A 57,671-nucleotide genomic window follows, 5' to 3' on the forward strand; every position below is an offset into this window, starting at 1 on the left:
GTATTATTGAAATGGATTGGTGGCAGGAAGCAACCCTGGACCAGGTGCGTTTGGTGTTTACGCCCGCCCGCCATTTCTCCGGCCGCGGCCTCAAGCGCGACCGCACCCTTTGGGGGAGTTGGTCCCTGGTCGGACCGCAACACCGCGTTTTTTTCAGCGGCGACTCGGGCATGTTTCCCGGCTTTAGCGAGATTGGTGAGCGCCTCGGCCCCTTCGACATCACGCTGATGGAATCCGGTGCTTACAACGGCGCCTGGCCGGATGTTCACATGGGACCGGAGCAGGCGGTGCAAGCCCACCGCATGGTACGCGGCAAGCTGCTGATTCCCGTCCACTGGGGCACCTTCAGTTTGGCGGCCCATGCCTGGACCGAACCGGCCGAGCGTATTTTGGTTGCCGCCGAAAAAAAAGGAGTGCGGGTGTTCATCCCACGCCAGGGCGAGCGGGTGTTGCCAGGTCAGGTTCCCGCGCAACAGCGCTGGTGGCCCGACATCGCCTGGCAGACTGCCGACCAAGCACCGGTCCTTTCCACCGCCTTGCCCGAGGCGCTTCGCGGCGAGTTGGCCTCCGATTTGCCGGTCGCCGCGCCAAGCAAGTGATCTAATCATTCCGAAACCAACCCGCGGCGCCCCTCCGTTTCGCTTTGTGCTAAGGTGAGGGGGAAACCCCGTCATCCGAGAAAACGATACCCTACCGCACTTCGCCCAATGCGGCCCGCGTTTGACCCGGCGATGGGCGTTGGGAGGATGCGATGAGTGAACTGTACGTTGGTATCATGTCGGGAACCTCGCTCGACGGCCTGGATTTGGCCTTGGTTCGCATTGAAAACCCTTTTTCCATGGAACTGCTGGCCTTCGAGAATGTGGCCTTCCCCGAGGGCCAACGCGCCGAGTACTTCGATGTGATCCAAAGCGCCTATTGGGAGCCCGCCAAAATTTTGGCAATGAACCACGTGCTCGGCGAAAACATCGCGGAGGCCGTTCACAGCTTTTTGCGCAACCAACGGGTCGCCCCCCAACGGGTGACTGCCATCGGGTTACACGGGATTACCTTTTGGCATTGTCCCGAGGGGTTTGAGGTCCATGGTGGTGTCGGTCGGGGAACCCTCCAACTCGGTGATCCTTTTACCGTGGCCGCGCACACCGGCATTCGCGTCGCTTTTGATTTTCGGCAAACCGATATCGCGCTCGGCGGGCAAGGCGCGCCTCTGGTTCCGTTCCTCGATGAGAAGCTGTTTCACGATCCCGAGTTGGGGCGCATTGTGCTCAACTTGGGCGGCATTGCCAACCTCACTTTTTTACCGCCCGGCGAGGCGGAAATCATCGCCTTTGATACCGGCCCGGCCAACATGGTGATTGATCATTTGATGCAACGGCATCCCACGGATCCGTTGCCCTACGATCCCGACGGTGACTTTGCCGCGCGCGGCAAGGTGCTGGAAGATTTGCTGGAAATCTGCTTGGCACACCCGTTTTTCAGCACGACCCCGCCGAAATCGACCGGCCGCGAGGATTTTGGTCCCTCCTTTTGTCGCCATTTCCTGCGCACCAAAAATTTGGCTTGTTACGAGGACCTGATCGCGACCGCCACCATGTTGACCGTGGTGACCATTGCCGACGCGGTGCGTGGTTACCGGCATCAACAGTTTGGTTACACTGATTTTAAAGAACTCATTGTTTCCGGCGGCGGTGCGCACAACCTTACCCTCATGAAATGGTTGCAGGAGCAACTGCCCGAATTGACCGTGAAAACCACCGATGAACTTGGTTTGAACTGTGACGCGAAGGAAGCCGTGCTCATGGCGGCACTGGCCTGGGCCTTGGTCCACAAGCAGCCGGGCAACTTTCCTTCGGTGTCGGGCGCCTCACGGCGCGCCGTTCTGGGGGCGATTACGCCCTGAGTTATACTTTGAGTTGCGCCGTGATTTCGGCAATCACCCGCTCGAAATCGCGTTTAATCTCGTGTTCCCAAAAACGCAAAACGCGCCAGTTGTCGGCGCGCGGGGTTTCGGTGACTTCCACGTCGCGAACCATGTTTTTGTCGATTTTGGCCTGCCAGAATTCGCGGTTGGTTTTGGGGATGTTCTTGCACCTCGGGCAGCCGTGCCAAAAACAGCCGTCGACAAAAACCACGATCCGTCTACCCACAAAAACCAGATCCGGTCGGCCGATCAGTTTGACCTTGAGCCGATAACGAAAGCCTTTTTGCCACAAGGCCTTGCGAAGCACAATCTCGGGTTTGGTGTTTTTGTTTTTGACGCGTTTCATACAGCGGCGACGCTGTTGTTCCGACAAATTATCCATGGGTTTATCCAAAAAAGGCCCTCCATAGGAGGGCCTTTAATCAGTATGGGGCGCGGTGCTTAGCCGAGCATGCTGCGCAGCATCCAGGCGGTTTTCTCGTGCAATTGCAGGCGCTGGGTGATGAGGTCGGCGCTGGCCTCGTCGCCTGCTTCCTCCGCGGCCGGGAAAATTTCACGGGCCGTGCGGATAACCGTTTCGTGACCTTCCAACAGCGAGGCGATCATTTCTTCCGCGTTGGGCACGCCGTCGGCTTCTTTCACGGAACTCAACTTGGTGAATTGATGGTAAGAGCCGGGTGCAAAAACACCCAAGGCGCGGATGCGCTCGGCGATCTGATCCACCGCGGGCGCCATTTCCAGGTAGTGTTCCTCAAACATGGTGTGCAAGGTATTGAACATGGGACCGGTGACGTTCCAGTGAAAGTTATGCGTTTTAAGATAAAGCGTGTAGGTGTCCGCCAGCAAGCGGCTTAAGCCGTCGGCAATTTTTTCGCGCTGACCCTTTTCAATGCCGATATGTAATTCCATTAAAAATGCTCCTTTTGGTTCGCCTCATTGGGCGGTTGGTTCTTAGGACGCTCGTTGGTAAGTACCATAACCCGGCAGTAACGAAATCCAGGTTTTGTCGTGGAAAAAAACGGTTAATGGTCCTGGCATTCCTTGAGTAGCGGGTCGTTGTTGCTGCGCACAAAGCCGAATGAGGCCGCACGGCGCACGTAATGACAGGCATCGTCGCGTTTGTCCTGGGCTAAGAGAATGCGCGCGTGGTCGAGCAGATCGTCGGGGTTGTGGCGTTGCTCCAGCAGGTGCAGCGAGCTTTTCTCAGCCGCCGCGAATAGGCCGTGTTCGTAGAAACGGTCGCGCCAGGCGACGATTTCCTGGACGTTGTCGCTCGTTTCGGTTGGGTTGCCGAAGAGATCCGTAAGCTCTTTTAAAAAAAGCGCTTTGGCATCGGGGTGCGCCGTTAACCGCGCCATTAAATCCCCGGCGCGGCTGAGGTCGTCGACGAAATAAACCGAGGCCCACAGGCGGAAGAAATCGTAGGCCCGTGGTTCGGCGTGCGCCAAACCGAGGTGATCGGCCAAGTTCTTGGGGAGTTGTTCCCATTGATCCGGCCGCGGGGTGGTGGCATCGTCGAGGACTTGCAGCGAGGCCACATCGAACCGGCGCCGGCGGTAATGGTCCCTGTGGATGGTAAAAACCCAGAGTTCTCGCGCGCCGAGGTCGGCCGCGGTTTGGAGCTTCGAGGCAAGGGACAGGGGGGCCGTAATCGAGAGGCCCACTTGATTCAAATGCGCGCGCAATTGGTGGATATCAATCACGCGATTCGGTTCGGTCAAGCTATGGCTCATGGCGAGAAAGCAGGCGATGCCCTCGAACGGGTCGATGTCGCCCGCCTCAATCGTGGGTGGCCAAACCAGAAGCGGCTCAGGGGATTGGTCGGGTGTGGCGGCTTGGCTTGGCAGGGCGGAGAACAGGCACCAGCAAAGGCTCCAGCAGAGGCGATTAATCCAGGTCATCTTGATAACTCGCAACAAAAACAAAATCGCCCCACCGGTCGCTAACCAGGGCGTGGGGTCGGTGGTGGTCAAAGCGAACCAGGGTGCGGTAGCTCAACTGCCGACCCGAAACCGTAATGGCGGCCAGCGTTTTCCGGCTCGGGAGCGCCAGCCAATACTGGTTGCGCAGAGGAACCGCTTTCATGGCACCGGCCACCCCGTCAATGGGGAGTTGGTCTTCCAAGCGCAGCGTTTCCGATTCCAAGCCGATTAGGTGAATCACGCTGGACTGGTCCGAGGTGTCCACCGCCGTGACCGCGTGGGCCCCGTCGCGCGTGGGCAGCAGGTGACCGCGGCGCAGGGTTTCGGGCGCGTCGTCGGCGCGTCGGTTTTGATCCAGCAGGATCCATTCTAGGTTCTGGTTGACCTTGCGGTCGAGGTGGAAGCGCACCAGCTCGTCGCTGGGCTTGCGTAACAGCAAGAGGCTGTTGTGTTTATCGTCAAAAAATAATGCCGAAACCCGTGTCTTGCTCTGTTTCTCAGCCGGGACATCGATAAAACGCAGCAAGTTCAGAACATCGTGTTCGCGTCGGTAGGTCAGCGCGCCCAGGGCCGTACCGTTGCGACGTACCCGTCCTTGAACCCCCAGGAACAGCCGGGTTCCGCCTGGGTCCCAGGCCGCGCAGTGGCCCTCGCGGACGCCCTCGGGGAAATCCGCAACCAGGACCGGCTCCAAGTCGTCCATGCGGACCAGCATCATTTTCGGCCGATTCCTGTCGCGACCCTGTTGCTCAAACACCAGCGCGAATTGTTCGTCGGGGGTCAGTGAGAGTTGCGAGGGATGAAACGGGGTTTGGACTATCGGGTGTTGGGCCAGGTTGCGACTGCGGTGGCGTTGCAGGTTGTGCCCGTTGAAGTGGTATTCCGAGAGCAGCCCGCGTTCGGCGTCCGTCAGCAGCAAGCAGGCGCGTTGATTGGCAAAGGCCATGCCGGTGATGGGGTGGTTGGCCGCGATTTCACCGCGCAGGCTGAGACCCATTGGGTTGTGGGCGAACACCTGAATCGTGGGGGAGCCGGGCACATCACGGGGGGGCGGTAAGGCCGGAATTTCATGGCGGGCCGCCTGGGCCAACAAAGCTTCCTTGGGTGTGTTCGCCGCCCAGTGCCGGGTCAGGCGGCTGAGGGTGTCCCGCAAGGTGTCGGCGCGTCGGTAGGCGCCTTCCGGCAAGAGGTTGCGCGCTCCAGAGAAGGCAAGACGGTTCTCTTCCCGGCGGATCTGAATCGTGCCTCCCTGTTGGTGGGCTTCCAGGTGTTTCAAGCGTTGGGCGCGTTGTTCCAATTCAACTTGGCGGTCGATGGGTGCCAGGACCATGTCGAATTGGTCCTGTTGCAGGCGCAGTTCGTAACGGCCAAAGCCTTGCAACAGCGGTTCATTGTAACCAAAGGGGGGGAATTGGGCGCGACGCAGGTACCACAGCGTACTGCTCCCAAAGGAGGTCGCGAGAAAGTCCGCCAGCCGCGCTTTTTGCATGAGCAGGAAGGTGGTGTCGTTGAGCCCGAGCCACAGCCAGTCGTCCTTGGCCATGCTCAGGAAACCGCCCTCGTTGCTTACGTAAACCCAGCCCGCTTGCGCCCAACGGGTGCTGAGTCGGGTCGGTGCTTCGCGAAAGCGCAGGCCGCAAAATTGGAGTTGCTCGCTGTTGTCCCTGCCCAGCGCGAATTCGCTCAGTCGGTTTTGGTCGTTCTCATTAAATACATGGCCGCCCGGTAAGGACTGCAAGTCCGGGATTTGGTCGCGCAGATCAATCGGGGCGAGCTCCAGGTTGCCGTAAAAGCAGTCGGCCACCTCGTCACGCAGGTAGTCGCCCGCGATGGCCGCCATCGAAACCTCTTGGTGCTCATAGGTGGTGCGGAAGAGCCAGACGCCCAGCAGGACCCCTAGCAACATCGCGTACAGCCAATAGTGGTGTTCACTTCGCCGTTGGGTTGCGTTTCCACCGAACTGGTAATCGGGTTGTCGTTTGCTGACCGCCAAGCGATCACGCAGTTCGTCCAACTGTTCGTATTTGTCGCCGTAAAAAGCTTCGTCCCGGCGCTGCCGGTAGTAGTGGGTTCCCAGATCTTGCAGGCGTTTTTTTCCGTCCAGGCTGAGTTGTAGCTCTTCTTCTTCGACTTTGCGGATGCCTTTGTCGAGTTTCTCCAGGCGCCGTTCCAGGGGATCGATTTCGGCGCGCAAGCGCTCGAGTTCCGTGTTCTTTTCATTTTCCAGCTTGGCGATATCCGCTTGGAGGCGACCCGATTGTGCTTCCAGTTCGTCCAGTTGCTCGTCGTTAATGCGTTTGTTTTGGGCTTGTTGATCGTGAATGAACCGAATCTTGATGTTGATTTCATCCAAATCGTGGCGCAGTGGGGCTTGCTTCTTTTTGATTCCACCTTCGATTTTGGCGGTTTTGTTGATCAGTTCGGTGTAGTCGATGTGTTGCCGGTCGCGTTCTTCTTTCATGACGCGGTAACGGTCGCCCAACTGGCGTACCAGCAACTCCATGCTGGCGAACTCGCGCGGCATCTTCTGAAAACCCTCGGGGAGGTCGCCGCTCATGAACATCGTCAGGCCGATATCTTGAAGGAGCTCGTCGCGTTGCTCCAGCAACTGTTTCTTTTCATAAAATAAATCGGACACAAAGGCACCGTCTTTTCAGGGGTTTTGGGCTTGTTGTCGGGTTCGTCATGGGTTCGTGGGATAGCTGCATTCTAACAAATGCGAACCCATGGCGGGAAACACAAAGCGGGCCGTGTCCGGCCCGCTTCGCACAAGCGTTCGGTTGTCCGTTTCCCGTTATTTGGGTTCGGGGTAGAGATGGTTCCACCATTGTGGTTCGTCTTTGAGATCCTTGTCGAACCAAGCCGTCATGGTGCTCCACCACAGCATGCGGTTTTCCCAGCCGAGGATGTGGTGGTTCTCGCCGGCAAACTCAATGAGTTCGGTTTCTTTGTCCAGCAGTTTTAGCGCCGAGTACATCACGTGGGACTGCGAAGGCGGTACGTTGGTGTCGCTGTCCCCGGTGACCAGCAGCAGTGGGGTGGTCACCTTGTCGGCCGCGTAGACCGGGCTCTGTTCCGTGTAGAGTTCGCGGTTGTTCCAGGGGAAGGAGCCGCGACCGGCGACGCCGTTGTACAGGTAACCCCACCAGCCGTAACCCCAGTATTCGGTGAGGTTACTGATGCCGGCGTGGGAAATTGCCGTGCGGTACATGTCGGTGCGCGTGGTCAGGTACATCGTCATAAAGCCGCCGTAGGAGGCGCCGATGATGCCGACCCGCTCGGGATCGACAAAGTCGTGGGCCGCCAAGAACGCTTTGCTCGAGGCGATGATGTCGTCGGCGGTGCGTTTACCCCAGGCGTTGAGGTGACGTGCGGAAAATTCTTGGCCGTAACCAACCGTGCCCGAGGGTTGCAGTACGTAAACCACGTAACCTTGCGAAGCCCAGTAGTTTTTGGGGTAACGGCCGCCGAAGGCGCGGGTCACCGGGACCACGCCGCCGTAGTAGTACACGATCAGCGGATACTTTTTGCCCGACGCGAAGTTATTGGGCAGGTAGATGCGCCCGTCGATTTCGGTACCGTCCTCGGTTTGAAAGTCCCAATCGCGGACCTCGCCGAATTGGATACCGCGGTAGTCACGGCCGGCGGGATCCCAATAAATAGCCGGCTTGCGACCATCGAGCCCGCCGACAAACACCTGTTCCTGGGTTTGGATTGCGGTGGCGGACCAGACCACGACCGGTTTGCTTTGGTCGCTCACGGCGAGGTTGTCGACGTTGTCGGCCAGGTTTTCGAGGGGTTTGATCGTGTTGCCGCCGTCCACGTAAAACAGCTCAACGCGATCCTGTTGGTAGGCGGAAAAAACAATTTGGCCGCGGGCGTTGACCGCGACCGAGTTCACCGCGGGATCGAAATCCTTGGTGAGCGGCTGGACCTTTTGATCGCTGGGATTCATTAGGAACAGTTGGGTATCGTAGTCGTTGGCGGCTTCTTGGTCCGTACCAATGTTGCGACCGATGCCGTCGAAGGCGTTGGGGCCGGCCATGATCAGAACTTGATCGCCGCGCAGCGCCGCGCCGGTCATGGTGCGTTGCCGGGTCAGTTCGGTGGCGGTGCCGTCGCGGGTATCGAGCAGGGTCAGGACCGTCAGGTAATGGGGTGGCTCGGCATGGTCTTGAAGCGTGGTGCTGTAGAGGATGCGGCCTTGGGCGTCGACGTCGAGTAAGTCGGCGGAAACCGCGGCGTCGGTGATAGGCGTGAGCCAGCCGGAATCGGGATCGCACCAAACCAGTTGGTTTTTGCTACGGAAATAAGACCAGCGATCATTGAGACCTTGGTACAGTTTGGCGCCATCGCCGCGTTCTTTTTGGCGGATGGCCGTTTGTAGTAGGAGGCGGTCGCCGACCCAATGGATTTGACCGACCGTATCGGCTTTCTCCAGGACCACCGATTGGCGGCCGCTGTTGACATCCTCGCGGATCAATTGCCCGTTAAAGGTATAAGCGATTTGTTTGCTATCGGCTTTCCAGGCCAGGTTGGCGGGTTGGTCGCCGTGCCAGATGCGTTTCACCAGACCCGAACCCAGACTGCGAATTTCGAGGACCGATTCCCAGTTTTTGCCGTCATCGCTACGGCCGCGTTGGCCGAGGATGACGTAGCGGCCGTCGGGTGAGAGGGCCAGGCTTTGGATTTTGTTTGAGCCGTAAAGCAGTTCGCCGTTGAGGCGGCGTTTGGGTTGGGTGTGGACGGCGACCGACGCGGCAAATTCGCCGCTGATTTTGAGGTTGGCGAGGGGGGTGGCCGATTCGCCCGCGTGCAGCAGCAGGAAGGCTTGGTAGCTTTGGTTTTGCAGGTGGGTTTTGCCGCGCTGCTCGGGGCTGCCGGAGAGGGCGACTTTGTTGCGGCCCAAGCGCAACTGGGCGGAACCGTCCCAGGTGAAACCAACCGTGGTTTCGGTAAAGCGGACGGGGTCGAGGTTAAAGGCGACCAGCACGGCTTGGCCGGGTTCAGCGGAGACGGACCCGCTGTTTTTCTGGGACCAGGTCATTTGGGTGCCCGCGACCGTCATGCTGTCTTTGGCGCGGACGAAGGGGCCGTCGCTCAGTTTTTGGAACAGGTTGTCTTTGAGCCAGTCGGCTTGTTTTTGGTCTTTAAAAGTGTCGTTAAAGGGACCCAAGACGAGGACGGTGTCGACGGTTTTCTCGGGCGTTGCCGATGCGTCGTCTTGCGAAAGCAGGGGAAAAGCGGATCCAACCAGAAGCAGAACGAGGATGGTCAGACGGGTCAAGGGTGCTTGGCGACGTGGGAGCGTGGCCGGCATAGGTGCCTCCTATAAAGTTCCGCGCGGGCAAAATTCGGCTCACCAACCTGGATGCGCGGATTCATATCATTGCAAAAATCGACGGAGCGAGGAAAAAGGGTGTTATCCTAAACGGCCTATTCTAACCTAACTCCCGGCATTTGAGGGCGCTTCGTTGGCGACGAGGGCCGGATTGTCGCACCTCGGTGCATCGGGAAGAATCCTCGCGGCTTAGGGTTGCCTCTTTGGTTTTATTTCGCGCCGGCGGCGCTTACCGGGCACTTAGCGCTGGGAAGCAGTTAACTTCCGGGAACTCGGTCGAATCCAGGCCGCGCAAAATGGGGATGGCTTGGTCATATTGGTAGGACACCAGGTGCAAGTAGCCGCGTAGCATGGCTGCTTCCGTGTTGGGGTTGTCTTCCAGTAAGTAGAAGGCTTCTTGGAAGGCGCCGGTTTCTACCAAATCCCAGGCGACGACCACGCGCCAATCGTCCAGCGCCAACTTTTCTTGTTTGAGTTTGGCCAAATCTTTTTTGAAACCCTGCCAGTCGCCGCTGAGAAACGACAGGCGCAGTAAGGCGATGCGAGCCGTCAAGCTTTTGGTGGCGGCGACTTCTTCCAGGTGGTTTTTGATCTTGCGGGTGAGGTTCCGGCTCAACCCGAACCCGCCCCCGGTGCCCGCGACCCAGCCGTTGCGTACAAAGACGTCTTTCAGCGCGAATTTGCGGCGTTGCTTCGCCTCCTGTTGGTACCATTCCGCGGCTTGTTTGGTGTTGTCGGCCTGCACCGCGGCGTAGGCCGCGAAGAGCAGGTGGCCGCGCGGCACATTGATGTCGCTCAGCGCTTTGCGGTAGCGGGCCACGGCTTGTTTGGGTTGACCTTTTAACAACTGTTGTTTGGCCAGCGCGGCTTGAACCGTTGCTTGGCCGGGAAACTTTTTTTCGGCCTTGGTCAGCACCGCGGTAAATGACTCGGGTGGCACACGGGTCGCGCCCTGGCTCAAATAATCAACGAGCTGGTGCTCAGAAACCTGACTGTCATCCAGTAATTGGGGAAGCATCTCGCCGTAGGTCTGAACGGAGGGCGGCGTTTCCGGGACGGGGGTTAGCAGGCAATCGGTCAGAAAAGCTTCCTGCTGGTCGAGGTAGGTGATTTTGGCGCGCGAGTGGCGGGTGATGAACCGTTGCAAGGCGGGGCAGTCCTCCTCACTGAGTTGGTTGCCCTCAAAGCTCAAGACTTTGATGCGCAAGGGCATCTTTTTCGGTAAATCGGTGAATTGGTTTTGGTCGAGGTAGAGGGTGTCCAGCGCGGGCGGGAGTTCTGGTAGCTCGGCAAGGCTTTCCTTGCGGGCGTCGAGTTCGGTGAGTGCCGACATGGCGGCCAAACCGGTTAAGTCCCGAATCGCGCCCTTGCCCGGTGTTTTGATTTTGGTAACCACCATGGCTTCTTTTTGGGAGAAACGGCCGTCGCCGTTGCCGTCGTGGGCCGCGATGAGGTACGCCAAAAAGGCAGTGTCGGGAATGGCTACCGCTTGCTCGTTGGCGCAATCCAAATGGGTGCCGCGCTGATCACTGTAGGTGAATGCCACGATGTGCTGCTCGTATGCCCAAATGGTTTCGCAGTTGGCGGTGGTGAGTTGGTTACCTTGTATGTCGAGGGTCTTAAGCGCGGGGCCCACCGCGGGCAGCGTTTCCAAATCGTTGAATTTCAAAACCGCCACGCGCAATTCGGGAAGGGACGATAAATCGGGTGGTTGGTTGAGTCGCACGTCTGAGGCAAACAAACGTTTGAGTTTGGTGGGGAAGGCCGGCCAAGCCTCCAGCGGGTTGAGGGAACAAATGAGAACTTCTAAATTTCGTAAAGGTCCGATATTCAACTGTTTGAATCGGTTGTCGGAGAGCCTCAACTGCTTTAGGGTTTGTAATTGGCTGATGGGTAAATCCGACAGTTGATTACCCGTACAAATCAGTACTTGCAGGCGGGGCGGCAGCTCATTCAACGCTTTGAGTTTTTGGTAGGAGACGTCGAGTTCGGCGAGATTGCGGAAGGCGGCCAGGCCGGTTAAGTCACTGACCGAACCGCGTTTTTTGGGTTTGCCGCCTAGGTTGAGGGTGGTTACCCTTAGCGCTTCCTGTTGCGAAACGGCGCCGTCCCCGTCTTGGTCCGCGGCCTGAAGCAGGGCTTGTTTGAGGGCATGATCGGGGATTTCAATGGTGGTGACCGGCGGATTGTTGCAATCGACGGTGTTGCCTTGGGCCTGCGGGTTGTACTGGAGTGTGCCCGCGAAGTTTTTTAAATCTGGACAGTTGTCCTCTCCCAGCAGATTCTCGCGCAGGTCGAGCCTTTGCAATGACGGCGGCAGGATGGGAAACACGGTCAACCCGTTGCCGGCTAAAACCAACTGTTGCAAGCCGGGGAGTTCGGAAAAGTCGAGCGTGCCGCTGAGCTGGTTGTTCGCAAGGCTGAGTTCGGTTAAGGTGGCGGGCAGTTTGGGCAGGTTGTCGAGGTTCAAGTCATCCAGCGTTATTTGCGAGAGGTTGGGCAGCAAACTCAAGTCGTCAAAGGAGACAATGCCGCTGTCCGCGGGCATGGTTAAGTGGGTGATTCGGTTTATTTCTTCCTCGTTCAACACCCCGTTTTTATCCGCGTCGAAGGCCTTCGTCAGCAGGTTGCCCATGGCGGCGTCTTGAAAGGTGACGGCCGGCGCCGGCGGTGGTTCGGGTTGCGCCGGTTCGCTTTTCGGCAGCAGCAAAGCACCGGCGACAAGCAGCGCGGCAACCGTCAGACCGACGGCAAGCGGCCATTTGGATGTTTTTGTCGCGGCTTTTTCGGTTTTGGAAGGTTCTGTTGTGGATGAGGGGCTTGGCTCGCTTGTTTGGTCCTGCTCCGTTTTTTGATCGCGCAACTTGAGGGTCGGCGCTTCGTCGAGGGCTCGTTTTTGATCGCGTACTTTGACGGTAGGGGTTTCGTTGGCCGAAGACAGGGTGTTGGCCGGCGTCTCCTCTCCGGTAGCGGCCGGGGTTTCCGTCGCGACCGGGGGAGCCCCGCGATTAGGCGTCAAAGCTTCCGGTTCCTCGCTGTAAGCCGCCAAGGCTTCGGTTTCTTCTCGAGGTGTTTGGCCGGGCTGGGCCGGCGATTCTCCGTCGGACTTTTGGCCTTGACTGTTGTTCGATTGGATTTGCGGGGCCGCGTCCCCGTGGGGCGGTGCTTCACTCAGAATGCTGGGGTCGAAGGGGGTGAACAGGTCGTCTTCGGCTCGGTCCGCTGCTTGGCTTCCGGCAGGTGTTCCTTCGGCTGTATCGGTTGGCGTGTTCGGCGTCTCTTTTGCGACTTCTTCGGGTTCCGACGCCTGGACCGACGCATCGGTTGCCTCGAGGTTGTCTTGCATTTCAGACGGCGACGCCTTTTTGGCGCTCGCGGTCGGCTCTGGCGGCGATTGGGCCTCGTCGCTTGTACCCTTTGGCGCGTGCTCGGCTTCCTTTGGCGCGGCCTCGCCCTTAATTTGATCGACGATCATCGCCTGCATTTCCTCGTCGAACACCAGAGTTCCGTCCGAGTTTTTCAGGGAAGGCGTGTTTAAACTGGGTTCCGGCTCCTTGGGATAGGAGAAACCTTTGTCGAAACCATCCATCCCGCAAATCTCACCAAGTGCCTTTAGGAAAACGGGAATGTCGTTAAAGCGATGGTTGGGGTTTTTTTGTAACGCCTGACGGATCACCGCTTTCCAGAATTTCTGGACTTCCGGGTCGCTGTGCGGTGTGATTTTCGGGGGTTCGTTGATAATTTTTGCATCAATGCGACCGGGTGGGCGAACCACAAACGGCAGGCGCCCGCTCAAAATCTGGTGGGCCAAAATGGCGAGCGAGAAAACATCAGAGGGCGGCACCAGGTAACCCATCAAAAGCTGTTCCGGCGAGGCGTAGCTTAATTCAAACAAATCCGTTTGGTCGGTCGACACGTGATTTTTGAGAAAGGTGCGGGCGAGATCGAAAGGAAAGAGGGTGACCTCGTCCGTGTCGGTCACATAAATATTCTCGGGGCTGACCGCTGTGGAAAGGCCCGATTCACGAAGCGCCGCCAAAGCCGAGCCGATCTTTTCGATAACCTCAAGTGTTGGAACCTTGGCTTCCAAACCTTTGTCACCCAGACGTTTGGTTAACGGAGAGCCGATGATTTGCTGCCACAAAAAAAGCGGACCCTGTTCGGTAAACCAGCCCCCCATGCAGCGGGCGACGGCAGGGTGTTCCAATGCCTGTATTTTTCGCAAAACCTCCTCGAAGCGTGGTTTTAAGCGCTCAAAGGTTTCACCGTCGAGGGGTTTGATCCCAATCGTAGAAACCGTGCGAATTTGGCCTTTGAATTCGCCCGCGGTTTCGAAGATCTTGGCGATGCCGTGTTTACCCAAAGGTTGTAGGTTTTTAAGATCTTCAATAAGATCAGATAATTTCGGTTCCATAAGGTCACCGTATAAGGACTAGAGGTGCCGAAAATCCTAACATCATGTTGTCTTTAATTAAAGGGCATGGAATCTAATTTTTGAAAATGAAAAAAATCCAAAAAATCAAACCTTTGTAGATTTTGATTGTGTGCTTACGGTTTCGTTTTGATGGGGCTTTATCCGGCTGGGAAATAGGGCGCCGGCAAGCTAGACCTTAGCCGAAAAGGTATCTGCTCAGCTTTCCTAGAGGCGGCAAGCTCTTAAAAAGTTAAAAGCGAGAATTTTCTCCGTGATTTCAGCCTTTACACTGTCCAAACCACAGCGAACCATCTGTCCCAGGTTTACCAATTTTTTCAGTTGAAACACCAATGATTCCACCGATGACCGATCTCTTCTTGCACTTTTGTATCCTTTGCTCTCCCAGTCTTCGATTGGCGTGATAGCTTTCCCTTTGCTGCTGGAAATACTTACCTTAGCTACCCCTTTGCGCAAGAGTGCGTCTCTCCCTTTTGCGCTTGCGTAGCAACCAACAGCACTGATCAGCTGAGGAGTGACGCCGGTTCTTTTTATGGCACCCTCGCAAAGCGGCAGGAATTGAGATGCGTCATTTGCGTTACCCTTTGGGACTAAATAGTTGCAAACAAATCCTTTTCCTGTTCGCGCAAGCTGAACTCGGTAACCAATAACTGGTTCCCTTCCGCCTTTTTCGATGTAGGCTGCATCAGGATCAGCCAAACTAAGTGGGCGGTTTCCTGACGAGGGCGGCTCGTCTTCGAGAACGCGACGAATGCAAGCCAAAATCAAAGCATCGAGATCTTCAATGTCTTTTTCCAGCCACTGAATTAGCCGCTCTAGTTTCGCTAAGAGGCTTGGTTTTATCGACTTCTTTTCAGCTTCTTTCTTTATGCGCTTTAACTCTTCGCTCATGTCTTGGCTGGTATACTCGGCAAGGTCAATGACTTCCTGGTAAAGCGCTTTGCGGTGTTCTTTTGCGCCTTTCCGGCCCTGGGTGTTTGAGATCTCAAAATCCAGTTTTTTCAGGTCACTAAGCGTTTCCTCAATACCGGAAACAGCCATGTTCCCAACGCCAAACTGGTTTAGTTTTTGACCACGTCGCCAGATTCGCTCGATGAAGCCGAAAATGAGGGCTGAATCCTTGGGCCATGCAGTATGAGCGTTAACCGCTGTCGAATCAACGATTTGTTGCCGAAAATCATCTTTATCTTCATTAAGGATTAACTTCAGCTGTGCGTCAAGAATGGCGTCGCGCGTAGCTTGACTGATCGCATTGGTGTTATCGATGATGGTGCTGAGGCCCGGCATTTTTACGCCGGCCTCCGCCAATAAAAGCTGAATGCTCGTTGATTCCATGAATAAGTTGCGTGCATCAAGACCTTTAACGCCACCAGCGAAACCGCGGACAGCAAGAAAGTAATAGCAAACTTCGGGCGCCATACGGGGCCGGCCGATCTTCAATTCTAGGCTTTGAGTGGAAGGTTGCTCAGATTGCGCATGAGCTCCTGGAAGTATGCCGGCGGCTTGATGCTCCCATTGTTTGTCAGCAATCCTCAATTTCTTCTTTTTGAGTGCATGCGCGTCAAGGTCAGCACGGATAAGCTCAAGAATGCCAGGGTAGTGCAAAAGAAGCTTCCTTGCTTCTTCAAGATAACGAGCAAGCGGCGTTCGTGGCGCAACAACACACAAATATTCGGCTGGAGGGATGAGATAGTCTTGCCGTTCCATAATGCCCCCATTATAGGCAAAATAGAAAAAAGAAATAGCCTTGAATTTGATATATGAGTGATATGGCTGTTGTTTTTGTCTCCTAAGCCCTTTTCGGCGAAGGTCAAGCTATCCAGTGAAACCTGAAGCCAAAGAATTTTTATGGATGCAACAGGCACAAAAAAAGAGGCACCGATAAGGTGCCTCTCTTGTGATTTTGTTGCCTGTTGCATAACTATGGGGCGGAGGGTTTTTCCTTGGTGCCGGGGAGGGTTTCTTCCAGCCATTGGAAGAAGATGCGGTGCCACAAAATACCGTTTTGCGGTTTCAGTACCCAGTGGCCTTCGTCCGGGAAGTACAGGAAGCGGGCTTTGTTGCCTTTCATCTTGGCTGCTTGGAACGCCTGTAAACCCTCGGTCAAGGGCACGCGGTAGTCCAACTGGCCGTGGATCACCAGGATCGGGGTTTCCCAGTTCTGCACGTAGCTGTGCGGGCTGTTTTCCGCGTACTGCTTCTTCTGTTCTTCGCTTTCCCAGTAAGGGCCGCCCATGTCGCGGTTGGGGAAAAACAACTCTTCCGTCGCGCCGTACCAGCCCTCCATGTTAAACAGGCCGCAGTGCGAGATCATCGATTGGAAACGCTTGTTTTCGCCGTGGTTCATGCCCATTAAACGGAACACGGTGTAACCGCCGAAGGAGGCGCCGATCGCCGCCACCCGTTGGGTTTCGATGTAGTCTTTGGCGAGCATCGCATCGGTCGATGACAAAATATCGCGCATCGGTTGGCCGCCGTAATCACCCTTGATGCTGTCGTTCCATTCGCGGCCGAATCCTGGCAAACCGCGGCGGTTGATGCCCACGACCACGTAACCCTGCGCGGCCATCAGGTGGAAGTTCCAGCGGAAGCTGAAGAACTGGGAGACCATCGACTGGGGACCGCCTTGGCAGTAAACCAAGAGGGGGTACTTTTTGTTGGGATCGAAGTTGGGCGGCTTGATGATCCAGTTGTGGATCTTCTTGCCGTCGGTCGCATCAACCCACATGGTCTCGATTTCGGGCAAGTCCAGCTTGGCGTAGTGGTCGCCGTTAATATCGGTCAGGGTTTTCAGCGAACCGTCCGCGTTGACCTTCACCAGTTCGAAGGGGCGCTCGTGGGTGCTTTTCTTGGCGAGGATCAGGTCGCCTTTGACGGTGAAGCTGCTCAGGTTGTGGCGGCCTTTGGTGATTTGGGTGATGTTGCCGGTGTGCTTTTTGCCCTTGCGGGTGATGTCCATGCGGTAAAGCTGGTAGGTCCCCTTGGTGGGGCCGTTGAAGATGAGGGTGTCGTTGTCCTGCCAGGCGATGTGGCTGACCGTTTCGTCGAGGCCGACCGTCAGTTCTTCAATTGTTTTGTTTTTGCGGTGGTACAGCATGATGCGGTTGCGGTCCGACTCGTAACCCGGCGTTTCCATCGAGAGCCAGGCCAGGTAGGTGCCGTCGGGGGAGTAGCGTGGTTCGACGTCGTAACCACCCATGTTCTTGGTCAAAAGTTCGGCGACCTTGCCGTCGGTGGGCAACAGGTAAATGCCGGTATCGGTGCTGTCGGCGGGTCGGTTGGGGACCAGCGCGACGTAGGCGATTTCTTTGCCGTCGGGCGAGATGGTGAAGTCACCGGCATCACCAAAGGGTTTGGTGGGCGTGTCCTGGGTCAAATCCTTCATCAGATCGCGGGCGTTGTCGCCGTTGATGTCGGCCAGGTGCAGGTGGGAATAAGTTCCCTCGAACCAGCCGTCCCAGTGCCGTAATTTGAGGTCGTCGTACACACGGGCCGAGGCGTTGGGCAGGTCCTCAAATAGGTTTTTGACGGGTTTGCCGAGCGCTACTTCTTTGGTAAACAGCAGGCGTTCCTGGCCGGGCAGCAACTTGACGTTGCTCAAGCCGTCGGGGGCGTTGCTGATGCGCTCGGCCTCGCCGCCGTTGAGGGCGATGTAGTAGAGCTGGGCTTTGGCTTTGTCCTCGCGGTTGGAGAGGAAATACACGCCGGCGCCGTCCGCGGCGAAGATGGGGTTGTGATCGGAGGCGGTGTGGCTGGTCAAACGGCGCGATTCACCGCGCGCGATGTCGAGCACGTAAAGGTCGCTGTTGCTGGTTTCATCTTGCCAGTTGTATTGGGTGACACTGTACACGGCGTGGTTGCCGTCAGGAGAAACGGTCACGCTACCCAAGCGCTTGAGCTGCCAGAGTTTTTCAGGGGTCAAAACTTCGCCCGCGCTAAGGGGCGCGAGCAGGAAGAGAGCCGCCGTGAGGGTGATGGTCAAAGCGACCAACGGCGAACGGAATGATGTGAACATAAAAACCTCGTTAAGGTAATGATGCGGGCGTCGGGTTTCCCTCCGCGAAGAAAAATATGCCGGACGGGCCGGGTGGGCGGATGGGAAGAGGCTGGGAAACAGGAACCGTCGCTGGGTCGCGTTTCGCCCCATACCGAAAGAAAGGACCGCTTCCAGAACCTGCCCCATCATCGCCGCGCCGCGCCCCAGCCTAAAGGTCGGGTGACCTGGCAAGCGTTGCCGGCGGTGTGTGCGGCTCTGGGATGGGATGGAATTCGGGAATCGGCTTCTCGGCGCGTGAAACCTTGATGGGGGTCGCGAGTGAATGGATGCTCGGCAGAAAGAAGAGACGGGTTCCCCGACCGCGCCGCGAAACAATCGTGGCATGATTGCAGCGCTTATTGTAACGGAGCGGACGGCGGGGCGGTAGCAAAAGCGCGCCCCGCCCGGATTTAACCTAAAACGCGCGGCGCACCCGACGAAGGGCTCATTCCTCGAAAAAGGGGTTGGCTCAGATAAGTAGATTGCGGTAGGGGCATGTGCCGTCAGGCCTTGCTTATTTCGCCGGATGAGCGCGTTCGAGGAAAAGCCGAATCTGACGCATGGTGGCCGCGGGGAAATCACCTTTCTGATGACCTTCCTCGAACAGTTCGAGCCGCATCGCCGGGGTGAATTCACGTTCGAACTCGGGACTGTACCATTCGCGGTAAGCCTCGGCGGCTTGGTGCATGGCCAAGGTGGTCGTGGAAATCAAACCTTGCTGGTGAAGTTGGTTGAGGGTGTTCACCCGCTCGCGCGGTGTTTTTTCGCGATAGGCGGGGTCGGTCTGGGTGAACAGGGTGAGCGCCGGATCGGAGAAATCGGCGAATGCGGCGTTGGTTTTCTGCGCGCGGCGGTGGATTTCGAGCATGGCCCGGCCCTGTTGCGTCGGGGGGAGGTCACGGCAATGCACGGCAATCGCGCGGGTTAGGAAAAAGTGGCGATACCGCTTAAACGCACCGCTGCGCAGCAACTGTCGGTCGGCGAGATCCTGAATCGCCCACACGTGGCGCGCATCGTTGCGTCCGCCGAATAGGTCTTCCCGGAGGGCCCGTTCGATCAGGTACGCGGTGAAAAGGGTGTCCTCCTGTAGGGCGACCGAGGCGGCTTGAAGATAGGCCTTGAGTTGGTTTTTGGCACCGCGCACCTGCAAGCAGTGTTGCAGGATGAGTTCGTTGCGCAGGTGTTTGAGCGGTACGCGAACGGCTTGATCGCGTTTCAGTTGAAGCAGGCTTTGCAGCTTGGCCAAGGTGTCCTTGGGTCCGTGCTGCTTGGCGAGCCAAGCGCGGGGGTTCAAGGCTTTGGTCGACCGCGGCACGGTGTTTTGCCGGGCTGGGTCCCACAGCAGGTTGATCACTTGCTCCTGGATGTGCCCCAATTTCGGGTCAAGCGGGGCAAGCTTGTCGCGCAGGGCCTGTTTGTTCCAGGTGGTGTAATCGGGGTGGTTGATGACGGCGGCAATCGCCGCTTCAACGAGGTAGTCCTGCAGGACCGGACTCACATGGGTGTTTTCTAGGTAAACGACTTGCGCGGTTTGCAGCCGTTGTTGGGGTGAACCCTCGGTTAGCCGATTTTGATGGTGCAGGACAAAAAAGAGGTCGGTGCCGCGAGCCCAAATGGGCAAATAACGGTTGGCCAAGGTCAGGGCCTCACCCGCTTGTTGTTGGGGGGTGGTGCCGGCGTCGCCTGAAAGCACATGTTCGAGGAGGGCGGCGATCATGTGTTTTTCCCAAATCAGGGTGTTCGGGGCGTAATCGCGTTGGTTCAATTGCTTGAGCAGGCTAAGCCTTTGGTGGATATCCAGGTTTTCAAAGTCATGCTTTTGCAGGATTTGGTCCTGAAAGAGGGCGCCGAGGCTGCCGTAGTCCATGCCGTTTAAAAAGTCTTGGGCTTGGTACAGCGCCTTCAGTCGTGCTTCCGGTGTTTGGACGCGCGTACTTTGTTCCCATACCCAGCGGTTGAGGAACACCCACCCATCGAGACCGCGTTCGATTTCTTTTTGCCGACTTTTCAAGAGGGCGCCTTGTGCCTCGAGCGCTAGATCGGAAAAACCGGGGGGCGGCTGGAAAAAGGCGGGTGGTCGTGGCCGTTCCGTCTGGACCGCGGCGGGCTGGGTCGGGACCTCGGTGGCGGGTGGGTCGGCCGCCGGTGATGGGCTGGATGAGGGTTTACAAGCTGTAAAGCCGAGGAGTAGGAGCCAAAACAAAAATCGCGACATAGGACCTCACAAACCCAGGCGGTCCCGGCGTTGGGTCGCGGGAACCTGGGGGGTGTCGCATCACGGATCCCTGAATCAGGGTTGGTTGCCAACAGCGAACAGCGGTGAAAGCGGGTTGGCGCGATGCGGATCATTGCCTGTTCGCCGTGTTCCAGCATAGTGGACCGACCTTGCTTGGCCCCAGAGACGAGGGTATGAAAAAGCCGTGACAGTTGTCACGGCTGGTGGAAACTGCGACTACCCGTGGCAACTGCCGCGGCTGGTGACGGTTACGCGGCCGCGAATTGTTTGATGCGTTCAACCATGGCGTAAAAGCCGTTGCGGCGGTTGACGCTGATATGGGAACCCAACTCCAACTGTTCAAAAACGGCGTTGATGTCGACGGCGCGTACTTCCGCCGCGGTTTTGTGGGAATACACGACCAACAAGACGGCGATCAAGCCTTTGACAATATGGGCGTCGCTGTCGGCGGTCAAAATAATCCGCGGCGGTGTTTCCTCGCTCACGTCCGCGGTCATCCAGACCTGGCTAATGCAGCCGTCGACTTTGTTGGTGTCGTTTTTGGCGCTTTCCGGGAACGCGGGCAACTTGCGGCCCAGGTCGATCAGGTAGCGGTAGCGCTCTTCCCAGTCTTCGAATAAATCGAAATTCTCCAACAGTTCCTCGGTGGTCAATTCACCCAACGGCATGTGTCCTTCCTCATTGCAGCACCTTTTCCCGCTGTTCTAGCCAGAGGACCGGTTTCGCGGAAAAAACCCTGGTGGGCCGAACGGGCCGGGCGCCGCCTTAATCATGTGTGCGCATTGTAGCGGAGTCATCCCGGTACCCAAGCAAAAAAAGCGGGCCGAGGCCCGCTTTTTCCTTCACCGTTCCGGTGGAACCGGGGTTATTCCATGACGTCGCGTTGGACAGGCGCGTTTTTGCGCACGACGCGGTTGCGGTTCTTGGCCTGGCCGTTTTCGTCCACGATCAAGCTCTGCGCGTCACGGGGCAGGATTTGCAAGGACTTGAGGAATTCGACGATTTCGTCGCGCTGCCGCTGGGGCAAGGCAAAGTACTGGTCGCGTGAAGCACGGGCGTCGCCGCCGTGGTAGTGAATCGCCTCGGTCATGGTGGTCAGGTCACCGCGGTGGCCGAATGGCGCGCTGGAACCCACATCCCACAACTTGCGGGTCAGGAACTCTTCCGTGGGCACGCCGGCCTGAACCAACTGCTCGTTACAGAAATGGCTGTAGTCGTCGTCGCACAGGTTGTGGCGTTTGAGGTCGGTAAAGGCACGCACCTCAACCTGACCGAGGTGGTTTTTGCGTGGCAGCGGACCTTGGCCCAAAACGGTCATGTCCCAGGTATACACCGCGGTGGTTTCCGCGGGGACCAGGTTGCCCTCGGGGTTGTAGGGGTTGGGTTCGGAGAAAACTGGATCGTTCAGGGTCAGACTGGATACGTGACAGCTTTCGCAGCCGATGTCTTTGAACAGGCGTTCGCCGCGCAGGATGGCGCGGGCGCGGGGCGCGTCGTTGGGAATGATTTGGCCGGGCGTGCCGAGGGCTGCCTGCCAAACGGAGATCGCGGTGATGTCGCCCACGGTTAACTCGTCTTCAACCGCGTCTTGGTCAAAGTCTTTGGTGCCGGTGCGCGCCATGCCGAAGCGTTCGGTTGACTGCATGCCGTGGTGGTGGTTCATGGCGTTGTTGCTGAACTCGCGCAGAGACACGACCACGCCTTTTTGGTGGAAGGGTTTGATGATCAGATCGGCATCGACGCCGTCGACCGCGCTGGTGTCGAGGGTCCCGTCGGCGGCGGCGGTAATGGTGCCGAAATTCACGCCTTTGGTGTCGAGTGAAAGGGTGACCGAGGCGTTGGTTTCGGCGGCTTGGGCGACGGCAAGGTCGCGTACCGCGTGCAGATCGGCCGTCATTTCGCGCGAGAGCATTTCAATCAGGCCGGCACCGTGCATGCCGAGCGTGTTGCGCTCGTTGGAAAAGGTCGCCATGACGGAATCCTGGACAGGGTCGGCGGCTTGGGCCAAAACAAAAACGTTGGCCACGATATCACCCGCACCGCCGCGAACCGGGTCGTTGTGACAGCCCGCGCAGGAGTTGGATTCAGGGGCCGAGGTGCGGATAAAAGCAGGTGCGGAGCCAGGTTCACGGGCCGCGCCGGTGCCGGTGGTGCCGGGACGACCTTGGCCGTCATAGGTGTTGAATTTGGCCGCAAACAATAATTCGCCGTGGTCAAAAATCTGCCAAAAATCCAAGGATCCGTTTTCGATCTGGGCTTGATCCATATGTTCGCGGATAATAGGCCCATCACCAATTTGGGCCATGCTCCATCCTGTCATCAAAAGCGCACCAAAAGCCGCGCACCGCAGGGCGGTGTGAATCATCGGCAATTTCATTCCGAACCTCCATCGTCTCTAGGTCAAGGTATCTTTTCGCGTGGTGTGAGCACGACGGATCGCGGGACAGAGCGGCGGGGGCAAGCGATTGCAGGACAGGCAAAAACCGGCACGCTATCCCGAGGAACGGGGTGGATCACACCAACTCATTCAGTCAAAGCAACGGGTAAGCCCAGCAATGTCATGAATTAAGCATTCTTGGGTGGGGGTGTACTAAACTTATCGAACCGAAGGGCCCTAACCTTAACTTAAGTTTGCATCCTAATCAAAGATAAATAGGTCTATTTGGCGTCGGTTAGCAGTTTCTAAAGGGTTATCATGTGGTCATAGCGGATGAAAAATCCCGCCGTTGTTTTGGCTTATACGGAATTGGATGGTCATTCAGCGGTCGCCGAAAAAAACAAAAGCGGCGCCGACCCTCGGGTCGAACGCCGCTCGCGGGACCGTTCCCTGCTTCATGGGGAACGACCTAACAACGGGTTGCCGTGGTTCGGGTGTTATTGCGCGCTTTGGTTGATTTCGCCGAGGATCGCGACCCCGGAGCTGGCGCCGATGCGGTTGGCACCGGCCTCAAGCATGGCTTGCATGGTTTCCAGGCTGCGAATCCCACCCGAGGCTTTTACCCCGAGTGCGTCGCCGACGGTACGGCGCATGAGGGCGACGTCTTCAATGACCGCGCCACCCGTGCCGAAGCCGGTTGAGGTTTTGACGAATTGGGCGCCCGCGTCTTGGCTTGCACTGCAGGCGGCCGCTTTTTCCGCGTCGGTGAGATAACAGTTTTCGATGATGACTTTCACCAGGGCACCCTCGGCGGCACGCACGACCTCGTTGATGTCGATTTGTACCGCGCGCCAGTCGCCGGCTTTGGCCCAACCGAGGTTGATGACCATGTCGATTTCGTTGGCGCCGTGTTCTACCGCCCAAGCCGTTTCCTGCGCTTTGTTGCGCGGGCTGGTCGCGCCGAAGGGAAAACCCACGACGGTACACAGAGCGGTTTCTTCTTGTTCAAGAATGGATCGGCAGAGAGGCACGTAAGCGGGATTGACACACACGGAGAAGAAACCGTGACGGACCGCGTCTTCGCATAAGCTGCGAATTTCGTTCGGCGTCGCCGTGGGTTTCAGTAAGGTGTGATCGATGGTTTTGGCATAGTCCGCGGCGGTTTTCGGCAACATGAGTGCTCCTCTTTTCCCATTCGGGTTCATCCCGACGTTCCGCGAAACGCTTGCGGTCGATGCGCGTGGTTGTACTGGGTAAGTGCGCCGGCGCGTCGTCGCGTTTCGACTTTTTTTCAGGTAATGCACCATGGTGCGGGTTACGTTTGTGCCGCAAGGGTTTTCACTTGCAGCCTCCGGTGGGTCGGAATGGGGCCGGTTGGTTTGATCGCCCGGCGGGGCGAACAGGGTTATTCTAGCGATCAAGCCCGGCCCGGTCACTTGTTTATCGTGCGTGCTTTGGGTGCTGTGATGTGGGTAGCTTTTTTGTCAAATCCCTCCCGTGAAGGGTCACGGCGCGGCCTTTCGTTTTGCTTTGGGATGCTTCGCTTCAGGCGATTTCGCCGCCAAGCGGGCGCGGCCGGCTTGGTTGCAACGGTGGGGGGTTCGGTGGTACAAAAGGAGCCTTGTCGCTTTGCCGGCCCTCGGGCCGGGCGAACCCTTTGCCGGTTCACGGTTTACAAAAATTCGCGAGCGCGGCAAACATGTTTCGAGTGGGAGGACGCACGTGAGAGTGGTCAGTTTTAATGTGAATGGTATTCGCGCGCGACAGCACCAACTCGCGGCGCTTGCCGAATCGAACCCCGGCATTGTCGGTTTCCAAGAAACCAAGGTGGTTGACGCCGAGTTTCCCGTCGGCAACCTGACGGAATTGGGTTACCAGCCACAATGGTTCGGTCAAAAAGGCCATTACGGGGTGGCCTTGATGAGTCGGATCCCCCCGCGCGCCGTTCACAAAGGGTTTCCCGGGGACGACGCCAAGGCCCAAAAACGGATGATCATTGGCGCGTACGCCTTGGCCGACGGACGGACCTTGAAGGTGCTCAACGGGTACTTTCCCCAGGGCGAAAGCCGCAACCATCCCGAGAAATTCCCCAACAAACAGAAATTCTACGCCGACTTGACGCGCTACCTTAAGGAACACTGCGACCCAAGCGAACCCCTGCTGGTAATTGGCGATATGAACATCGCGCGCGTCGACGGCGATATCGGCATCGGCGCGGACAACGCCAAGCGCTGGCTGCGCACCGGCAAAGCCAGCTTTTTGCCGGAAGAACGCGAATGGATGGAGACCTTGCTGGCCTGGGGTCTCACCGATACCTACCGCCACCTGTACCCCGAGGTGGACGACCGCTTCAGTTGGTTCGATTACCGCAGCAAAGGTTTTGATCGCGAACCCAAACGCGGCCTGCGCATCGATCTTATTCTGGCGACCGCGCCGATGATGGATGTCTTGGGTGACGCCGGCATTGATTACGCGTTGCGCGGTATGGAAAAACCCTCGGACCACTGCCCGGTCTGGGCGGATTTCGAGGTGGCGCTCGCCGGCGATTGAGCGGCGCCCCTTACGGAGACCCGACGATGATTTTAGAATTGATGACGGCCGAATTTCGGCTCGAGGGTTGTTATTCCCTCAAGGACAAACGCAAACGTTTGTCCGGTTTGCGCCATCGCTTCGGCAATGCGACCAACATCGCCGTGTGCGAAAGCGATTACCACGACGTGCACGACCGTTCCGAGTGGACCTTTGTCGTGGTGGGCAATTCCCAAGCCGTGGTGGAAAAAACCTTCGCGGTAATCGAGGACCGCTTGGTGAACAGCGTCGATGCGATGTTGCTCGGAATAGAGCGCGAGGCGCTTTAATCCAACCTAAGATAAAAAAACCACGCCCTGTAAGCGGTTGCGCAGGGTGCGGCCGGCAGGCTAGGGGATTTGCAGCCAGGCCTGGGCGTAGGGGACGGGTTCTTGAAGCGGGCCTTGCCACCATTTGGCGGGGTCGTCGAGTTTGCGCACTTGCAGGAACAAAAGATGTTCGCTCGCGTCGGATTCGGCGGTAAGGCCCAGGCGTGCCGAGGCCGGAACCTGGGTGCCCGCGGCGATCAGTTCTTCCTTGCGGAGACCGCCGATCATCAGTGCCAGCCCTTTTTCCGGCGAAACCAGGTACAGCGTATAACCCGTGCCGGGCGCCAGGTAGGTTTTGACGATTTCACCCGCGAAGGGTGCGCTGACCACCGCGCCCGCCGGCAAGCGCAGTTGCATGCGCTGGTAGGCGTCGGTTTCGGCCGTGTTGAGCAAGGCGGCGGCATCAACCGCTATGTTGAGCAGCTTCCCCGCGGGTACGGTGACCGCGGGGGTTTGGGGTTTCACGGGCATGGGTTCATCCCGCGTCTCCGCGGCTTCCGGCCGCTTCGGGGCCGGTGTTTCCGCCACGGTTGGCGCTTGGGTGGTTGCTTCCTCTTCCGCCCGCGGTTGGATCAACGATGCTGGTTCGGGTTCAGCCACGCTGTCTTGTGGTGGCGCATCGGTGCGGGCCGTTTCTTGCGTGGGTTGCGGTGTGACGTTTGCGGTTTCGTTTTGGGGAGAGGTGGGAAAGTCCTCTAATTCGACGGCTTCTTCCACGGTCGTTGATGTCGGGTACGGCTCAGCCTGGCCGGCCGATTCAGCAGGTGCCTCGGGTTGCGCTGCTAGAGGGGATGGTGCGTCGGGTTGCCTGTCATGCGCCGGAGGGCGGGTGGCTGCCGGCGCGGTTTCCCCCGGGGGCGCGCTGGTTTGAATCAGCAGGGCGGGGTAAACCATTAAACACAGGAACATGCCGATGAATAGCCAGGCTTTGGCCAAGCGCATGAGGTGATCCATGTCGGGGCTCCTTCAAAATCAACGAAACGGGGACTGCTATTCAGCGCGGAAACGGGCGCGTTCTTCCATTTCCGTCCAAACCTTTTTTACCATGCCGGCGCCAATACTGGTGAGGGTACTGGTCACCCGCTCGCGCACGCTTTTGGCGACGTCGTAACGGATCAGGTAAATGTTGGTTTCGGGGCGGCGTTCCAGCAGGTAGTCGTCGCTGGTCAGCAGCCGGTCAATGAGTTTTTGTTCCAGGGCGCGGGTGCCGTACCAGGTTTCGCCGGTGGCGATTTTGTCGACATCCACCGCCGGCCGGTAGGTGGTCACAAAATCCTTGAACAGTTGGTGGGTGTCTTCCAGCTCGCTTTGGAACTTTTCGCGGCCTTTTTCGGTGACTTCACCGAGCGGTGACAAGGTGCGTTTAAACTCGCCGGAGGTCATTTCCAGATAATCGACGTCGTGTTTTTTGAGGAGGCGGTGGAAGTTGGGGAACATGGCGATGACCCCGATGGAGCCGAGAATCGCAAAGGGCGGCGCCAAAATGCGGTCCGCGATGCAGGCCATCATGTAACCGCCGCTGGCGGCAACGCGGTCGATGCACACCGTAAGCGGAATCTTTTTTTCGCGCAGCCGTGCCAATTGGGCCGCGGCCAAACCGTACTGGTGGACCATGCCGCCGGAGGACTCCAGCCGAACCACGACTTCGTCTTTTTCGGGGTCGGCCATGCCCAATACGGCGGTGACTTGTTCGCGCAGTTCGCCGACCTGGGTAGCGGCGATGTCGCCGTCGAAATCAAGCACGTACAGGTTCTTTTCCGACGGGGTTTTGTGTTTCTGCTCTTTTTTCTGGGTCTTTTGGTAATCTTTCGCCGTTTTGCGATCCATCACCGCGTAACGGACGCTTTCGACCAGGTCATCGAGGTGGTTGCCGAGATCGACCACGCTGATCGAGCCGATTTCGTTGTCCTCGTTGCGACGGATGGTGGCGGAAAGTAACAGAATCACGGCGCCCACGGCGAGTGTGACAATGCCGGCTTTGACCACGAAGCCGACGATCTCCAAAATAAATTCCATAAAACCTCAAGCGGCGAGATGACACGGGCAAGGGTCGCACCCACCGAACGCCTGTTTTTGTGGCGGTTCTTCGTGTGCCCACTCTAGCAGTCACCCGCCTGAAGGGAAAGGGGAAGCGGGCGCGGTGGTGCCTGACGAGGGGGCCGGGTGCCCGGCGGGTTTCCCGGCCGGGGCCGTTTGGTTCCCGCTAGGGCCGCGAAGGATTTGTGACCGCGCGGGCAGGCAAAGTTCGGCCCGTTCTGTGCCGAACTTTGCGCGATTGCATCCACCCGAACCCGTTACTTTTAGGTAGAATGGTTATCGTTTACGTTGCCTTTTTTGCCGGCGGCCAAGCCGTACTTGGTTTTGATCCGGCCCTTTTTCCGCATTTGCGAGACGCCCCAAGCCCTCACCTGGCCGCGACAACGGGGGGTCCCCCGCACCGAACAGGGTGCCACACACAAACGAAACCTGAACCACAGTGAAACGGAGGTCATCATGAATGCTCACGAAACATTGGACCGCATTCCCGCCCATTTGCGCCGCTATGTGGTGCATCAAGATTACGATGCCTATGACACCGTGGACCAAGCGGTTTGGCGATTTATTCTTTTGCAGACCTATAACCAGCTTAAAGAAACCGCGCACCCTATTTATGTGGACGGCTTACAGCAGACCGGGATTTCGATTGATCGCATCCCGCGCATTGAGGAAATGGACGCCTGTTTGTCCCGCTTCGGTTGGGGCGCGGTCTGTGTCGACGGCTTTATTCCGCCGCGCGCCTTTCAGGAATTCCAAGCGCTTGGGATCCTGACCATCGCCGCCGATATTCGCACCGCCGATCACCTCGCTTACACACCGGCCCCGGACATCATTCACGAATCGGCCGGCCACGCACCGATTATTCCCGATCCCGATTACAACCGTTTCCTGCGCCGTTTCGGTGAAATCGGCAAACTTGCCTTTTCCTCGGGCGAAGACCTCGATGTGTACAACGCCATCCGCAACCTGTCCGTGGTCAAAGAAGACATCAGCAGCACGCCGGAGCAGGTTTACGCGGCCGAGGTTCGCTTGGAGGAGGCCATTGCCGCCGTCTCCTTTACCTCCGAGGCCAGCTTCTTGTCGCGTCTGCACTGGTGGACGGTGGAATACGGGTTGATTGGCAAACCCGAGGATTACAAAATCTACGGCGCCGGGATTTTGTCGTCCGTGGGCGAAAGTTACTTCCTGCACCTGCCCGAGGTGAAAAAGTTGCCGCTCACCGCCGGCTGTATTGACGTGAACTACGACATTACCAAACAACAACCGCAACTGTTTGTGGTGGAAACCTTCGATCAGCTCAACCACATTCTCGACGAGGTCTGCGAGACCTTTGCCTTTAAGGTCGGTGGCCGTAAGGCCTTGGATGTGATGCTTAAAAGCTGCGAAGTCGGCACGGTTACCCTCAACTCCGGCCTGCAAATTACGGGAACCCTCACCAACATTCACGGCGGGTCAAACGCCGACTACCTCCAGTTCACCGGGCCTTGTGCCTTGTCTGTTGGTAACCGTCAATTGGAGGGGCATGGCAAGGAACACCACGCCGAGGGTTACGGTTCTCCGCTGGGTGTGCTGGACGACGGCGAAAGCTTGGCCGCCAAAAGACCTGCTGATTTGGAACGCTACGGATTCGCCGGCAACGGTTCGCGCGGCCAATTACGGTTTAAATCCGGGGTTGTTGTGGCGGGCGTGCTGCAAAAAACGCTGGTCAACGAGGATGGCCGGCTGATGCTGGTCACCTTCACCGACTGCCGCGTGACCTTGGGTGACCAGGTTCTGTTCCAGCCGGAATGGGGCGTTTACGACATGGCGGTCGGCGACCAAGTGACCACGGCTTTTGCCGGTGCCGCCGACGATTGTTATTGGCCCAAAAGTGATTACAGCGAAAAACGCGTGCCCGGCCTGAAGAATTACAGTGAGACGGACTGTCGCTTGTTGGGCCTCTACGACGAGGTGAACCAGGTTAGGCAGGGGGAACCGGCGCGGATGCTCGAACGCTTCACCCATGCCGACCGTGTCATTCGCGAGCAGTATCCCGACCACTGGTTGCTGCCCTGGTACATGTTGGAGAGTTTGGTTGCCCAGGATCGCGGCGTGGCTTTGGCCTTGCGTTTGCGCAACTTCATGAAACAAATCGAGAACCGCCGCTTCCGTGAAGTACCGGTTTCCATGGGCCTTCGGTTCTTGGATCTTTCCTAAGTAAAGCGGGTTTTTGGTGCCTTGGTCGGCATGGGGACGATCCCGGTGCCGGCAACATTGGGTGAAGGGTGTCGGCGTCGCTTGAAAACAAGCCGTTCTCGTGGTACCAATGTCAATACTTTTTTCGCCGCATTCGAGCCAACGCTCGGATTCGCATGGCTTCGAATTCAAGGAGAATCGTTATGAAAAAACTCGTCGTCCTTGCCGCTTTGTTCTGTTTTGCCGGTTGGGGTTTTGGTTGTGATTCAGCCAAGGCCGTTGCCAAAACCAAAACCGAGGCGCCCGTGGTGGCTGCCGCGACCCAACCCACCTTACCCTCGCAACCCGTTGTCAAAGCCGCCGCCGTGCCCTCGGCAAAAACCGCCGCCAAAAGCCACTGCGCCCCTAAAGCCAAAGGCACCGTTGTCAAAGGTCACTGCGCGCCCAAGGCCGCAACCGCCAAATCCTGCTGCGCGAGCAAGAAAACGGCCACTGTTGCCGCCGCGCAACCCGCCGAGGCGCCCAAGGCCGCCAAAGCTGTGAAAGCCGCCAAACAAGGCGATATCTAAGCCGAACCCGATCCCCGCGGGGAACATGCACCAATAAAGGGAATGATTCGTTTGAATCATTCCCTTTATTATTTGGCGGTGCCCGTCGTTATTCGGCGATGAAGGTTTCGATCAAACCCTTGAGTTTGCCCAGTTGTTTTTTCGAGAGATTGGCGTCCGCGTTGACGCTCTGGCATTTGAGCGCCATTTGTTCGGTGATGAGTGACGACAAGACGATGACCGGCAAACTGGGAAACAGGCTTTTGAGATTGCGGCACAGGGTGAGGCCGTCCATTTGCGGCATTTCAATATCGGTGATGACCAGATCGCAGACATCTTTGATGCCGCCGCCGCGATTGATCGCCTCGTTCGCGCGTTTTTCCAAATGGCGGAAGAGCACCAACCCGTTTTCGAAAACGGCGAGGTTGCGGTAGTTCCAGTGGTGCAGGGTGCTGATCAGATTCATGCGGAAGAGGTTGGAATCCTCGGCCAGGTAAAGGGAGGGGCCCAACGCGTCCTCGTTGGCCGTCGGTGCCGGGGCCTGTGCGCTGGGTGCCGGGGTTTGTATCTTGGGTGCCGGTGCGGCCGGCACGGCGGGTGTGGTCGGCGCCGGTGCGGCGGCGTTGCGCCACATGGCGGTTGCCGCGAGGGCCTCGGCGCTCACACCCGCGGGCGGGGGGCCCGGTGCGGCGGTCGGTACCGGGGGCGCGGCTGCTTGTTCCGACTCGGCCGCGTCGAGTTGTGGGGCGCCTTGTACGTCTTCCAAAATGCACTCGAAATCGAGAATGGCGATTTCGCGGTTTTCCAACACCACCATGCCGGTTACCCGTGGATTGTGCATCTGCAGTGCCGGTGAGGTCGGTTGGAAATCCGTCCAATTAATGCGATGGATTTTGTTGACCCCGTCAACCAGGTAGCCGCTTAAGCTGCTGTTGAAATCGGTGAGGATGATGATGCGCGGTACCTTGGTTTCGGTGACCTGCCGGTGCAAATGGCGGTTCAAGTCGAGGATGGGCACGTGGTGCCCGAGATGATGCAGCGAACCCAGCATGCTGGGGATTTGGTCGGGGAGTGCGGTGATTTGATCGGCCTCGTAGCGGACCATCTGCTTGACCTTGGCGACGTTGATCCCGAAACTTTGATCGCCCAGATAGAATTCGAGGAACTCGACTTCGTTGGTTCCCGCTTCCAAGAGTATTTCGTGCAAGGTGTACCCCTCGGCGTCGGTGGGACCTTGATCAGAGACGGGGTCCGACGACGGTTGTTTCGCGTTTTGGTGCTAAATCATGGATGAGTTGCCGCCCATTATAATCCGAATTCGCGCTTTGTGGCGGCGAGAACCCGTGCGCAACCGAGGATTGCGAAATAGAAGTCGGACCATCGGTGTTTCTTTGAGGTGCGGCACCCACCCGGCATGGGCGGTGGGCCGCCCGCGCCGGGGTTTGGAGAAGGCCTTCGTGCTTGCCGATGCCGCGGGTAAATGCGGCTGTTGGTTTACCTTGAAAAGCGTTAAACCTAAGAAGCGCGATAAGCGTGAGGGGTTTTGGCTAAAGATCTGGAGCGAAATGGTTTGAAAAAAGCGGGCCGGGGTCGCGCACGACCGCACCCGTTGGGTGCGGTGCGCATTTTCACAGGCCGTTGCAGTCCAGAGGTTTCGCCAAAATCGCCGCGCTTCGGCGCTTCTTAGGTTAAACTATCCAGAACAAAATAGAACCACCGATACGGCAGGTGAGACCCGGCCGGACCTTTCGCCGGGAAAGGAAGTAACGATGGACGAGATCAAAGTAGACGTCGCGATAATCGGCGCCGGCACCGCGGGTCTGGGTGCCTATCGCAACGCCAAAAAACACCGTGAGCGCGTGGTGATGATTGAGGGGGGACCCTACGGGACGACCTGTGCCCGCGTGGGGTGCATGCCCAGTAAGCTGCTGATCGCGGCGGCCGAGGCGGCCCATCAATTAGAAAAAGCGCCCGCCTTCGGGGTGCATTTCGACGGCGCACCGCGGATTGAGGGTCGCGAGGTGATGGCCCGGGTCAAGCGCGAGCGCGACCGATTCGTCGGTTTTGTGGTCGAATCGGTGGAGAATATTCCGGCCGAGGACCGCCTGCGTGGCTATGCCCGTTTTATCGACAACCACCGTTTACAAGTGGACGGCAAGGTGGTGCATGCGCGCACCGTTGTAATTGCAACCGGCTCTTCCCCGGCCGTGCCCGGTATGTTCCGCGACCTGGGCGACCGCCTGTTGGTGAACGACGCTATTTTTGAATGGGACGACCTACCCAAGTCCGTGGCCGTTTTTGGGCCCGGTGTGATTGGTTTGGAACTGGGCCAGGCGTTGCATCGGCTCGGTGTACGGGTGCGCATCTTCGGGCGCGGCGGCAACGTGGGTCCCTTGACCGATCCGGCCGTTTTGGAAAAATGCGCCACCACGCTCTCGGAAGAATTTTACTTGGATCCCGATGCCGTGATCGGGGCTTTGTCGCGCGAGGAAGATCACGTGGTGATTACCTACAAACACCGCGACGGCGACCAACGCACCGAGTCGTTTGATTACGTGATCGCCGCCACCGGGCGCACCCCCAATGTGCGCAACCTGGGTTTGGAAAATACCGACCTGCCCTTGGACGAGCGCGGCGTACCGGTTCACGATCCCTACACCATGCAGGTCGGCGATTCCCATGTGTTTATCGCGGGTGACGCCACCAACGAGCGACCCTTGTTGCACGAGGCCGCCGACGAGGGGCGCATCGCCGGTGAAAACGCGGGTCGTTATCCCGACATTCGCGCCGGCGTGCGCCGTTCCTCGCTGGGCATCGTGTTCTCCGATCCCCAAATCGCCATGGTCGGTTGTTCCTACAAAATGCTCACCGAGGGGTGTTTCGCCGTCGGCGAGGTCTCGTTCGACGATCAGGGCCGTAGCCGCGTCATGCTGCGCAACAAAGGCTTGCTGCGGGTGTACGCGGAACACGGGACCGGTTTGTTCAAAGGTGCCGAGATGTTCGGTCCCGCCGCGGAGCACATCGGGCATCTCTTAGCCTGGGCGCACCAGCGCAAGATGACCATTGCCGAGATGTTGGCCATGCCCTTTTACCATCCGGTCATCGAAGAAGGGGTGCGCACCGCCCTGCGCGATGTGAACAACAAGCTCCATCTGGGACCGGTTCCGGTTCCGCGCTGCCTGGACTGCGGTCCCGGCGCCTAACCCGCATTTCTCACAAGGAATTCTGCGACGGGGCAAGCCATGCGATTACGAGGGGGCGGCCTTCCGCGGGGCGGCCATCCGCATTACTCGGTCGAGTCGCCTTCGCCTCAGCTGCTACGCCGAATGGTCGGACCCCTGCGCCGTCTCTCGGTCGTAATCTTCGTACTCACAAGGCTTTCTGCTTCTCGCGACGAATCCTTGTGAGAATTGCGGGCTAAGCAGGCCGCCGCGGGTGACTTCGCCCGCGGCTTGAGCGGACGCTCTTTGGTTTGCGGGCGATGTGCCTTAGCTTTCCATGTACATGGCCACGATTTCCTCGTCGAGGACCTGGTCCAAGGTCATTATTTTGAATTCTTTCGAACCCGCGTAGGCCAGCCACCAGCTTTTTAGATCCTCGGGGATGCCCTCGTATTCCACCAGCCAATGGTCGGTTTCGGCTTCCACCTTGGACCCGTACCGTTCCAGCCACGGGGTGATGTCGGCCCAGGGGGCGAGCACCACCTCGGGTTCGTCGCCTTCCTGAAAATCGTCGCGCATTTCGTGGCTGACCAGCACCACGTAATCCACCTCGGGCAAGGCCAACGGGCCGCCGTCGCCCCAAATCACCGCCGTGTGAACCTGATCGTCGACCCAAATAAAGTTGAACTTGGGGACATAGGCCTCTCCCTCGAGGCTCGCTTCATAGGTCTCGCGCGCCACGTTCCAACGCCAATACTGCTTGATGCGTGGTGCCGGTGTGCAGGGAAAGGGGTGTTCGGGGTGCTGGTCGACAATGGCCTCGACCGCAAAGGCGTTGGCGTGGTTCCAGCCCTTCAGAAAGGCCGCGCGCGAAAACAAGCCTTCCCCCAGGCCGTCGTTTTGTGGGTCGACCACGTGCAGTTCGAAATGGTTGATAAAGGCTTCCAGCTCGTCGGCCGCTTCTAGAGCGAACACGTGGGGGCGGAACAGGTTGATGTCGAAAACAATCGGAATTAGTTGGTATTCGGCTTCCTGAAGCGGTTCGTCCTTGTCGCGTTCGGGGAGTTCGGCGTCGAATTCGAAATAGAAATAGATGCCCGAGTCGACGTTTTGGTAATGGGCGTGGTTCTCTTCGAGCAGGTAGTTCTTGCGGTCTTGGAAAAAGGCCACAAATTCGGTGTAGTCGGGAGGTTCCACCTGCATCTGCTGAGTGAAAAATAATTCGTAACTCATGAATCTACCTTTTAAGTCGGGTCATATCGCCCTGTGTTCGCCGGTGAGCTAGCCCGCTGTCAAAAGCGGCGAAGGGCATGCATGTTTCTCTTATCGTATCGGCGCCGCAATTATTGATGGCTAAAATCAAGGTGGCGGTGCTTGGTCCAATTCCGCTTCTTGTTTCCGCGGCAAACTAAGGTGTCCGTTCGGTTGATTTTCTCAGTGAGTCCCGATCTTCCTATTGCGGGTTAGGCTGTCGGGTTGGGGTTGTTGGCTTGATTGAGCGCGCCGGTGGTCGGTGGGGTCGGGCTCAGTGCGCCCTGGCTTGGTTCGGAAACCGGCGTCAGCGAACCGGCGTGTTCGTGGGCCGGGAACTTCGCAGAGAGGACGTCGAGGGTTTCGTTGAGTTCGCGTTTGAGGGTGCCGCCGGCTTCGGGCACCGCGGCGCGCAACGGCGCTAAGCTGTCCCGTTGCCCAATTGCACGCAGGTGTCGTACCGCGGTGACTTGCTCGTCTTTGTCCCCGCTTTCAAGTACATCAAACAGGAAGTGGCGCACGCCCTCGTGGTCTTCGCGGATAATCGCCGACAAAATTTCCGGCCGGTAATGGTTGCGGTGGAACAGCGCGATCAGGTGTGGGATGCAGGCCGGCTCCTGCTGCTCGCCGAGGCGGTCCAGCAGGGCTTGAAACATGATGGGGTTGCCGAGGGTTGTGTGCAGCAAAAGGTGAAGCGGGTAATCGTCGCGTTTGGCGAGCATGTCGAGGGTGGCAAGGCGCGTCTGGTGATGGTCATGCACCAAGGCGTGTCGGATGCCCGCGTTGCTTACCGGCATGCCGCAGTAGAGCTTGAGCAGGTGGCCGAAGGGGTTTTGGCTTTCCACCAGGGCGTCGCCGAGGGTTTCACGAACCTGTTCGGGTTGGTGGTGTTCGCACATGGTGCGAAACATCGCCTGGAGCAGCGGTTGCGGGTGTTCGCCTTCTAGGTAGCGGCCGATGACCTCGAGTTTGGGTTTTTGGTGCAACAGGTAATCCACCAATTCCATGATGATCGCTTGGTCCTGCTGCATGCGGGTCTGGTGGAGCGCGCCGGCGCCGTGAAGCCGAAAAATCAGATGGGTATCGTGGATCTCGAAGGTTAGCCAGGGTTCGAAAAGCGCCAGATGCGGCCCTAGGGTTTGCAAAAGGATTTGATGGTCACCCTGGTAGCGGTAAACCCAAGGTGTGTAGGGATCTTTTTGTCGCAAGTGCTTGTTGAGAAGGTCAAAGGTGTTAGGGTCGTCGTCGCCTTTAGTGGGCGTGAGGGTAAAACCAAAGGATTGGGGCTCCCGAAAGGCGACGCGGTAAACCAAGGTGTTGTTGGCGTGGAGACCGGAGGAATCGGTTTCCAATAAAAGCGTGAGGGTATAGCTGTCATTGACCTCAAGTTTCCAACCATTTTCTGGATTTGTGCCTGGGTAGATGCGCTTGAAGCTGTGGGCTAACCGATTGTTATAGAGCTGCTTGAAGCCAATGACCAGGGTGAGGCCGGCCATGGTGGCGGCGAAAACGATCAGGACCATCGTGGTATCCGCGGTGGTGAGGGGTTGTTGGAAAACTGGATGGGTTGCCGCGCTTAGGCTGAAAAAAAGAAACATCGTCGTCCGCCTCTGTCTCGACCGGAAGTTGCTCGCGCGCGGGTCGTTGGTATGCAACGCGCAAAACCGTGGCCGATCCGTCGGTTACCCTGTTTGTTAGGGTGTTTTATCGTCTGGGTCGGGGGATTCCATCAGGGTTAATTCGGCGCCGCGCGGTGCGAGTCTGAGATTCTCTTGGGCGGGCGCGGGGGTGGCCAGGCTGATTAGACCCTCGGGTTGTTGGATGCCGCGGCGCGTTCGATTCTTTGCGCGCGGTAGCCTGTCTGATTAAGTTACAATACACCCATCCACACGTTTGATCCGTTTTCTCGCTTGCCGTTTTTTTTGCAACGGGATGAGATCTTTTTTGGCGCTTCTTGGTGTTTCGCTAATAAAAAAGATCCATGCCGCATTTGGAGGACGTCGCGGGGTTCATGCGCCGATTTACGCTGATTTGGGAGGTTCGGGTGCGATTCCAGCTTGTTGTCTTTTTGTTTGTGTTGTTCTGTGCACCGGTTTTTGCCGCCAAGACCTATTTGGTCGGGGGCGACAAAGAGGCCGGCAAAGCCGCCGCGGAGGCGGCCGGAGCCAAGTGGGTCAAAAGTTTGACCAAAGCATTTGCCAAAGCTGCCAACGATCTAAACGGCGGTGAAAATGAGGTCGTGGTCAAATTGGCCGCCGGCGATCAAAACGGGGATTTGGGTTCGGGTGCCTATGCGCTGCCGCAATTTAACAATCCATCGGGGTCACTCACCTTGATCGGTGGTTTCGACAATGCCTTCGCCAAACGCGATCCTTTCGGCACGCCCACCGTGATCACCACCATCGCCGACCGCTCCGCGCCGCTGTGGACTTTTGCGCGCAACACCAAACTCAAAGCTTTGGTGGTCGACGGTTTGGTGTGGGACGCCACCGCCTCCAATCGCTACGACGCCAAAACCAACAGCCTCCTCAAAGGCACCTCCAGCACCCACGTGTTTATTAAATTGAACTACTTTGAAACCGATTTGCTGGAATTTCGCAACAACGTGTTTCTCAACGCGCCCCATCGCGTCATCGAAACCTTGATCCGCGCCGCCACGCCCCAAGCCGAGGTGCGATTTATCAATTCGATTTTTCTCAACTGTGTGATCCCGCTGAAGTTGGATTCGGCGCGTTTTCGCAACAAACCCAAAAAGATGGTGGTTGACCACTGCTCCTTTTTGCTCAATTGGGCCTACAATCCCGATCCCAACACCGGCAACCCTTGCGCGCTGGAGATTGGGCCCAAGGACGCCGCCGGCGAAATTCACATCACCAACAGTTTGTTTTACGCCAACTTCGGCGGCGCCATTTTGGCCCTAAACCAACAGATGCCGGGTTTGACCCTGAACAACAACAACATCATCGGCAACGGCATGTTGCACGGTCAAAGCGACGCCGACGCCGTGGCGATGATTGTTTCGGCCGGTGGGCGCAAGCAACCCCTCGGCGTGGACGACCTGGAAGACGTGCCCGCGGTGGATGAGGCGGAGGACAACGTGTCGGTACTACCCGGTATTCCGCTTGCCCTCGGTGAGGTAAAAACTGTCGACGCTTCGAAGATCAAGGTTGAGAAAACTTGGGAAAACGCGGTCAATCGGATCCTGGGTCGCAACGTTTCCGGCGGCACCGTCGCCATTAAGGACTACGCGCCCAAGAAAAGCTACGATCCGGTCAATCCACCGTTCGCCACCCGCGAGGGCGCCAAGCAATACGGTGCCTCGGCCGCGAACGTGAAATAACCGCAATCGTTGCCGCGCGCGGCCGCGCGCCGCGCGGACTTTATTCCGGGGGCGCGACCCTGCTCAAATCGTCGCCCGGGCTTGCCGGGCTCAGCATGCCCGTGGTTTCTTCCATGGCGACAACCATCAGTGCGCCCGCGTTGGCGTCGCGTGGGTTTCTTGCTTCGATTTGGTCGATGATTTTTTGAACCTCAAATTTGAACAAGAAATTGCCTTCTTGCGCGGCCGTTCGAATCAAATGGGTCGAGGTCCGGTCGCCCACGTGGGCGAGCAATTGGGCCGCCCGCTTCCTTTCGGGCCGCATGCCGTGGACCAAAAGCAGATGCAGGAAGCCGCGAACCCGCGCGTCATCAGGACGCAGCAAGAAATTAAGCCAATCAGGCGAGGGTTTGGTGCTTTGGTACCAGGCAATGATATGAGGAACCGAGGCGTGGTCGTGATGATGTTGCAATTCGTTTAAACATTCCTGCGCCAATAGACCCTGTCCCAGGGCGTAGCCAAAAAGGTGGTGCAGGGGATAGCCTTTGCCGAGGACGATCACCCGAGAGAAGCGGCGAATGGCCGTGTGCTTGTGAAAGAGCAAGCGGGCAACCTCGAGCTGGGTGCCGGTGTGGCCCGCGTACAAACGCAGCAAATGCACGTGTTCGGCTTCCAGTCTGTCTTGGGTTGTGGCCAGGTAATGGTGAATCGCCTCGGGACTTTGGGCGCGGAGCGATTCGACCAGCAGATTGGCGCGTACGGCCGGGCCGACGAATTGAGCCTCGGGCAGGGCGACCACGGTTGGGCTGTACGGCCAGGTGAGCAGCAGCACCAGCAGCCGTTCCAAGCGCGGTCGGTCTTTTTCCAGCAAGCGTTTGCAGCGCGCGGGGTTGCCGGGTAGGGTGCCGCCCCCGTGTACGCTCGATAGCCACAACCCTTCCGTGGTGAGCCTGACCGGGTGAAAAGCATCACACTGCGCCTTCCATACTTGGAGGCGCCTTCGGATCTTGGCTTCGCCGATGTGGGTGAACGCTTTTCCCACGGGCACCGGCCGGCCCGCTTTGTTTAGGCCGCGCACAAAATAACAAAGGCCGCTCATTGGATGCTCGGAAGAATCGCGGGTGGCGATGGCAAACACTTGGTATTGAGTGGTTTTGAAGAGTGGCGGCGGGTCCGGCTCCGTCTCGGGACGAAGCAGCGCATGGACCACCGGGTCGTCGGTGTGTTCGCGATTACGGGCGAGCCATTTGTAACCGGCAAAACCCACACCGGCCCATGCCGCCAGGCTGAGGATGATGTCTCCCATCAGGGTTACATCGGGATCGTAGACTTGGCAGCCGCTCATCAGCAAAGCTAGGGCCGCGGTTGTTATCCCGAAAATGACGGGGTGCTTTTTTCGCCTGTACATGGTTCCTTTCCGAGGTCCCGGGTTGGGGATCATTCCTTAAAGGGGGCGCGAGCGCCCCCTTGCGGGTGACATTCTCTTCGGTTGGATCGGCAAGGCGTGTTCCGTGGTTGATGGTTTTATTGAGGAAGGTGGGGCGAATAATCGGTGAAGGTGAATTGGAAGGGGAGTGCATCGCGTAACCACACCGCCTCGGTTAATTCAAAGGTGACCATGCGCTCGGCGCCGCGGGTGAACCTCAATTTTGATTCCTCCCAAACCACCTTGCTATGGCCGATCAGTTGGAGCAGGTGCCCGTTTTCAAAATCGAGAAACAGGAAGCCGCTGCGCGGATCGGCCTGAAGGTTGCCGAGCGTGTTGAAAAACAAGTTGCCTTGGTAGTCGGGAAAGGCGAAGCGCCGTTCGTCCAGCAGTTGCACGAATCCCGGTGGACCACCGCGGTGGGACACATCGACCCCCACGGTCGCCGGATCCTCCGCTTCCCCGTTTTGGCCGTGAAAGGCGCTGGCGATAAAAAAGGTATCTGCTTTTTGCAACAGTGCTTGCATCGCCTCGGTGAGTACCGAGCTGGGTGCCTCGGGTTTGGTGTTCGGTTTCGCGCGTGGCGCGAATTCCGACAGTCGGGTTTGAATGTACTTGGGGCAGTTGCCGAAACTCTGATCGACCGCGACGTCGATCACGCCCGCCGCGTCGATGCCGCGAACCGTGCCGTTCACGCGGTTGCGGCGGCGGCTGTGGAATTCCAAGCCGAGGAAGCCAAGTTTGGCGCCGACCCTGAGTTGGGGTGCAAGCGGATCATGGGCCGTCAGCCGGCTGTTGATGTGCAGGGTTTGCGGATCCGGGCTCCTCACGAATCCTGGCCGGCCCGCGAGTAACGAAGCACGCGGGAAACCGGCCCCATCAAGGGCGCCGACGTACAGCAACGCTTGGTTCTCAAAGAACGCGCGGTGCTGGTCCGGCATAAAGTCGCGAATGACGCGACCGCCGATTTTGGCCATCTTCTCTCGAACACCGAGCCGCGCTTGAATCGCTTGCTCGCCGCGGTGGAATCGGTTGGGGGGTTGCGCTGTCATACATCCTCCGATCTAGCCCGCACTTCTCGCAAGGAACGCTGCTACGAAGCCGAATCCTTGTGAGAAGTGCGGTTAGGGTTGAATAAGTTAGGGTCAGGTGGGCGATCCGGTTGGTCCGAATGTTTCCCGAGGGATTCGTCGCGAGATGCTTGAACCTCGGGGCGAAATTCAGTTGGGATCGCCCGTATCGATTAGACCGTTTGTTCGGCGGGGTGCAGGCCGGGCATGCCGATGAAGTTGGGCTGGGTGGTGATGCGGTTGAGCCAAGCGCGAACGGCGGGATAGGGTTCCAGGCTGATTTCCGCATCGCCGGCCAGCCCAACATAAGGGAAGACGGCGATGTCGGCGATGGTGATCGCGTCACCGACCAGCCAGTCGTGGCCTTGGAGGTGTTGTTCCAACAAGTTGAGCAGCGCATCTGTTTTTTGACGTGCCTGGTTGTAGTCGAGACCCGCGCCGAAGAGTTTGACGAGGCGGGCGTCGGCCGGACCGCGACCCGCTTCGTTGGCCGCGGTGGAAAGCCAAAACTGAATTTCTGCACGGGTTTGCGCGTCTTTGGGGTACCAGGATTCGGCTTCAAATTTCTCTGCCAAGTAAACCAAAATCGCTTGGCTGTCGCTGATGATGCATTCCCCGTCGGCCAGGGTTGGAATTTGCCCTTTGGGATTGATGCTCAGGTACTCGGGTGATTTGTGTTCCCCTTTTAAGACATTCACCGTGACTTTTTCGAAGGGTTGCTGGAGCAGGTTAAGGAACAGACGAACTTTGTAGCAGTTGCCGGATAATTCGAGATCGTAGAGTTTCATGGTGGGGTCTCCTGAAAAGGTAAGGTGTGCGCCGGCGGTGTTGGTTGTCGCGGCGATGAAGTGAATTATACCGATCGTTCGGTTGTGTGCAAGTGTTTTGAAAGGTGGACGGTTGATTTTGTTCTTAAATAATTGAAATAAATATGGTTGAGTTTGCAAGTTTTCTTGGATTTGATCGGTCTAGTGGTGTGGCGGGTTTTTGGCTGTCGCGCTTTTTTGGTGTTTGGGGTGAACAATCGGTATAATGAATCGCCGACACCCCGCCTCGATACGGCGCGTGTTTGCTGAGGAGGGTTCTATGCCGCCGGCGGTGATTGCGAAAGAAGAAGTTTTGCGGGTCTTATCCCATGAGTTCCGAACCTGGGGGTATGACGGCGCCACCTTGTCGCGTTTGTCGCAGGCCACCGGTTTGGTTAAGGCGAGCCTGTACCATCACTTCCCGAAGGGGAAACAAGACATGGCCAAGGCCGTGCTGGACCATGTCGGCCAAGCCTTGATGGAACAGGTGGTGGCGCCCATGCACAAGCCGGTTTCCGTCGATTGGCTTGTTAAAGAACTGTGCGTGAATCTGGCCGCCTTCTATGGCAACGGCAAGCTTTCCTGTTTGGTAGACGTCTTTTCGATGGGGTCCGCCAAAGACCTTCTGGGCGAGACGGTTAAGGGGCATGTCCAGGCCCTGATTCGCGAAATTGCCGCCTTGTTGGTGCGCGCTGAGATTCCCGCCGAGGTGGCGACGGCGCGGGCCGAACGGGCCGTGGTACTGATTCAAGGCGGCCTGATCATCGGTCGCGCCTTGGATCGGCCCGAGGTGTTTTTGGAGCAGCTTAACGACTTGCCCGATATCCTGCTGGCGCCGGTCGATTAGACCGATTGTTTGGTTAGGCCGGCTTTTTGGGTGGGATCCGCCTAATACCGACCTTCGAGACGCCGCAATTTTTCCGCCGTGTCGGTGCCCGGTTTGGGCACAAATTGAACCAGGCAACAATGACTGAAATGGGTGTCGTGCAGTTCGCTGACCGTGAATTCAAAAGCGAGTCGGCCCAGTTCCGGGTGGTCGTATTCTTTTTCGCCGTCCTGGTAAGGTTGGATGTGGTGGCTGTTCCACCAACCCGCAAACTCGGGGCTATGGGTCACCAGGTACTGAATCAAATCGGCGGTCCAGGGATCGTCCAGGAGTTCCGCGTACTGGAGCCGCAGCACGCCGACAAAACCTTTGGCGTGCCGCTCCCAGTCCACCAGCCGCGCACGGTACTCGGTGGGCATGTACAAGCGATAGAGCGCATTGCGTTCGTATCCTTGCGCGCCGGCCAGGTCGCCATGGACCAAATTGGCCGGAGCATTGCCGCCCAAAATGTCGCGACGCGCGTTGTAAATCCAAGCGGGGTAGGGGAAAACGTCGAGCAGGCGCTGGAGTTGCGGGCTCAAGCTGGGTAAGCGGGCCGACGCGGGCGTTGGGTTGGGTTGGTAACCCCCGAGTTGCAGCAAGTGGTTGATTTCTCTGGGTTGAAGCTGGAGTGCTTCACCAATGGCGGTCAGGGTTTCCGGCGAGGCGCGTACTTGGCGGGCCTGCTCCAAATGGGTGTACCATTCCGTGCTCACGCCGGCCAGCATGGCGACTTCCTCGCGCTTCAGTCCCGGCGTGCGGCGCCGTTTGCCGCGTGGGAGGTTGACCGTTTCCGGTTGCAGGCGCGCGCGGCAGACCCGTAAAAACTCGCCCAATTCGCGACAACGTGCTTCACTTAATACCATGGCGCCCTCCCGTCTTTTGCGGCTTCTGCTCCAATCTATCAAACGTTGAAGCGCTAGCCCACATTTCTCACCAGGATTCGTCGCGAGAAGCGGAAAGCCTTGTGAGTACGAAGATTACGACCGAGAGACGGCACAGGCGTAGCAGCGCTACGGCGAAGGCGGCTCGACCGAGTAAGCGAAGTAATCACATGGGTTTCCGCTTCGTAGCAGAATTCCTGGTGAGAAGTGTGGGCTAGCCAGGTAGAATTTATACCAGGATAAATGCTGCCTTATACACCTTTTAGAAACCGCGTAGGATGGCTTTCGTCGGCGTTAGAACGCCGCACGGAGGCAAAACCATGACCACAGAATCGACCATCAAACCTATGATTGAACCGAGCATTAGCCTCGGTCGGAGTGACCTAACCCTCAGCGCCATGGGCCTGGGCTGCATGGGCATGTCCGAATTCTACGGACCCAGCGACGAGGCCGAATCCATTCGCACCCTGCACGCTGCTTTGGCAATGGGCGTTAATTTCTTTGATACCGCCGACATCTACGGCCCGCACACCAACGAGACCTTGTTGGGGCGCGCCTTCGCCGACCGCTGGGACCAACTGGTGCTGGCCACCAAGTTCGGAATCGTGCGCGGCGAAGACCGCAACTTCCGCGGCTTTAACGGCCGCCCGGGGTACGTGGCCCAAGCTTGTGAGGCGAGCCTGAAGCGACTGGGACGCCAACACATCGATCTCTACTACATGCACCGCAAAGATCCCGAGGTGCCGATTGAGGAAACCGTCGGCGCGATGAAAGGCCTCGTTGAGGCCGGCAAGGTGCGTTACCTGGGCTTGTCCGAGGTGACCCCGGACGACCTGCGCCGTGCCCACGCCGTCCATCCCATCAGCGCCCTGCAAACCGAGTACTCGCTGTGGTCGCGCGAGCCCGAGGCCGAGCTGTTCGAGGTTTGTGCCGAACTGGGGATTACCTTTGTCGCCTACAGTCCCCTGGGGCGCGGTTTCTTAACCGGCAAAATTCCCAACCGCGAGAGCCTGAGCGAGGATGATTGGCGCCGCACCAATCCGCGTTTCCAAGAGGAAACCATGGCGGCCAACCAACGGTTTGTGGCCCTGTTGGAAGAACTGGCGGCCGAAAAAGAAGCGACGGCCGCGCAAATCGCCTTGGCCTGGGTCCACAGCCAGAACAGCAGTTTGGTGACCATCCCCGGTACGCGCAAGATCACGCGCTTGGCGGAAAACCTCGGCGCCTTGCAGATTGCGTTTAGCGATGAGGAAGAAGCGCGCATCCGTGCCGCGTTACCCGAGCAAACCGCGGGCGCGCGTTATTAACGGTGTCTGCTTATCCATTCAACGGGTTTGGGGTTCGTTTCAGTTGACGGCTCCAGCACGTTCCTCGCGGGACTCGCGAGGAACGTGCTAAAGGCGCGAAAACAGACGAAACGCCAAACCCGCTTGGGTTTGATTGAAAAGGGGGACAACGGCGGTTTACTCAATCACCGGGGTGGGTTTGTTGATGCGCCACCAACGCTTGCGATTGGGGACCGTGCCGCGGCGGAACTGCTCCTCATAGGCGCCGCGTTTGCCCGCCTTGACGCTGTGTCCCGTTTTGGGATCGATCCACGAGGCGACGATGTTGTTGGGTTTGGGCACGTCCTTGGGGGGACGGGCCGTCGCCGCTTGGTTCATGAAGCCGCGCCACAGCTTGGCCGCTTGATTACCGCCGCTGACGCGGACCTTGCCGTCCTTTTGGTTGCCGACCCAGGTGACGCAGACCACGCTGCCCGCGAAGCCGGCGAACCAGGCGTCGCGCCGGTTCGAGGAGGTGCCGGTTTTGCCGTAGGCACGGATGTCCTTGAGTTTGCCCGCCTTGCCCGTGCCGTTGGCGACCACATCGGCCAACAATTCGCGCACCAGCCAGGTGCTTGCCGCGGAAGCCACGCGGTTGCTGTCGCGGCGGTAGCGTTTGAGGCGCCCGCCGTTGGGTTTCTCCGTTTGCCAGATCGGCTGGGCTTCAAGGCGCACGCCGCCGGTGGCAAAGACGGTGTAAGCCTCGGCAAGGGAAAGGGGTGAGGTTTCAATCGCACCCAGCAGGAACGAGGGCGGAATCGGGCGCGGTACCTGGAAACCCGCGTCCTCAAAACGCGCGGCGACCCGCGCGTAACCCACCGCGCGGCCGAGGCGCACGAAAGGCACATTGTAGGAATGGCGGAGGGAAGAACGCACCGAAACCGTGCCGTGGAACTTGCGGTCGTTGTTTTTCGGACGCCAGGGTTTGCCGTCAATGTCGATTTCAAGGGGGCGATCCGCGATCCGGCCGGCCGGGGTGACGGCATCCTTGCCAAACCCTTTTGAAAAGGCTTCCAAAAGGATGAAGGGTTTCAGCGTCGAGCCTGGCTGCCTGCTGCCGAGGCGGGCGCGGTCGAAATCGTCGCGGCGGTCGGTGGGATCGGCGCCGACGTAGGCCAGCACGCCGCCGGTTTCGGCGTCGAGCGCGACCAGGGCCGTGTCGAGGCGTTTGTCACCGCGTCGGGCCACTTCCTTTTCGGCCGCTTCTTGCAGCAGGGGATCGAGGCTGGTGTAAACCACGAACCCGCGTTTGTTGTTGCTGCGGCGTTTGTGTTCATCGCCGAGGATTTCGGCAACCCAGGCCAGGAAACGGCCTTTGCCCGTGGCGGGTAAGGCGTCTTTTTTGGTGCGGACCGGTTCGCGTTGGGCGCGCGCCACGGCGTCGGCGTCGGCCCATTCCAGCTCGGCCATCCTGCTGAGCACCCAATCGCGGCGTTTCTTCACGCGTTGCGGATGGCGGTGGGGCGCCAAGCGGTTGGGGCCCTGAACCATGGCCGCCAAGGTCGCGCATTCCGCCAGGCTTAAGTCCGCCAGGTCTTTGCCAAAAAAGCAACGTGCCGCCGTGCCGTAACCATAGATGTGCAGACCGTCGATATGGCCGAGGTAAACGTAATTTAAGTAGGCCTCGAGGATTTCTTCTTTGCTGTACTTGGCTTCCAGTTGCAGCGCGCGCACCGCTTCCGAGGCTTTGCGGCCCAGTGTTTTCTTGGGCGTGAGATCGCGATTTTTGATCAGTTGTTGGGTGATGGTGCTGCCGCCCTGAACCACCTTGCCGGCCTTGATATTGGCCCATAGCGAGCGGCCGAGCGCGCGGGCGTCAATGCCGTGATGGCTAAAAAAGCGGGCATCCTCGGCGGCGAGGAGGGGACGCCAAACCTGCTCGGGAATGTCGTCCAGGGCAAATGCCACCCGCTTGGCGCGGTCCCCGTCCAGGGATTCCGCCAGCAGTTCGGGTTCCAGCATCAAGCCGTCGCTTTTCGCCGCGGAAAGGGGTTTGCCTTCCGCGTTGACCGCGCCGCGAATGACGCCGCCTTGGAGTTTGAGCCCGAACAGCCGCTCCGGCTTGTTTTTGCCGCGCTGAATGTGGCGGCGCTGGTAGATCCAAAACGTCTGGTTACCCCAGAAGAACCGGCCGGGTTTTTTGGGCTTGGCTTTAACACGCTGGTAACCAAGCCGTTTAAGCCGCTTCTCCAGTTGCATGCGGCCCACGTGACCGCCTGTTTTCAAGGGGAACCCGTCGCTGTAGATGCGGAACTCGCGGCGGCCGACCTCCTCAACGAGGCGGGGGCCCTCGGCGGCAAGCGGCGGGGTAATCAACCATGCTGCCGCGAGCAGCAATACCCAAAAACGCGGGGATTGAGGACGATGGTGGGTGCGATGAATCATAGATACCTCACGGGGTTTGGGGAGAAAATAATCGCTTCGGCATGGCGCGCCTTCAGCGATTATTCTAGGTGTTTTCACGGTGTGATGCCGGCGCGCCGCCTTTCGCATCGAAATTTCCACCACATCGACCCGTTTATCGAGACCTTCGCAAGCCGCGCGGGAAAGTTAAGCGTGAAAAATTAAATTCATGTGTGATATAAAATGAAAATAAAATTTCCTGTGGAGTTCTCGACTTATGGTTGCGTTTTTGGAAGGTGGGCATGTGGATGTGGTGGATCTGGGTGAGATCGGCCAGGTGACCTTAATTCACGGCGGTGCGGGGCCGGAAGACCCCAAGGACGGCGCCACCGGGGAGGCCGTCGCGGCTTTGGACCGTGTGATTCAGGGCATGGGGCTGCCGGAGAACCCGGACCAAATGGTGCGCGGCCTGAAGGCGCGAGATACGGCCTTGGCACCGGTTGAGCGACGGGCGCTGGCGGCGGCGATGCTGCTTGAAAACGAACCCTGTTTTAACGCGGGTTACGGCGCGGCGCTGCAGGAGGACGGGCAGGCGCGGGTGAGTGCGGCGTTTATGGAGAGCCGGCGGCGCACCTTTTCCGCGGTGATGAATGTGCGTGATGTGCGGCATCCTGCTTATTTGGCGGCTTACCTGCAACAGGAACGTTTCCCTGTATTGGATACCCATGGTGCCGAAAACCTGGCTTGGCGGCTGGGGATGGCTCGTGAATCTTTGGTGGTTCCCCATCGCTTTGAACGCTGGTTGGCGCTGCGCGATGCTTCGTTGAAGGGACCGCACCGGGCCGACGGCAAAGGCACGGTCGGTTGTGTGGGTTTTGCCGCACCGGGGCGTTTGGCGGCCGTAACCAGTACCGGCGGTGTCGGCAACGAAACGGTGGGCCGGGTCGGCGATACGCCCACGGTAGCGGGCAACTTTTGTACCGAGCGAACCGCGGTGAGCTGTACGGGTTACGGCGAACACATTTTGAACCAAGGTTTTGCTGTTCAGTTGGCCACGCGCTGTGACGACGGCGGGGATCTGATCGCGGGTATGCGCCGCGGCTTGAAAGAAGCGGAACAACGCGGTTTCGGTCTGGCCGCGATTGCCTTGCATTGGGATCAACGCGGACGGGTAACCTGGTGTGCCGGTTCTACCGAATCGTTTTTTATCTGGGCTTTACACACACCGGCTTGTCGCCGTCTCTTCTCTGAGTACTTATGAATCGCGCTGTTTTGGGTAAAACGAACCGCGAAGCCGTTGTCTCCTGATGTTTTTTTACGCATCGCGGGTGCCTATCTCAAAAATCGGGCGAGTTGCAGTACAATAGGTGGCATGCCGAATTTTAGACAAACAATGGTTTGTCACCACCCATAGGTTGCTGCGATGGATGCGAAAGAAATGTCCCCGCGAGAGGTAATCCGTCTCTTTATCGAGGTACTCCGGGCCGATGACGAAAAGGTCCAACATCACATCGATACGTTGGAAAAGCTGACCCAGCGGGTCGACGTGGAACAAGGGCCGCATTTGGTGCGGTTGAAGCTGAAGGCTTTGGTCAAAGCGCGTGATGCCTTCCTGCTGCGTCAGAACAGCGTGCCGGAAGACGTCCCCGCGGGCGATTTGCCCAACAAAGTCGGCCAGGTACTTGAGGAAGTGCTCGAGCATCTAAAAAAGGCCGATTCCCAGTCCAGCGCGTATTCGGGAACCTTGGGAACCGCAATTGAACAAATAAAAGCCGCCAAGGACATGGTGGTGCTGCAAAACTTATCGCAACACTTGATTGAGCGCGGGACACGCATGAAGGAAGCAACGGAGCAGTTCCAAAGTGAGATGGGGCAGGTTGCCGAGGCGATGACCCGTTACCAGGAGCGCATCTCGGCACTCGAACGGGAGGTGGCCGAACGCACGGAAGAAGCGATGACGGACACCCTAACCGGGGCGTACAACCGGCGGGCCTTTGACAACCGTGTTCCCGGAATGGTGGTGCAGGCACGCCGTGAAAGGAAGCCCTTGTCTTTGTGTTACATGGACCTCGACCATTTCAAGGAAATCAACGACACCTACGGCCACCAGGCCGGCGATGACGTGCTGGTCAACTTTTCTCAGTTGGTGAACCATAAGGTGGGTTCCAGACAGGTGTTGTACCGACTTGGCGGTGACGAATTTTGCCTGGTGTTTTTTGGCTTCGAGCCGGCCAAGGCGCGTGCCACGGCGCATTCCTTGTGTAAAGCGGTTGCCGAGAAACCCTATGTGTTTAAGGAACTCAAGTTCAACATCAGTTTGAGCGGCGGCTTCGCCGAACTCAAGCAGGGTGAAACCCTGGAGCAACTGCTCAAGCGTGCCGACGGCGCGCTGTACCGTGCCAAGGATCTTGGCAGGGCGCGGGTGTGTGAAGCTGACTAAGCCGCGTGGATCGTGATCCGCATCCATTGTCAGCTTCGCCGACTTATGCTGTGATTCATGATGATGTTCAAGTCGCGGGGGAACCAATGGGGCGTGATTGGCACGACATAACCTACCTCATGAACGGTCACGACCGACAACGGGCCGCCTACCAGGTGCTGCGCGAGCTGGACGTGTTTTACAAGCTCAAGGCCTACAAGCCGTTGCTGGCCGGTTCGTATCCACTTGATTTAGAGGTGGACGACTCCGATTTGGATGTTTTGTGTGAAGCGGCCAACCTGCTGGACTTCGAAAGTAAACTCACCGCATATTACGGTCGTTATCCCGAATTTCGTTGCGAAGCATTGCTGGACGGGGCGTTGCCGACGATGTTTGCTTCCTTGCGTTGCCGCGGTGTTCAGGTGGAGTTTTTCGCGCAGCAGATCCCGGTGCGCCACCAAGTCGCCTTCCGCCACATGGAAATTGAGGAACGCTTGCTGCGGTTGGCGGGGTACGAGGCGCATCGCGCCATTCGCGTGTTGAAAGGTCAGGGGATCAAAACGGAACCTGCTTTTGCCAAGTACTTCGGACTTGACGGCGATCCTTACCAAGGCCTTTTGGATCTTTACAACAAAAGTGATGATGCGCTGCGTGAGCAGTTGCCCGGTCTTAATGTGCGGGCGCTGGAAGAGGTACAGCCACCAAAGCCGAAACGCAAACATATTACCGATGATTGGGATGATGAATAACGGCGAAAATCCTGGTGTCGGCAATGTTTTTTGCCTAAGCTTGGTTTTTTAGCTTAGAATAAGCCACCTTCCTATCTTCTCTATACGGCCCATAGCACACGTCCGGGGTAACCGAACATGCTTGAGGCGGCGGTCCGCCCGTTTTCGGTGTGGTGATCCTCGGTCCCTCTCGCGGCCTGGCGAAGTGCTTCGGAGGGCACGGCTAGCGAGGTCGTTGTCGTTTACCCGGGTTCAACTTCCTAGCCCGCATTTCTCACAAGGAATTCTGCTACGGGACAAACCATGCGATTACGAGGGGGGCGGCCTTCCGCCATGCTCGTTCGAGCTGTCTTCGCCTCAGCTGCCACGCCGAATGGTCGGCCCCCTGTGCCGTCTCTCGGTCGTCATCTTCGTACTCACAAGGCTTTCTGCTTCTCGGGACGAATCCTTGTGTGAAATGCGGGTTAGCGCCTGGGTCCGCGGCAAGGAGTGGTGGGTTTGCAACGGAACTTTATCAGCCTGACGGGATTGTTTTTGCTACTCAGTGTGCTGCTGATGTGGCGTGTCGGTCTGCAAAACGAAAAACAAGTCGTTGCAGAAACCGAAGCCCGCATGAACGAATTATTGCAAACCTGTACCGCTTTGTTGGAGCAACAGGTCGATGCGGCCCGCGGCGACGTGCGTTTTCTCAGCGCTACCCCGCCGATGACCGGTATCTCGCGTGCCATGCGTCACGAAAGCCGCGATCCGGTCGACGGGACCCCGTTGTCCTTGTGGCGGGAGCGACTGGCGGTCATTTTTGAGGCTTTTTTGGCGGCCAACGACGACTTGGCGCAAGCCCGTTTGATTGGGGTGGAGCAGGAAGGGATGGAGTTGGTACGGGTTGATCACCACGGCGGGGTAACCCGCCGTTTCGGGCCGCAACATCTTCAATCCAAACAAAATGAGCCCTATTTTCAAGATGCCTTGGCAACCTATCCCGGCACCATCCGCCTTTCTGATATCAACTTAAATCGGGAACACGGCAAGGTGGAGTTTCCCGCTTGGCCCACCTTTCGCGTCAGCACCAAGGTGGTCGACGAGGAAGGCGCTGAATTCGGCATTTTGATTGTGAATGTCGCGGCGGATCAGGTGCTGAATCGGATTCTTTCCCGGGTAGAAGCCCCGTTTAAGGTTTACTTGGTCAAAAGCAATGGTGAGTTTGTGTTGCACCCCGAAAAACGCCACCGATTTGCGATTCAAAACGGTGACGGCTTCGACTTGGGTCAAGAATTTTCCCCCATCGCCCACAAAAACAACCGCTTGCAAGTGGTCGAGAACCTTCGCGAGGAACAGACGTATCGGGTGGTACGTCACCTGTTCCCCTTTTCAAGCCGTGAGTCCGGCCGTCATCTGACCCTGCTGTTGGGCATTTCAGAGGCCGACTTAAGCGCTCTTGTCGAGCAGCGTCGTCAGGGAACCCTCTCCGCGCTCGGTGGTATTCTTGCCGCCGCCCTGGTGTTTTTGGTGCTCCTGCAGCTTTATTACCGCAACCGCCTGCGGCTAGGCGAAACCCGTGAGGCTTTTGAAGCGCTGGTAAACAGTTCCTCGGACGCCATTATCGCGATGGACGTCGAGGGTCGAATCACCAGTTGGAATCGTGCCGCGGTGGAATTGTTTGGTTTCAAAAGAGGTACGGTGCTTGGCCGGCTGGTGTGGGAAATGCTTAAGCCGAAAGAGGAGGCCCAGTTAGACAAGGGGGTCATTAACCGTGTCGTGGCCGGTGAACACGGTTACCTGGAGCATGTGACCATGCGCACCGCGACAGGCAACGCCATCGAAGTCGCGCTCACCCTCTCACCGATTCGCAAACGGGAACGTGTGAGCGGGGTGTCCGCCATTCTGCGCAATGTAACGGAGAAACGGCGGGCCGAGGCGAAAATCCGCGAGCTCAACCAATCCTTGGAGCAACAGGTTGAAAAGCGAACGCGCGAGCTTGACGTTGCGCGTGAGAAAGCAGAGCGTGCCAGCGATGCCAAAAGTTCGTTCGTCGCCAACGTGAGCCACGAAATTCGAACGCCCCTCAACGGCATTTTGGGCATGCTGCAGTTGATGGAAGACGAGCCTTTGTCGCGCGGTCAAGCGCGTTACCTGCACATGGCCCAAAACAGCGCGCAAACCCTGCTGATGCTGATCAACGAGGTGCTGGACCTTTCCAAAATTGAAGCGGGTAAATTGGCCGTCAACGAGGTGGCTTTTGATTTACCCAAACTCCTGGGTGAGCTTAGCCTTTCCATGGCGCTTGCCGCCCAGGAAAAAGGTTTGGAACTGGTGCTGGACATCGCCGAGGTGACCGTTAGCGGGGTTGTCGGCGATCCCCATCGCCTGAAACAGGTGTTGGCCAACTTGATCGGCAACGCCGTAAAGTTCACCGAGGAAGGCCACATTCTCATTCGGGCCAAAACCATCGAAAAAGACGCGCAATGGGTGTTGGCCTGTTCGGTTGAGGACACCGGGATCGGCATTGCCGCGAATAAGATGGACAAGGTTTTTGGCGAGTTTGACCAAGAAGACAGCGACACGGCGCGTCGCTACGGTGGCACCGGGCTCGGGCTGGCGATTTGCCGCAAGCTGGTAGAAATGATGGGTGGTCGTATTTGGGTTGAGAGCCAAAAGGGGAGTGGCACCCGGTTTTCCTTTGAAATCGTGGTGAAAGTGTCGCGGTTCCGGCGTGATGCGAGGAGCATCCCGGATCTGCAGGGAAAAAAAGTGTTGCTGGCGGAGGACAACCCCGCCGCGCGCGAGGCCCTGTGCGCCTTGCTCAACCGGTGTGGCGCCGAGGTGACGGCCGTGACAAGCGCCGCCGATGCGGTGCATCACCTCCAAGATCATCCCGGCGTGTTTGACCTTGCCTTCATTGATTTTTCGTTGCCTGATTTGTACGATTCCCTGTTGCTGCTTTACCTTGCCGAATCGCGTTCGGTTCCCGCTTCCCGGGTGTTTGTGGCCATGCCGCAAAACAGCGATGTGGATGCCACTGTCCTGGGTAAAGCGCGCCGCATCACCAAACCCATTACCCCGACCGAACTGTTCCATTGCCTGGGGCGCCCCGAACGCGCTGTTCGAAGCGAACGGGATGATGCATCGGCTGTTGGCAAAAAAACGCGAGATTTGGGCTTGGCGCCGGACGCATCTATTTTGGTAGTTGATGATAATCAAATCAACCGTGAGGTGCTAAAGGGTTTGCTCAAAAAGCTGGCGTTGCCGGTGGTAACCGCGGGCAACGGTCGCGAGGCCCTTGCGGTTCTGCTCAAAAATCCCCAGGTCGTTTTGGCGTTAATGGATTGCAACATGCCGGTAATGAACGGTTACGAGGTAACCCGCGAGATCCGCGGCGGGGCCGCGGGTGACGGGATGCGCTCCCTGCCGATCATCGCCGTTACCGCCAATGCGATGGAGGGCGAGCAGGCGTTGTGTCTGCAGGCGGGGATGAACGACTACCTCTCGAAGCCGGTCCAGTTTGTGACACTTGAAGATAAGTTGGCTTACTGGTTGGGTATTGAACCGCGCGGCGATCAAGCCGAGCTTGAGGCCGCGCTTGATTCTTTCGAGGTCCCCCCCCAAACAACCGGGTTAAGCCAGGCGCTTGCCAATGTGGCCGGCGACAAAAAATTGCTGGCCTCACTCATGCAAACCTACCTCGACTGGGTGCCGGGGCAGGTGCGTGCCTTGGGTGAGGCCGTGGCGCGCGGGGACATGGCGAACGTGCGCCAGGTCGCCCATGCCGTCAAGGGGGCGGCGAGTAATGTCGGCGCCCTCGGAACCGCGAAATTGGCCCAAGCTTTGTACGAAGCCGCGGGCCGCGAACCCACGGTTTTGGCTGAGGTTCAAGAAGTGTGGGCCGCGTTTGAGCGTGGCCACAGCTGGGCCCAAAAGACCCTGGAGGAAGCCAAGGATCAGCTAAGGGCCGCCGGTTAATTCCTTCATCGTATTTATCCGGCCCGATTTAGCCCTTGACGGAGTCTGAACCACGGGAACCTTTGGTCTATCAGTTTTTGTGCTTCTGGAAGAAGGGTCAAACCCGATGTGCCCTATAGCGTGCGTCTCGGTTTTGATGGGCGACAGCAATAACCAAAATGTGGTCAGGCGAAATTTGGTACAAAAGATTGTAAGGGAAACCCCTTACGCGAATTCTGCGAGTCCCTTTATGGTTGAGGTGGTAACCGATTTTTGGGAAAACGCCCAAAACCCTCGTGCTCGAACTGATCGAATCAATAAATCTCGCTGCTAAATCTTGGCGCACCGATTCGCAATATCTAAGGGCGTCTCTGAGATCAACCTCAGGCTCAGGGTGATAATCGACCTTCACGAAGGAGTGCCACCATACGCTGGTAAACTTCATCCGCGGGGATGCCTTTTTCTTTTCCCGTCTGATAATCTTTGAGGCGCTGTTCTGCGACCTTGCACCAATAATCGGCCGGTTCAGGTGTTGCAAACCCGTTGACACGCTCCAGAAGTTGTTCGGCTAGATCAAGTCGTTCTGTTGGGTCAAGGGTAAGCGCTTCCGCGGTTAATCGTTTATTTTTTTCAGTTCATGTAAGCCCTCTGAGATTTCAATTTAGTCCAGTTCGCTGCTGAAATCAAAGAGGTCGTCGTCGGATTGGCCGCCGCCGGTGCCCATGTCGTTGGTGAATTCGTTGCTGTCCAGCGTGGAGGGGCCGCCGCCGGCGCCGCTGACACTGAGGCCGGGCGAGGCAGCAATCGAACTTTCCATGTTGTCGCGGGCGATGTCGCTGGTGCTCTGAATACCCTGGACTTTGAGTTTGAATTCGTCCGGGTTGGTACAGCGTTTCAGCGCTTCTTCGTAGGTAATCAAACCCGATTTCCACAGGTAATACAGCGATTGGTCAAAGGTCTGCATGCCGTATTGGGAAACACCGGCCGCGATGGCGTCGTGGATCTGTTTGGTTTTTTCTTTTTCTTCAATACAGGTTTTGATGTACGGCGTGGCAATCATAATTTCCGCCGCCGGGACCCGACCCTTGTTGTCTTTGCGAGGAACCAGGCGCATCGAAATGATCGCTTTCAAAACCCCGGAAAGCTGCAAGCGGATTTGTTTCTGCTGGTGGGGCGGGAAAACCGAAATGATGCGGTTAACCGTTTCGGTGGCGTCCAAGGTGTGCAAGGTCGAAAGCAATAAGTGGCCCGTTTCCGAGGCGTGGATGGCGGTTTCGATGGTTTCGTAGTCGCGCATCTCACCCACGAGAATGACGTCCGGGTCCTGACGCAGGGCACCGCGCAACGCGTTGGAGAACGAGTTGGTATCGACGCCGATTTCCCGTTGGTTCACAATCGACTTTTTGTCGCGGTGCAAAAATTCAATCGGGTCTTCAATGGTAATGATGTGTTCCGTGCGGCGCGCGTTGATGTAATCGATCATACCCGCCAGCGTGGTGGACTTACCCGAACCCGTGGTACCCGTGCACAAAATCATGCCGCGCTGTTCGTTACAAATGTCTTCAATGGTGGTGGGCAACATCAGCTCGCGAATGGTCATGATGCGCACCGGAATGACCCGCAGAACCATGCCGACCGTGCCTCGTTGTTGGAACACGTTGCAGCGGAAACGGCCTAAGCCGGGAACCGAGTAGGCCACGTCGATTTCGTGGTTCTCTTTAAATTTGTGTTTCTGGCGACCGTTGAGAATGGAGAAAGCCATCGACACCGTGTCCTCGGCCATCAGGCGGTTGACGGATTCAATCGCGGCCAAGCCGCCGTCAATCCTGATGATGGGGTAGCTGCCTACCTTGAGGTGTAAGTCGGAAGCTTTGCGTTCTGTTGCAATTTTGAGCAAGTCGTTAATATGCATGGTCGCTTCTCCAAATAGCGTCGCCGCTGATGACGGTGTGATAAAGAGCTGGATTTTAAGTCGATGGTAGCGCTAGCCTAACCTATTTAGGCCCGTTTTCCCACGCTTTTTTCCCGTCCCCCTTAGGGACGCGCGCTTAAACGGTTGGGTCGAATACGCAGGCGGGAATCCAGGCCCGGCATGCGGCCGGCCACGCGGAATCCGTTCTCCAGTTTGAGCAGTTCGACATAACTGCCGACCGCGAGTTGTTTGGTAGTCTCCAAGGGATGGAGGGTGTCAATGCCCATGAGCAAGTAGGTCGCTTCGACGAAATTTACCTTGCCGGAGGGATCGGCGAAGACCCATCCCACGTCGTCGTAGTGAATTTCAATCCAGCGGTGGAGCACACTGCCTTCGAGGCGAAGCACCGCGCGGTCGTTGCGTTGGAAGGCGATGCCGGTCACGTAGCGGGCTTTTACGCCCATGGCGTCGAGCACTTCAATGGCGATGTTGGCCAGGCCGACGCAATTGGCGCTGCGGGTGCGCATGATTTTGGCCAAACTTTGGTCGGCCACATATTCGGTTTCGAGGGTGATTTCCTGTTGAAGCCAAGCGAAAAGGAAGGTGATTTGGTCGGCGAGGTAGGTGTCCTTGTGACGGTTGACCACCGTTTCCAAAGGCTTGAGTGCCGGTGGCAGATCGCGCACCGCTCGCCCGCGAAGGCGAGAGGCGATGGCCGCGTTGCGCGTTTCCACTTGCACGTGGAACCCACCGGGTTGGGGTTGCACCGATTGTTTGTAGCCGTTGTTGTGGTAGCCGGGGAAATGCAGACCGACCTGATCCGAGCGCACTTCAAATTGGGTGCGTTGGGAACCCATCACGATGGAAGCCCCGTGAGGCTGTGGTTCGGGGGTGGCGAAGTTGATTCCCACCAAAAGAAGGGCGAAGGTAAACACGGGGACGTCCTCAAAACGGTGTGCCGGCGCCTGTGCGACGCGGTTGGCAAGATGGATGACAGGTCAAAAACGGGGCCTCTATGTTATCACGAGTGTCCCCCGCGCGGAGCAGGTGGCGGATTGGGTGGCGGGGACCGGGTCATTTTAGCCCAAAATATCGCTGCTCAACCGTCGCGACGCCGGCCCACGTGGGAAATGTGAGGGAACTAACATCGCTGAGCCGAGTTGGTTGGGCGGATTATGCGCCGCGCGGCCCCGCGATGGCTTCGTTACCCCAGCGCCGCCAGGTTTGCGGTGACCTCGTCCACTTTTACCGCTTTCATGCAATCGTGGCCGATCGGGCAGTGGCGTTGGAAGCATGGGCTGCAATCCACCCGGTGGTAAACCGTGCGTGCTTTCTCGTTGAACGGGAAGGTGGCGTTGATGTCGGTTGGTCCGAAAATCGCCACCTGGGGCACGCCGAAGGCCGCGGCGGCGTGCATCAAACCCGAATCGTTGCTCAGGAAAAAATCCGCGCTCGCGATCAGCGCCAGTGATTCGGAAAGGCTGGTGGCCGCGCACAGGTTGCGACCATGCCGCTCCGGTAAACCCGTTGCGATGGTGGTGTTTTCCTCCGCCTCGGCCTTCACCCCCAGCAGGACCACGCCGCCGCCGGTACGGTCGACAAAGGCGCGACAGACATCGCGGTAACCCGCGCTGTCCCAGCGCTTGGCGGTTCCGAAGGCCGCACCCGCGTGGACCATCAGCCAAGGTTTTGGTAAATCGGCGAGGAATTTGGCCTGGGCCGCGTCGCGGCGGGGGTCCTCGGCGACCAAACGGGGTGGCAGGGGTTCGCTCGGGGTCGGAATGTTGCTCGTATGGGCCAGCAAGTCCGTGTAATCACAGGATTGGTGGCGCCCTGTTTTGGGCAGGCTTTTGCGCGCCAAAGCGCCGTGCAGAAACCAGCGCGTTTCCGGGGTGGCGAAACCGATACGGCGGGGGATTCCGGCCACCGCGAACACAAAAGCGCCCTTGAAGTGTTTGGTGAGCACCACGCCCAGGTCGCATTGCTCACGGGCCAAGGCGCGTCCGAACCGCCACAAACCGGGCAACCCCTTGTGTTTCCCTTTGTCGTCGAAATCCAAGCAGCGGTTGATCAAATCACCGCGCCACATGAGTAAATCCTTTACCCAGGGTCGGGCAACGGCGATGATTTCGGCGTCCGGGTAGGCGGCGCGAAGTTGTTCCAGCGCGGGGACGGCCATGATCACATCGCCGATCCAATTGGGCACGCGTACCGCGATTTTGCGGGCCGAGGCGGGGATGGGCGTCATGAGGCGGCCTCCAGTTGCGCGCTGAGTTCGCGAACTTCTTGGAGCACTTGGTAGGG

Annotated in this window: 41 protein-coding genes and 1 pseudogene (2 of these 42 only partly in view); 14 read left to right on the forward strand and 28 right to left on the reverse strand. The window is 58.0% G+C overall.

Going from position 1 to position 57,671, the window contains the following annotated elements; genetic code table 11:
- Nucleotides 1-599, forward strand: the 3' portion of a protein-coding gene (locus J3U88_RS07840; RefSeq protein WP_207858081.1) for an MBL fold metallo-hydrolase. 535 nt of this gene lie to the left of the window's left edge; 599 of the gene's 1,134 nt are visible here — the last part of the coding sequence; the start codon falls outside the window, past its left edge; it ends in the stop codon at nt 597-599.
- Nucleotides 600-751: 152 nt separating this feature from the next.
- A complete protein-coding gene (locus J3U88_RS07845; protein WP_207858083.1) occupies nt 752-1,900 on the forward strand; it encodes an anhydro-N-acetylmuramic acid kinase in 1,149 nt (382 codons plus the stop codon).
- A gap of 1 nt (nt 1,901) precedes the next feature.
- Here the strand turns inward: J3U88_RS07845 and J3U88_RS07850 are convergent, their stop codons facing one another.
- From J3U88_RS07850 to deoC, 12 genes are all read right to left on the reverse strand, one after another.
- Nucleotides 1,902-2,315, reverse strand: a complete 414-nt coding sequence (locus J3U88_RS07850; RefSeq protein WP_207858085.1) for a very short patch repair endonuclease — start codon at nt 2,313-2,315, stop codon at nt 1,902-1,904.
- Between the two features lie 47 nt (nt 2,316-2,362).
- Nucleotides 2,363-2,830, reverse strand: coding sequence for a Dps family protein (locus tag J3U88_RS07855; protein WP_207858086.1), 468 nt, complete (start codon nt 2,828-2,830; stop codon nt 2,363-2,365).
- A 113-nt stretch (nt 2,831-2,943) separates the two neighbouring features.
- A complete protein-coding gene (locus J3U88_RS07860) occupies nt 2,944-3,822 on the reverse strand; it encodes a hypothetical protein (RefSeq protein WP_207858088.1) in 879 nt (292 codons plus the stop codon).
- On the reverse strand, nt 3,809-6,481 hold the full coding sequence (locus J3U88_RS07865) for a hypothetical protein (protein WP_207858090.1): 2,673 nt from the start codon (nt 6,479-6,481) through the stop codon (nt 3,809-3,811). The genes J3U88_RS07860 and J3U88_RS07865 overlap by 14 nt, the downstream gene beginning before the upstream one ends.
- A gap of 156 nt (nt 6,482-6,637) precedes the next feature.
- Complete coding sequence (locus J3U88_RS07870; RefSeq protein WP_207858093.1) at nt 6,638-9,163, reverse strand: prolyl oligopeptidase family serine peptidase; 2,526 nt, start codon at nt 9,161-9,163, stop codon at nt 6,638-6,640.
- 250 nt (nt 9,164-9,413) lie between these two features.
- Nucleotides 9,414-13,598 carry a protein kinase domain-containing protein gene (locus J3U88_RS07875; protein ID WP_207858095.1) on the reverse strand — a complete coding sequence of 1,395 codons (4,185 nt, stop codon included), beginning with the start codon at nt 13,596-13,598 and terminating at the stop codon, nt 9,414-9,416.
- Between the two features lie 225 nt (nt 13,599-13,823).
- On the reverse strand, nt 13,824-15,323 hold the full coding sequence (locus tag J3U88_RS07880; RefSeq protein WP_207858097.1) for a transposase: 1,500 nt from the start codon (nt 15,321-15,323) through the stop codon (nt 13,824-13,826).
- A 214-nt stretch (nt 15,324-15,537) separates the two neighbouring features.
- The gene (locus tag J3U88_RS07885) at nt 15,538-17,631 is read right to left on the reverse strand and encodes a S9 family peptidase (protein WP_207858099.1); all 2,094 of its coding nucleotides are present in this window, start codon (nt 17,629-17,631) and stop codon (nt 15,538-15,540) included.
- A gap of 535 nt (nt 17,632-18,166) precedes the next feature.
- Complete coding sequence (locus tag J3U88_RS07890) at nt 18,167-19,867, reverse strand: hypothetical protein (protein ID WP_207858100.1); 1,701 nt, start codon at nt 19,865-19,867, stop codon at nt 18,167-18,169.
- A 269-nt stretch (nt 19,868-20,136) separates the two neighbouring features.
- The gene (locus tag J3U88_RS07895; RefSeq protein ID WP_207858102.1) at nt 20,137-20,556 is read right to left on the reverse strand and encodes a SufE family protein; all 420 of its coding nucleotides are present in this window, start codon (nt 20,554-20,556) and stop codon (nt 20,137-20,139) included.
- A gap of 197 nt (nt 20,557-20,753) precedes the next feature.
- Nucleotides 20,754-22,265 carry a di-heme oxidoredictase family protein gene (locus J3U88_RS07900; protein WP_207858104.1) on the reverse strand — a complete coding sequence of 504 codons (1,512 nt, stop codon included), beginning with the start codon at nt 22,263-22,265 and terminating at the stop codon, nt 20,754-20,756.
- A 497-nt stretch (nt 22,266-22,762) separates the two neighbouring features.
- The gene (gene deoC, locus J3U88_RS07905) at nt 22,763-23,440 is read right to left on the reverse strand and encodes a deoxyribose-phosphate aldolase (protein WP_207858106.1); all 678 of its coding nucleotides are present in this window, start codon (nt 23,438-23,440) and stop codon (nt 22,763-22,765) included.
- 547 nt (nt 23,441-23,987) lie between these two features.
- Between deoC and xthA the strand changes: the two genes are divergently transcribed.
- Complete coding sequence (xthA, locus tag J3U88_RS07910) at nt 23,988-24,815, forward strand: exodeoxyribonuclease III (RefSeq protein WP_207858107.1); 828 nt, start codon at nt 23,988-23,990, stop codon at nt 24,813-24,815.
- A 26-nt stretch (nt 24,816-24,841) separates the two neighbouring features.
- Nucleotides 24,842-25,123, forward strand: coding sequence for a DUF503 domain-containing protein (locus tag J3U88_RS07915; RefSeq protein WP_207858108.1), 282 nt, complete (start codon nt 24,842-24,844; stop codon nt 25,121-25,123).
- A 60-nt stretch (nt 25,124-25,183) separates the two neighbouring features.
- Here J3U88_RS07915 and J3U88_RS07920 read toward each other — a convergent pair whose 3' ends face one another.
- Together J3U88_RS07920 and sohB are read right to left on the reverse strand one after the other, a co-directional pair.
- Nucleotides 25,184-26,116, reverse strand: coding sequence for a hypothetical protein (locus J3U88_RS07920; RefSeq protein ID WP_207858109.1), 933 nt, complete (start codon nt 26,114-26,116; stop codon nt 25,184-25,186).
- Between the two features lie 36 nt (nt 26,117-26,152).
- Nucleotides 26,153-27,178: a protease SohB gene (gene sohB / locus J3U88_RS07925; protein WP_207858110.1), complete on the reverse strand. Its 1,026-nt coding sequence runs from the start codon at nt 27,176-27,178 to the stop codon at nt 26,153-26,155.
- Nucleotides 27,179-27,655: 477 nt separating this feature from the next.
- On the opposite strand from sohB, the gene J3U88_RS07930 reads away from it, so the two are divergent.
- Nucleotides 27,656-29,395 carry an aromatic amino acid hydroxylase gene (locus J3U88_RS07930; protein ID WP_207858111.1) on the forward strand — a complete coding sequence of 580 codons (1,740 nt, stop codon included), beginning with the start codon at nt 27,656-27,658 and terminating at the stop codon, nt 29,393-29,395.
- Between the two features lie 182 nt (nt 29,396-29,577).
- On the forward strand, nt 29,578-29,943 hold the full coding sequence (locus J3U88_RS07935; protein WP_207858112.1) for a hypothetical protein: 366 nt from the start codon (nt 29,578-29,580) through the stop codon (nt 29,941-29,943).
- Between the two features lie 88 nt (nt 29,944-30,031).
- On the opposite strand, the gene J3U88_RS07940 is transcribed toward J3U88_RS07935, so the two are convergent.
- Complete coding sequence (locus J3U88_RS07940) at nt 30,032-31,129, reverse strand: chemotaxis protein (RefSeq protein ID WP_207858114.1); 1,098 nt, start codon at nt 31,127-31,129, stop codon at nt 30,032-30,034.
- A gap of 562 nt (nt 31,130-31,691) precedes the next feature.
- Between J3U88_RS07940 and J3U88_RS07945 the strand changes: the two genes are divergently transcribed.
- Entirely contained in the window at nt 31,692-33,125 is a 1,434-nt protein-coding gene (locus tag J3U88_RS07945) for a dihydrolipoyl dehydrogenase (RefSeq protein ID WP_207858116.1), read from the forward strand.
- 285 nt (nt 33,126-33,410) lie between these two features.
- On the opposite strand, the gene J3U88_RS07950 is transcribed toward J3U88_RS07945, so the two are convergent.
- Complete coding sequence (locus tag J3U88_RS07950; protein ID WP_207858118.1) at nt 33,411-34,316, reverse strand: hypothetical protein; 906 nt, start codon at nt 34,314-34,316, stop codon at nt 33,411-33,413.
- Nucleotides 34,317-34,546: 230 nt separating this feature from the next.
- A complete protein-coding gene (locus J3U88_RS07955; RefSeq protein ID WP_207858120.1) occupies nt 34,547-35,932 on the reverse strand; it encodes a HEAT repeat domain-containing protein in 1,386 nt (461 codons plus the stop codon).
- Between the two features lie 446 nt (nt 35,933-36,378).
- Between J3U88_RS07955 and J3U88_RS07960 the strand changes: the two genes are divergently transcribed.
- Entirely contained in the window at nt 36,379-37,674 is a 1,296-nt protein-coding gene (locus tag J3U88_RS07960) for a hypothetical protein (RefSeq protein WP_207858122.1), read from the forward strand.
- Nucleotides 37,675-37,714: 40 nt separating this feature from the next.
- Here the strand turns inward: J3U88_RS07960 and J3U88_RS07965 are convergent, their stop codons facing one another.
- From J3U88_RS07965 to J3U88_RS07975, 3 genes are all read right to left on the reverse strand, one after another.
- Nucleotides 37,715-39,061: a hypothetical protein gene (locus J3U88_RS07965; protein WP_207858124.1), complete on the reverse strand. Its 1,347-nt coding sequence runs from the start codon at nt 39,059-39,061 to the stop codon at nt 37,715-37,717.
- Nucleotides 39,062-39,177: 116 nt separating this feature from the next.
- A complete protein-coding gene (locus J3U88_RS07970; protein ID WP_207858126.1) occupies nt 39,178-40,131 on the reverse strand; it encodes a pyridoxamine 5'-phosphate oxidase family protein in 954 nt (317 codons plus the stop codon).
- Nucleotides 40,132-40,322: 191 nt separating this feature from the next.
- Nucleotides 40,323-40,937, reverse strand: coding sequence for a glutathione S-transferase family protein (locus tag J3U88_RS07975; protein WP_207858128.1), 615 nt, complete (start codon nt 40,935-40,937; stop codon nt 40,323-40,325).
- A gap of 298 nt (nt 40,938-41,235) precedes the next feature.
- On the opposite strand from J3U88_RS07975, the gene J3U88_RS07980 reads away from it, so the two are divergent.
- Nucleotides 41,236-41,802 (forward strand): TetR/AcrR family transcriptional regulator, encoded by a 567-nt coding sequence (locus tag J3U88_RS07980; RefSeq protein ID WP_207858130.1) that lies wholly within the window; start codon nt 41,236-41,238, stop codon nt 41,800-41,802.
- 41 nt (nt 41,803-41,843) lie between these two features.
- Here the strand turns inward: J3U88_RS07980 and J3U88_RS07985 are convergent, their stop codons facing one another.
- On the reverse strand, nt 41,844-42,686 hold the full coding sequence (locus J3U88_RS07985) for a helix-turn-helix transcriptional regulator (protein WP_207858132.1): 843 nt from the start codon (nt 42,684-42,686) through the stop codon (nt 41,844-41,846).
- A gap of 338 nt (nt 42,687-43,024) precedes the next feature.
- Here J3U88_RS07985 and J3U88_RS07990 point away from each other — a divergent pair, with 338 nt between their 5' ends.
- Nucleotides 43,025-44,011: an aldo/keto reductase gene (locus J3U88_RS07990; RefSeq protein ID WP_207858134.1), complete on the forward strand. Its 987-nt coding sequence runs from the start codon at nt 43,025-43,027 to the stop codon at nt 44,009-44,011.
- A 156-nt stretch (nt 44,012-44,167) separates the two neighbouring features.
- On the opposite strand, the gene J3U88_RS07995 is transcribed toward J3U88_RS07990, so the two are convergent.
- A complete protein-coding gene (locus J3U88_RS07995; protein WP_207858136.1) occupies nt 44,168-46,414 on the reverse strand; it encodes a transglycosylase domain-containing protein in 2,247 nt (748 codons plus the stop codon).
- Between the two features lie 235 nt (nt 46,415-46,649).
- Between J3U88_RS07995 and J3U88_RS08000 the strand changes: the two genes are divergently transcribed.
- The 4 genes from J3U88_RS08000 to J3U88_RS08015 all read left to right on the forward strand — a co-directional run bounded on the left by J3U88_RS08000 (nt 46,650) and on the right by J3U88_RS08015 (nt 53,476).
- Nucleotides 46,650-47,633, forward strand: coding sequence for an isoaspartyl peptidase/L-asparaginase (locus J3U88_RS08000; RefSeq protein WP_207858138.1), 984 nt, complete (start codon nt 46,650-46,652; stop codon nt 47,631-47,633).
- Between the two features lie 162 nt (nt 47,634-47,795).
- Nucleotides 47,796-48,812: a GGDEF domain-containing protein gene (locus tag J3U88_RS08005; RefSeq protein WP_207858140.1), complete on the forward strand. Its 1,017-nt coding sequence runs from the start codon at nt 47,796-47,798 to the stop codon at nt 48,810-48,812.
- An 86-nt stretch (nt 48,813-48,898) separates the two neighbouring features.
- Nucleotides 48,899-49,540 carry a DUF4269 domain-containing protein gene (locus J3U88_RS08010; RefSeq protein ID WP_207858142.1) on the forward strand — a complete coding sequence of 214 codons (642 nt, stop codon included), beginning with the start codon at nt 48,899-48,901 and terminating at the stop codon, nt 49,538-49,540.
- Between the two features lie 477 nt (nt 49,541-50,017).
- Nucleotides 50,018-53,476, forward strand: coding sequence for a response regulator (locus tag J3U88_RS08015; protein WP_207858143.1), 3,459 nt, complete (start codon nt 50,018-50,020; stop codon nt 53,474-53,476).
- Nucleotides 53,477-53,573: 97 nt separating this feature from the next.
- Here the strand turns inward: J3U88_RS08015 and J3U88_RS35255 are convergent, their stop codons facing one another.
- The 6 genes and pseudogenes from J3U88_RS35255 to J3U88_RS08040 all read right to left on the reverse strand — a co-directional run.
- The gene (locus J3U88_RS35255) at nt 53,574-53,900 is read right to left on the reverse strand and encodes a type II toxin-antitoxin system RelE/ParE family toxin (RefSeq protein ID WP_423842043.1); all 327 of its coding nucleotides are present in this window, start codon (nt 53,898-53,900) and stop codon (nt 53,574-53,576) included.
- A pseudogene (locus J3U88_RS35260) lies at nt 53,845-54,039 on the reverse strand (addiction module protein); the annotation flags it as partial. The pseudogene J3U88_RS35260 and the gene J3U88_RS35255, both read right to left, overlap by 56 nt.
- Before the next feature lie 77 nt (nt 54,040-54,116).
- A complete protein-coding gene (locus J3U88_RS08025) occupies nt 54,117-55,367 on the reverse strand; it encodes a type IV pilus twitching motility protein PilT (RefSeq protein WP_207858145.1) in 1,251 nt (416 codons plus the stop codon).
- A 122-nt stretch (nt 55,368-55,489) separates the two neighbouring features.
- Nucleotides 55,490-56,302 (reverse strand): transglutaminase domain-containing protein, encoded by an 813-nt coding sequence (locus J3U88_RS08030; RefSeq protein ID WP_207858146.1) that lies wholly within the window; start codon nt 56,300-56,302, stop codon nt 55,490-55,492.
- Nucleotides 56,303-56,571: 269 nt separating this feature from the next.
- A complete protein-coding gene (waaF, locus tag J3U88_RS08035; RefSeq protein ID WP_207858147.1) occupies nt 56,572-57,615 on the reverse strand; it encodes a lipopolysaccharide heptosyltransferase II in 1,044 nt (347 codons plus the stop codon).
- Nucleotides 57,612-57,671: the 3' end of a glycosyltransferase family 9 protein gene (locus J3U88_RS08040; protein WP_207858148.1), read on the reverse strand. 996 nt of this gene lie beyond the right edge of the window; 60 of the gene's 1,056 nt are visible here — the last part of the coding sequence; its start codon lies off the right edge, out of view; it ends in the stop codon at nt 57,612-57,614. The genes waaF and J3U88_RS08040 overlap by 4 nt, the downstream gene beginning before the upstream one ends.

It is taken from the genome of Acanthopleuribacter pedis, from assembly GCF_017377855.1.
Lineage (GTDB): Bacteria > Acidobacteriota > Holophagae > Acanthopleuribacterales > Acanthopleuribacteraceae > Acanthopleuribacter > Acanthopleuribacter pedis.

What these genes read in the sequence shown, in the direction of transcription:
- J3U88_RS07845 (WP_207858083.1), top strand. Translation starts at nt 752, where the DNA reads ATGAGTGAACTGTACGTTGGTATCATGTCGGGAACCTCGCTCGACGGC.
- J3U88_RS07855 (WP_207858086.1), bottom strand. Translation starts at nt 2,830, where the DNA reads ATGGAATTACATATCGGCATTGAAAAGGGTCAGCGCGAAAAAATTGCC.
- J3U88_RS07860 (WP_207858088.1), bottom strand. Translation starts at nt 3,822, where the DNA reads ATGACCTGGATTAATCGCCTCTGCTGGAGCCTTTGCTGGTGCCTGTTC.
- J3U88_RS07870 (WP_207858093.1), bottom strand. Translation starts at nt 9,163, where the DNA reads ATGCCGGCCACGCTCCCACGTCGCCAAGCACCCTTGACCCGTCTGACC.
- J3U88_RS07875 (WP_207858095.1), bottom strand. Translation starts at nt 13,598, where the DNA reads ATGGAACCGAAATTATCTGATCTTATTGAAGATCTTAAAAACCTACAA.
- J3U88_RS07880 (WP_207858097.1), bottom strand. Translation starts at nt 15,323, where the DNA reads ATGGAACGGCAAGACTATCTCATCCCTCCAGCCGAATATTTGTGTGTT.
- J3U88_RS07885 (WP_207858099.1), bottom strand. Translation starts at nt 17,631, where the DNA reads ATGTTCACATCATTCCGTTCGCCGTTGGTCGCTTTGACCATCACCCTC.
- J3U88_RS07890 (WP_207858100.1), bottom strand. Translation starts at nt 19,867, where the DNA reads ATGTCGCGATTTTTGTTTTGGCTCCTACTCCTCGGCTTTACAGCTTGT.
- J3U88_RS07895 (WP_207858102.1), bottom strand. Translation starts at nt 20,556, where the DNA reads ATGCCGTTGGGTGAATTGACCACCGAGGAACTGTTGGAGAATTTCGAT.
- J3U88_RS07900 (WP_207858104.1), bottom strand. Translation starts at nt 22,265, where the DNA reads ATGAAATTGCCGATGATTCACACCGCCCTGCGGTGCGCGGCTTTTGGT.
- deoC (WP_207858106.1), bottom strand. Translation starts at nt 23,440, where the DNA reads ATGTTGCCGAAAACCGCCGCGGACTATGCCAAAACCATCGATCACACC.
- J3U88_RS07915 (WP_207858108.1), top strand. Translation starts at nt 24,842, where the DNA reads ATGATTTTAGAATTGATGACGGCCGAATTTCGGCTCGAGGGTTGTTAT.
- J3U88_RS07920 (WP_207858109.1), bottom strand. Translation starts at nt 26,116, where the DNA reads ATGGATCACCTCATGCGCTTGGCCAAAGCCTGGCTATTCATCGGCATG.
- sohB (WP_207858110.1), bottom strand. Translation starts at nt 27,178, where the DNA reads ATGGAATTTATTTTGGAGATCGTCGGCTTCGTGGTCAAAGCCGGCATT.
- J3U88_RS07930 (WP_207858111.1), top strand. Translation starts at nt 27,656, where the DNA reads ATGAATGCTCACGAAACATTGGACCGCATTCCCGCCCATTTGCGCCGC.
- J3U88_RS07935 (WP_207858112.1), top strand. Translation starts at nt 29,578, where the DNA reads ATGAAAAAACTCGTCGTCCTTGCCGCTTTGTTCTGTTTTGCCGGTTGG.
- J3U88_RS07945 (WP_207858116.1), top strand. Translation starts at nt 31,692, where the DNA reads ATGGACGAGATCAAAGTAGACGTCGCGATAATCGGCGCCGGCACCGCG.
- J3U88_RS07950 (WP_207858118.1), bottom strand. Translation starts at nt 34,316, where the DNA reads ATGAGTTACGAATTATTTTTCACTCAGCAGATGCAGGTGGAACCTCCC.
- J3U88_RS07955 (WP_207858120.1), bottom strand. Translation starts at nt 35,932, where the DNA reads ATGTTTCTTTTTTTCAGCCTAAGCGCGGCAACCCATCCAGTTTTCCAA.
- J3U88_RS07965 (WP_207858124.1), bottom strand. Translation starts at nt 39,061, where the DNA reads ATGTACAGGCGAAAAAAGCACCCCGTCATTTTCGGGATAACAACCGCG.
- J3U88_RS07970 (WP_207858126.1), bottom strand. Translation starts at nt 40,131, where the DNA reads ATGACAGCGCAACCCCCCAACCGATTCCACCGCGGCGAGCAAGCGATT.
- J3U88_RS07975 (WP_207858128.1), bottom strand. Translation starts at nt 40,937, where the DNA reads ATGAAACTCTACGATCTCGAATTATCCGGCAACTGCTACAAAGTTCGT.
- J3U88_RS07980 (WP_207858130.1), top strand. Translation starts at nt 41,236, where the DNA reads ATGCCGCCGGCGGTGATTGCGAAAGAAGAAGTTTTGCGGGTCTTATCC.
- J3U88_RS07985 (WP_207858132.1), bottom strand. Translation starts at nt 42,686, where the DNA reads ATGGTATTAAGTGAAGCACGTTGTCGCGAATTGGGCGAGTTTTTACGG.
- J3U88_RS07990 (WP_207858134.1), top strand. Translation starts at nt 43,025, where the DNA reads ATGACCACAGAATCGACCATCAAACCTATGATTGAACCGAGCATTAGC.
- J3U88_RS07995 (WP_207858136.1), bottom strand. Translation starts at nt 46,414, where the DNA reads ATGATTCATCGCACCCACCATCGTCCTCAATCCCCGCGTTTTTGGGTA.
- J3U88_RS08000 (WP_207858138.1), top strand. Translation starts at nt 46,650, where the DNA reads ATGGTTGCGTTTTTGGAAGGTGGGCATGTGGATGTGGTGGATCTGGGT.
- J3U88_RS08005 (WP_207858140.1), top strand. Translation starts at nt 47,796, where the DNA reads ATGGATGCGAAAGAAATGTCCCCGCGAGAGGTAATCCGTCTCTTTATC.
- J3U88_RS08010 (WP_207858142.1), top strand. Translation starts at nt 48,899, where the DNA reads ATGGGGCGTGATTGGCACGACATAACCTACCTCATGAACGGTCACGAC.
- J3U88_RS35255 (WP_423842043.1), bottom strand. Translation starts at nt 53,900, where the DNA reads ATGAAGTTTACCAGCGTATGGTGGCACTCCTTCGTGAAGGTCGATTAT.
- J3U88_RS08025 (WP_207858145.1), bottom strand. Translation starts at nt 55,367, where the DNA reads ATGCATATTAACGACTTGCTCAAAATTGCAACAGAACGCAAAGCTTCC.
- waaF (WP_207858147.1), bottom strand. Translation starts at nt 57,615, where the DNA reads ATGACGCCCATCCCCGCCTCGGCCCGCAAAATCGCGGTACGCGTGCCC.